Annotated in this window: 50 protein-coding genes, 4 tRNA genes, 1 pseudogene and 1 riboswitch (2 of these 56 running past the window's edge); of the genes and pseudogenes, 22 read left to right on the top strand and 33 right to left on the bottom strand. The window is 68.5% G+C overall.

Going from position 1 to position 56,205, the window contains the following annotated elements:
• Positions 1 to 22 carry the 3' end of a TetR/AcrR family transcriptional regulator gene (locus tag CA951_RS15545; protein ID WP_087557675.1) on the top strand. It extends 569 nt beyond the left edge of the window, so only the last 22 of its 591 coding nucleotides appear in the window; its start codon lies beyond the left edge, outside the window; its stop codon occupies positions 20 to 22.
• Between the two features lie 7 nt (positions 23 to 29).
• Here CA951_RS15545 and CA951_RS15540 read toward each other — a convergent pair whose 3' ends face one another.
• The 3 genes from CA951_RS15540 to CA951_RS15530 all read right to left on the bottom strand — a co-directional run bounded on the left by CA951_RS15540 (position 30) and on the right by CA951_RS15530 (position 1,851).
• The gene (locus CA951_RS15540) at positions 30 to 1,175 is read right to left on the bottom strand and encodes an RNA polymerase sigma factor (protein WP_087557674.1); all 1,146 of its coding nucleotides are present in this window, start codon (positions 1,173 to 1,175) and stop codon (positions 30 to 32) included.
• On the bottom strand, positions 1,168 to 1,665 hold the full coding sequence (locus CA951_RS15535; RefSeq protein ID WP_087557673.1) for a YciI family protein: 498 nt from the start codon (positions 1,663 to 1,665) through the stop codon (positions 1,168 to 1,170). The genes CA951_RS15540 and CA951_RS15535 overlap by 8 nt, the downstream gene beginning before the upstream one ends.
• A 113-nt stretch (positions 1,666 to 1,778) precedes the next feature.
• Positions 1,779 to 1,851, bottom strand: a tRNA-Lys gene (locus CA951_RS15530).
• 328 nt (positions 1,852 to 2,179) lie between these two features.
• Here CA951_RS15530 and CA951_RS15525 point away from each other — a divergent pair.
• The 5 genes from CA951_RS15525 to CA951_RS15505 all read left to right on the top strand — a co-directional run bounded on the left by CA951_RS15525 (position 2,180) and on the right by CA951_RS15505 (position 4,129).
• A complete protein-coding gene (locus CA951_RS15525; RefSeq protein WP_087557847.1) occupies positions 2,180 to 2,836 on the top strand; it encodes a TetR/AcrR family transcriptional regulator in 657 nt (218 codons plus the stop codon).
• A 98-nt stretch (positions 2,837 to 2,934) separates the two neighbouring features.
• Positions 2,935 to 3,007 (top strand) — tRNA-Glu (locus CA951_RS15520).
• A 95-nt stretch (positions 3,008 to 3,102) separates the two neighbouring features.
• Positions 3,103 to 3,176 (top strand) — tRNA-Asp (locus tag CA951_RS15515).
• A 66-nt stretch (positions 3,177 to 3,242) separates the two neighbouring features.
• A tRNA-Phe gene (locus CA951_RS15510) sits at positions 3,243 to 3,319 on the top strand.
• Positions 3,320 to 3,475: 156 nt separating this feature from the next.
• Positions 3,476 to 4,129: a TetR family transcriptional regulator gene (locus CA951_RS15505; RefSeq protein ID WP_143543058.1), complete on the top strand. Its 654-nt coding sequence runs from the start codon at positions 3,476 to 3,478 to the stop codon at positions 4,127 to 4,129.
• Here the strand turns inward: CA951_RS15505 and CA951_RS15500 are convergent.
• From CA951_RS15500 to CA951_RS15470, 7 genes and pseudogenes are all read right to left on the bottom strand, one after another.
• The gene (locus CA951_RS15500; protein ID WP_087557672.1) at positions 4,126 to 4,860 is read right to left on the bottom strand and encodes an ABC transporter ATP-binding protein; all 735 of its coding nucleotides are present in this window, start codon (positions 4,858 to 4,860) and stop codon (positions 4,126 to 4,128) included. The two genes, CA951_RS15505 and CA951_RS15500, sit on opposite strands and share 4 nt — an antisense overlap.
• The gene (locus CA951_RS15495) at positions 4,857 to 6,680 is read right to left on the bottom strand and encodes an ATP-binding cassette domain-containing protein (RefSeq protein WP_087557671.1); all 1,824 of its coding nucleotides are present in this window, start codon (positions 6,678 to 6,680) and stop codon (positions 4,857 to 4,859) included. Before CA951_RS15495 ends, CA951_RS15500 begins: the two co-directional genes overlap by 4 nt.
• Before the next feature lie 3 nt (positions 6,681 to 6,683).
• Positions 6,684 to 7,540 (bottom strand): annotated as a pseudogene (locus CA951_RS15490) (branched-chain amino acid ABC transporter permease).
• A gap of 22 nt (positions 7,541 to 7,562) precedes the next feature.
• Entirely contained in the window at positions 7,563 to 8,780 is a 1,218-nt protein-coding gene (locus CA951_RS15485) for an ABC transporter substrate-binding protein (RefSeq protein ID WP_087557670.1), read from the bottom strand.
• Between the two features lie 116 nt (positions 8,781 to 8,896).
• Positions 8,897 to 9,721, bottom strand: coding sequence for an SDR family NAD(P)-dependent oxidoreductase (locus tag CA951_RS15480; RefSeq protein WP_087557669.1), 825 nt, complete (start codon positions 9,719 to 9,721; stop codon positions 8,897 to 8,899).
• Positions 9,722 to 9,782: 61 nt separating this feature from the next.
• A complete protein-coding gene (locus CA951_RS15475) occupies positions 9,783 to 10,841 on the bottom strand; it encodes a YbhN family protein (RefSeq protein ID WP_087557668.1) in 1,059 nt (352 codons plus the stop codon).
• 26 nt (positions 10,842 to 10,867) lie between these two features.
• A complete protein-coding gene (locus tag CA951_RS15470; protein WP_087557667.1) occupies positions 10,868 to 11,650 on the bottom strand; it encodes an SDR family NAD(P)-dependent oxidoreductase in 783 nt (260 codons plus the stop codon).
• Between the two features lie 137 nt (positions 11,651 to 11,787).
• On the opposite strand from CA951_RS15470, the gene CA951_RS15465 reads away from it, so the two are divergent.
• Complete coding sequence (locus CA951_RS15465) at positions 11,788 to 12,525, top strand: VIT family protein (protein ID WP_087557666.1); 738 nt, start codon at positions 11,788 to 11,790, stop codon at positions 12,523 to 12,525.
• 12 nt (positions 12,526 to 12,537) lie between these two features.
• Here the strand turns inward: CA951_RS15465 and CA951_RS15460 are convergent, their stop codons facing one another.
• Genes CA951_RS15460 through CA951_RS15450 form a run of 3 tightly spaced genes read right to left on the bottom strand, consistent with a single transcriptional unit; the run spans position 12,538 to position 16,006 of the window.
• Entirely contained in the window at positions 12,538 to 13,422 is an 885-nt protein-coding gene (locus CA951_RS15460; protein WP_087557665.1) for a universal stress protein, read from the bottom strand.
• A 46-nt stretch (positions 13,423 to 13,468) separates the two neighbouring features.
• Positions 13,469 to 15,004, bottom strand: coding sequence for a CYTH and CHAD domain-containing protein (locus tag CA951_RS15455; protein ID WP_087557664.1), 1,536 nt, complete (start codon positions 15,002 to 15,004; stop codon positions 13,469 to 13,471).
• Positions 15,005 to 15,049: 45 nt separating this feature from the next.
• Positions 15,050 to 16,006, bottom strand: a complete 957-nt coding sequence (locus CA951_RS15450; RefSeq protein WP_087557663.1) for a pseudouridine synthase — start codon at positions 16,004 to 16,006, stop codon at positions 15,050 to 15,052.
• Positions 16,007 to 16,090: 84 nt separating this feature from the next.
• Between CA951_RS15450 and CA951_RS15445 the strand changes: the two genes are divergently transcribed.
• Positions 16,091 to 18,133, top strand: a complete 2,043-nt coding sequence (locus tag CA951_RS15445) for a CocE/NonD family hydrolase (RefSeq protein ID WP_087557662.1) — start codon at positions 16,091 to 16,093, stop codon at positions 18,131 to 18,133.
• A gap of 40 nt (positions 18,134 to 18,173) precedes the next feature.
• Positions 18,174 to 19,052, top strand: coding sequence for an oxidoreductase (locus CA951_RS15440; RefSeq protein WP_087557661.1), 879 nt, complete (start codon positions 18,174 to 18,176; stop codon positions 19,050 to 19,052).
• Between the two features lie 21 nt (positions 19,053 to 19,073).
• Here the strand turns inward: CA951_RS15440 and CA951_RS15435 are convergent, their stop codons facing one another.
• Entirely contained in the window at positions 19,074 to 19,496 is a 423-nt protein-coding gene (locus tag CA951_RS15435; RefSeq protein ID WP_087557660.1) for an organic hydroperoxide resistance protein, read from the bottom strand.
• Between the two features lie 2 nt (positions 19,497 to 19,498).
• Positions 19,499 to 19,951, bottom strand: a complete 453-nt coding sequence (locus CA951_RS15430; protein ID WP_087557846.1) for a MarR family winged helix-turn-helix transcriptional regulator — start codon at positions 19,949 to 19,951, stop codon at positions 19,499 to 19,501.
• A 73-nt stretch (positions 19,952 to 20,024) separates the two neighbouring features.
• A riboswitch (TPP riboswitch) is annotated at positions 20,025 to 20,129 on the top strand.
• Positions 20,130 to 20,178: 49 nt separating this feature from the next.
• Between CA951_RS15430 and CA951_RS15425 the strand changes: the two genes are divergently transcribed.
• The 3 genes from CA951_RS15425 to CA951_RS15415 all read left to right on the top strand — a co-directional run bounded on the left by CA951_RS15425 (position 20,179) and on the right by CA951_RS15415 (position 23,764).
• Entirely contained in the window at positions 20,179 to 20,943 is a 765-nt protein-coding gene (locus tag CA951_RS15425; protein WP_087557845.1) for a 3-oxoacyl-ACP reductase, read from the top strand.
• Between the two features lies 1 nt (position 20,944).
• Positions 20,945 to 22,240, top strand: a complete 1,296-nt coding sequence (locus CA951_RS15420) for an LLM class flavin-dependent oxidoreductase (protein WP_087557659.1) — start codon at positions 20,945 to 20,947, stop codon at positions 22,238 to 22,240.
• A gap of 84 nt (positions 22,241 to 22,324) precedes the next feature.
• Positions 22,325 to 23,764 carry a CitMHS family transporter gene (locus CA951_RS15415; protein ID WP_373413877.1) on the top strand — a complete coding sequence of 480 codons (1,440 nt, stop codon included), beginning with the start codon at positions 22,325 to 22,327 and terminating at the stop codon, positions 23,762 to 23,764.
• Positions 23,765 to 23,784: 20 nt separating this feature from the next.
• On the opposite strand, the gene CA951_RS15410 is transcribed toward CA951_RS15415, so the two are convergent.
• Complete coding sequence (locus tag CA951_RS15410; protein ID WP_087557844.1) at positions 23,785 to 23,970, bottom strand: hypothetical protein; 186 nt, start codon at positions 23,968 to 23,970, stop codon at positions 23,785 to 23,787.
• Between the two features lie 141 nt (positions 23,971 to 24,111).
• Here CA951_RS15410 and CA951_RS15405 point away from each other — a divergent pair, with 141 nt between their 5' ends.
• A complete protein-coding gene (locus CA951_RS15405) occupies positions 24,112 to 24,453 on the top strand; it encodes an Lsr2 family protein (RefSeq protein ID WP_087557657.1) in 342 nt (113 codons plus the stop codon).
• An 82-nt stretch (positions 24,454 to 24,535) separates the two neighbouring features.
• Here the strand turns inward: CA951_RS15405 and CA951_RS15400 are convergent, their stop codons facing one another.
• Positions 24,536 to 24,940: a C40 family peptidase gene (locus CA951_RS15400; RefSeq protein ID WP_087557656.1), complete on the bottom strand. Its 405-nt coding sequence runs from the start codon at positions 24,938 to 24,940 to the stop codon at positions 24,536 to 24,538.
• A gap of 286 nt (positions 24,941 to 25,226) precedes the next feature.
• On the opposite strand from CA951_RS15400, the gene CA951_RS15395 reads away from it, so the two are divergent.
• Complete coding sequence (locus CA951_RS15395) at positions 25,227 to 25,448, top strand: hypothetical protein (RefSeq protein ID WP_087557655.1); 222 nt, start codon at positions 25,227 to 25,229, stop codon at positions 25,446 to 25,448.
• Here the strand turns inward: CA951_RS15395 and CA951_RS15390 are convergent.
• Complete coding sequence (locus CA951_RS15390) at positions 25,445 to 27,769, bottom strand: FHA domain-containing protein (RefSeq protein WP_087557654.1); 2,325 nt, start codon at positions 27,767 to 27,769, stop codon at positions 25,445 to 25,447. The two genes, CA951_RS15395 and CA951_RS15390, sit on opposite strands and share 4 nt — an antisense overlap.
• 131 nt (positions 27,770 to 27,900) lie before the next feature.
• Here CA951_RS15390 and CA951_RS15385 point away from each other — a divergent pair, with 131 nt between their 5' ends.
• Both CA951_RS15385 and CA951_RS15380 read left to right on the top strand, forming a co-directional pair.
• Positions 27,901 to 28,665 (top strand): ABC transporter permease, encoded by a 765-nt coding sequence (locus CA951_RS15385; protein ID WP_087557653.1) that lies wholly within the window; start codon positions 27,901 to 27,903, stop codon positions 28,663 to 28,665.
• A gap of 102 nt (positions 28,666 to 28,767) precedes the next feature.
• Positions 28,768 to 30,384: an FAD-dependent monooxygenase gene (locus CA951_RS15380; protein ID WP_087557652.1), complete on the top strand. Its 1,617-nt coding sequence runs from the start codon at positions 28,768 to 28,770 to the stop codon at positions 30,382 to 30,384.
• Here the strand turns inward: CA951_RS15380 and CA951_RS15375 are convergent.
• The 3 genes from CA951_RS15375 to CA951_RS15365 all read right to left on the bottom strand — a co-directional run bounded on the left by CA951_RS15375 (position 30,353) and on the right by CA951_RS15365 (position 35,224).
• Entirely contained in the window at positions 30,353 to 32,377 is a 2,025-nt protein-coding gene (locus CA951_RS15375) for an APC family permease (RefSeq protein WP_087557651.1), read from the bottom strand. The two genes, CA951_RS15380 and CA951_RS15375, sit on opposite strands and share 32 nt — an antisense overlap.
• Before the next feature lie 74 nt (positions 32,378 to 32,451).
• Entirely contained in the window at positions 32,452 to 33,717 is a 1,266-nt protein-coding gene (locus CA951_RS15370) for an amidohydrolase (protein WP_087557650.1), read from the bottom strand.
• Positions 33,718 to 33,748: 31 nt separating this feature from the next.
• Entirely contained in the window at positions 33,749 to 35,224 is a 1,476-nt protein-coding gene (locus CA951_RS15365) for an MFS transporter (protein WP_087557649.1), read from the bottom strand.
• A 141-nt stretch (positions 35,225 to 35,365) separates the two neighbouring features.
• Here CA951_RS15365 and CA951_RS15360 point away from each other — a divergent pair, with 141 nt between their 5' ends.
• Both CA951_RS15360 and CA951_RS15355 read left to right on the top strand, forming a co-directional pair.
• Positions 35,366 to 36,358 (top strand): Lrp/AsnC family transcriptional regulator, encoded by a 993-nt coding sequence (locus CA951_RS15360; protein WP_087557648.1) that lies wholly within the window; start codon positions 35,366 to 35,368, stop codon positions 36,356 to 36,358.
• A 161-nt stretch (positions 36,359 to 36,519) separates the two neighbouring features.
• Complete coding sequence (locus CA951_RS15355) at positions 36,520 to 38,943, top strand: ATP-dependent Clp protease ATP-binding subunit (RefSeq protein WP_087557647.1); 2,424 nt, start codon at positions 36,520 to 36,522, stop codon at positions 38,941 to 38,943.
• Between the two features lie 266 nt (positions 38,944 to 39,209).
• On the opposite strand, the gene CA951_RS15350 is transcribed toward CA951_RS15355, so the two are convergent.
• Complete coding sequence (locus tag CA951_RS15350; RefSeq protein ID WP_087557646.1) at positions 39,210 to 39,677, bottom strand: DIP1984 family protein; 468 nt, start codon at positions 39,675 to 39,677, stop codon at positions 39,210 to 39,212.
• Between the two features lie 299 nt (positions 39,678 to 39,976).
• Here CA951_RS15350 and CA951_RS15340 point away from each other — a divergent pair, with 299 nt between their 5' ends.
• Positions 39,977 to 40,762, top strand: coding sequence for an IclR family transcriptional regulator (locus CA951_RS15340; RefSeq protein ID WP_087557843.1), 786 nt, complete (start codon positions 39,977 to 39,979; stop codon positions 40,760 to 40,762).
• A 36-nt stretch (positions 40,763 to 40,798) separates the two neighbouring features.
• Here CA951_RS15340 and CA951_RS15335 read toward each other — a convergent pair whose 3' ends face one another.
• From CA951_RS15335 to CA951_RS15320, 4 genes are read right to left on the bottom strand one after another with little or no spacing between them, the layout of a single operon-like run.
• Positions 40,799 to 41,794 carry a D-glycerate dehydrogenase gene (locus tag CA951_RS15335; RefSeq protein WP_087557644.1) on the bottom strand — a complete coding sequence of 332 codons (996 nt, stop codon included), beginning with the start codon at positions 41,792 to 41,794 and terminating at the stop codon, positions 40,799 to 40,801.
• Positions 41,791 to 42,729 carry a hydroxymethylglutaryl-CoA lyase gene (locus tag CA951_RS15330; protein WP_087557643.1) on the bottom strand — a complete coding sequence of 313 codons (939 nt, stop codon included), beginning with the start codon at positions 42,727 to 42,729 and terminating at the stop codon, positions 41,791 to 41,793. Before CA951_RS15330 ends, CA951_RS15335 begins: the two co-directional genes overlap by 4 nt.
• A complete protein-coding gene (locus CA951_RS15325) occupies positions 42,726 to 43,979 on the bottom strand; it encodes a CaiB/BaiF CoA-transferase family protein (RefSeq protein ID WP_087557642.1) in 1,254 nt (417 codons plus the stop codon). Before CA951_RS15325 ends, CA951_RS15330 begins: the two co-directional genes overlap by 4 nt.
• Positions 43,980 to 44,004: 25 nt before the next feature.
• Positions 44,005 to 45,432: a GntP family permease gene (locus CA951_RS15320; RefSeq protein ID WP_087557641.1), complete on the bottom strand. Its 1,428-nt coding sequence runs from the start codon at positions 45,430 to 45,432 to the stop codon at positions 44,005 to 44,007.
• A gap of 146 nt (positions 45,433 to 45,578) precedes the next feature.
• On the opposite strand from CA951_RS15320, the gene CA951_RS15315 reads away from it, so the two are divergent.
• Positions 45,579 to 46,586, top strand: coding sequence for a helix-turn-helix transcriptional regulator (locus CA951_RS15315; RefSeq protein WP_087557640.1), 1,008 nt, complete (start codon positions 45,579 to 45,581; stop codon positions 46,584 to 46,586).
• Positions 46,587 to 46,629: 43 nt separating this feature from the next.
• On the opposite strand, the gene CA951_RS15310 is transcribed toward CA951_RS15315, so the two are convergent.
• Genes CA951_RS15310 through CA951_RS15295 form a run of 4 tightly spaced genes read right to left on the bottom strand, consistent with a single transcriptional unit; the run spans position 46,630 to position 50,108 of the window.
• On the bottom strand, positions 46,630 to 47,238 hold the full coding sequence (locus tag CA951_RS15310; RefSeq protein WP_087557639.1) for a response regulator transcription factor: 609 nt from the start codon (positions 47,236 to 47,238) through the stop codon (positions 46,630 to 46,632).
• Entirely contained in the window at positions 47,235 to 48,365 is a 1,131-nt protein-coding gene (locus tag CA951_RS15305; protein ID WP_256973734.1) for a sensor histidine kinase, read from the bottom strand. The genes CA951_RS15310 and CA951_RS15305 overlap by 4 nt, the downstream gene beginning before the upstream one ends.
• 19 nt (positions 48,366 to 48,384) lie before the next feature.
• Positions 48,385 to 49,161, bottom strand: a complete 777-nt coding sequence (locus tag CA951_RS15300) for an ABC transporter permease (RefSeq protein WP_087557637.1) — start codon at positions 49,159 to 49,161, stop codon at positions 48,385 to 48,387.
• Positions 49,158 to 50,108, bottom strand: coding sequence for an ABC transporter ATP-binding protein (locus tag CA951_RS15295; protein ID WP_087557636.1), 951 nt, complete (start codon positions 50,106 to 50,108; stop codon positions 49,158 to 49,160). Before CA951_RS15295 ends, CA951_RS15300 begins: the two co-directional genes overlap by 4 nt.
• A 279-nt stretch (positions 50,109 to 50,387) precedes the next feature.
• Between CA951_RS15295 and CA951_RS15290 the strand changes: the two genes are divergently transcribed.
• A complete protein-coding gene (locus tag CA951_RS15290; protein WP_087557635.1) occupies positions 50,388 to 51,476 on the top strand; it encodes a 3-deoxy-7-phosphoheptulonate synthase in 1,089 nt (362 codons plus the stop codon).
• On the opposite strand, the gene CA951_RS15285 is transcribed toward CA951_RS15290, so the two are convergent.
• From CA951_RS15285 to thpD, 3 genes are all read right to left on the bottom strand, one after another.
• Positions 51,477 to 52,124 (bottom strand): alpha-ketoglutarate-dependent dioxygenase AlkB, encoded by a 648-nt coding sequence (locus CA951_RS15285; RefSeq protein WP_087557634.1) that lies wholly within the window; start codon positions 52,122 to 52,124, stop codon positions 51,477 to 51,479.
• 152 nt (positions 52,125 to 52,276) lie between these two features.
• Positions 52,277 to 54,427 carry an MMPL family transporter gene (locus CA951_RS15280; RefSeq protein WP_087557633.1) on the bottom strand — a complete coding sequence of 717 codons (2,151 nt, stop codon included), beginning with the start codon at positions 54,425 to 54,427 and terminating at the stop codon, positions 52,277 to 52,279.
• A 172-nt stretch (positions 54,428 to 54,599) separates the two neighbouring features.
• Complete coding sequence (gene thpD / locus CA951_RS15275) at positions 54,600 to 55,511, bottom strand: ectoine hydroxylase (protein ID WP_087557632.1); 912 nt, start codon at positions 55,509 to 55,511, stop codon at positions 54,600 to 54,602.
• A 145-nt stretch (positions 55,512 to 55,656) separates the two neighbouring features.
• On the opposite strand from thpD, the gene CA951_RS15270 reads away from it, so the two are divergent.
• On the top strand, positions 55,657 to 56,205 hold the 5' portion of the coding sequence (locus tag CA951_RS15270) for a LysE family translocator (RefSeq protein WP_087557631.1). It continues 99 nt past the right edge of the window; only the first 549 of its 648 coding nucleotides appear in the window; it begins with the start codon at positions 55,657 to 55,659; its stop codon lies beyond the right edge, outside the window.

Here is a 56,205-nt window from a genome sequence, read left to right as displayed (position 1 = left end):
GGACGCGCCGGGCCGCGAGTGAGTGCCGCTCAGCTGCGGAGTAGCACGTTGAGCCGAGCGGCCTGCCGTGTGAGGTGGTCGCGTTCGGGGAGATTGGGCGCCTTGTCGGCCGCTTCCGCGTAGAGCCGTGCCGCCCTTGCCAGGTCGCCGTCCCGCTCGTGGAGATACGCCGCCACCGCCGTGTGACGGGGCAGCGCGTCGTCCAGCGCCGCGAGTGCGGCCAGTCCGGCGCGCGGGCCGTCGGCCTCACCGACCGCGACGGCCCGGTTGAGGCGGGCCACCGGGCTGTCGGTGAGATCCACCAGTTCGTCGTACCACTCGACGATCTGCACCCAGTCGGTCTCCTCGGCCGTCCGGGCGTCGGCGTGGAGCGCGGCGACGGCGGCCTGGGCCTGGAACTCGCCCAGGCGGTCGCGGGCGAGCGCTGCCTGGAGTATGTCGACGCCCTCGGCGATCAGGCGGGTGTCCCACAGGCCGCGGTCCTGTTCGGCAAGGGGTACGAGGCTGCCGTCGGGCCCGGTCCGGGCCGGGCGTCGCGCGTGGTGGAGCAGCATGAGCGCGAGCAGTCCCGCGACCTCCGGATGGTCGATCGCGGCCGCGAGTTGGCGGGTGAGCCGGATCGCCTCGGCGGCGAGGTCGACCTCGCCGGAATACCCCTCGTTGAACACGAGGTAGAGCACCCGCAGCACCGTCGCGACGTCGCCGGGCTGGTTGAACCGGACGCCCGAGACGGTCCGCTTGGCCCGGCTGATGCGCTGGGCCATCGTCGCTTCCGGCACCAGGTAGGCCTGCGCGATCTGACGCGTCGTCAGGCCGCCGACCGCGCGCAGCGTCAGTGCGACGGACGATGCCGGTGTCAGGGACGGGTGCGCGCACAGGAAGTACAGCTGGAGCGTGTCGTCGACGGCCTCGACCGGTCCCGGCGTGGGCTCACCCTCGATGCGCTCCTCGCGTTGCCGGCGGGAGGTGTGGGCGCGGGCGGTGTCGAGGAACTTCCGCCAGGCCACGGTGACCAGCCAGCCCTTCGGGTCCCGCGGCGGGTCGTCCGGCCACACGCGCACCGCCTCGACCAGGGCGTCCTGCACGGCATCCTCGGCCGCCGCGAAGTCGGCTCCGCGGCGGACGAGGATCCCGATCACCGTGGGGGTGAGGGTGCGCAGTACCGCCTCATCCACCGTGGCATTCCATGGTGGTCGAGGGTGCGGTGAGGAACGGACGCAGTTCGAGCCATTCGTGGATCGGTTTCCCGCCGGCACCCGGCGCCGCGGACAGCTCGCCGGCGAGTTCGAGCGCCCGCTCGTAGGTGTCGACGTCGATCACCATCCAGCCGGCGATCAGGTCCTTGGTCTCCGCGAACGGGCCGTCGGTGACCGGTGGCCGTCCCTCGCCGCCGTAGCGGACGAACGTGCCCTCCGGGGCGAGCGCCTGACCGTCGACGAACTCCCCGGTCCCCTCCAGCTTGGTCGCGAAATCCTGCATGTACTGCACGTGCGCGGAGATCTCCTCTGGCGTCCACTCGGTCATCGGGACGTCGTTGACCGCCGCCGGCGCGCCGCGGTAGTGCTTGAGCAGCAGGTACTTGGCCATCGCGAACTCCTTGGTGAGGTACGGCCCATTGTGGCCGTGTTCACTGCGGGGACGGAGCCGGTCGCGGATTCTCGACATTCCGCGACCACGGTGAGTACGCCGTCCGGTCGACGGGCGGCCACATGGTGACCACTCCGCCGCTCCGAACGCGTCGATCGCACTACCTGACCAGGATGAACTGGTCAGGACGGTGCCCCCAGTAGGGCTCGAACCTACGACCTGCGGATTAAAAGTCCGTAGCTCTACCAACTGAGCTATAGGGGCGCGGGGCCAGAGTCTAGTGCGCAGACGGTGACCGAGAGAACAGCACCCCCGGCACGGCGCGCCGCCCGGGGGATCGAAAGGGTCGGCTCGGGTGCGCACCCCCTGCAGCGCACCCGAGCCGAACCAAATTATACCACTTGGTGTGTTTTCGGCAGCGGTCCGATTCCCGCTCCGTAACAGGATTCAAGTATGTTTTCGAGAAGTTTTGATGAACTTAAGAATGCTGTGTCGCTATTTTCAAAACAGGGATACTGTTATGTATGGCTCCAAGCTCGCCACTGTAGGGCGAAAGCGGGGGTTACTACATTTGGGAGAGGGATTCACCGTCATGGCACGTCAGCAGGAGCGTGCGCGACGCACTCGCGCTGCACTGGTGGAGTCGGCCGCGATCGAGTTCGCGAAGCGCGGCTATGCGGCGGCGTCGGTCAACACGATCCTCGAAGGCTCGAACGCCACCAAGGGGGCGATGTACTTCCACTTCCAATCGAAGGAAGAACTCGCCCGCGCCGTCCTCCAGTCCGGGGTGGAGCAATTCACCGCCCTGACCGACAGGTGGACGAGTCGCACGGACATCGGGCCCTTCGAGGCTCTGCACGGTTTCGTGATCGACTTGGCGAAGCTGTTCCATTCGAGCGTCATCGTGCGTGCCGAGTTCCGGCTGATCGTCGAACCCGAGTTCTACCCGGACGTGCAGTCCGGCGGTTCGCAGGTGTGGGGACGAACCGCGCACGAGTTCGCGATCCGCGCCCAGCGGGACGGGTTGCTGCGCGCCGATGCCGACCCGGAGAAGTTCACCCGGGTCCTGGCGGCGTCTCTAGCCGGCCAGCGGTACATGTCCGACATGACCGTGCTGGAGGGCGACCTCGGCGCACGGTTCGTCGAATCGCTCGAGGTGATCCTCGAGGCGATGGCTTCACCCGAGTGGCTGGAGAAGTTTGCGAGGGACGGATGGCCGGATTTCGCGTCAGAACTGCCCGATTCGTAGTCTGACCTGGCGATTTGGGAAATTCTCGATCCGTGTCCTAAGCTATCCAAGCTCCCAACGGAACGCCGTTGAGGTACTGGTTCGGAGAGATCCGACGGGCCCCCTTCGTCTAGCGGCCTAGGACGCCGCCCTTTCAAGGCGGTAGCGCGGGTTCGAATCCCGTAGGGGGTACGTTTGACCGGTGTCGAGCATGCGGTATGGTTCGACGGCAGTAAAAGTGACACGCAGTAACGCTTTACACTTGTAGAGCACAGCAGGAAAAGCAAGGCCCTGTGGCGCAGTTGGTTAGCGCGCCGCCCTGTCACGGCGGAGGTCGCGGGTTCGAGTCCCGTCAGGGTCGCAAGTGTGTTGCCGATACCGAGTATCGGCAACACAATGCGATAGGCATTCGGTTCGGGTGCCGTCCGGCCAGGTAGCTCAGTTGGTACGAGCGTCCGCCTGAAAAGCGGAAGGTCGCCGGTTCGATCCCGGCCCTGGCCACCACGATTCACAGAAACTCCGTTGTCGAGAACGTCGACAGCGGAGTTTTTTCGTTCCCACCCCACGTGAGTGCCAAAGTGTGTTCCTGCACACTTTGGCACTCACATGGGGTTGGCGTCGCGCGACGCCGGCGAAGTGTCTGTCGCTAGGCTGACGTCCATGAGCACTGCTGAAGAGCCGCTGACGGCGGGCCGCGACGGGTTGTTGTCGTTGCTCCGCAACGGGCAGCTGCCCTCGCGTGGGGCCAAGGCCCCACAGCGGGAGCGATACCAGCGGATCGTCGCCGCGGCGATGGAACTCGCGTCCGAGGGCGGGTACGACGCCGTGCAGATGCGGGCCATCGCGGATCGGGCGGGCGTCGCGCTGGGCACCGTGTACCGCTACTTCCCGTCGAAGAACCACATGCTGGTGATGGGCCTGCTGATGGTGTTCGAGGGCATGCGGTCCCGGTTCGAGGACGTCGCGATCCCCGGCGACACACCGTCGGAGCGGATCCTGTTCGTCCTCCGGAAGAACACCGAAGTCCTGGAGAAGGACCGGCCGCGGTACGAGGCCCTCGTGCGTGCGTTCATGTTCGCGGACGCGTCGGCGTCGGCCGAACTGGATGCGTTCGGCGCCCTGATGACGGAGATGTTCGCGAAGACCATCGGTGTCGAGCAGATCTCCGACGACCAGTTGAACGCGATCCGCGTGATCGGCGACGTCTGGATGTCGAGCCTGGTGTCCTGGGTGGCGGGCCGCATCTCGGTGGACGAGGTGATGGCCCACCTGGGGCTCGCGGTCCGTCTCGTGTTCCGCCGCCTCGGCGGCTAGCCGACGCGCCCGAAGTAGGCGTCCCGGATCACCGCCCTGTCGTCGATCTCGCCCGCATCCGCATCCATGACGACGCGTCCGACGTCGAGGACGGTGACGTGATCGGCCACGCTCATCGCGGCGTCGACGGCCTGCTCGACGAGCAGGACCGCCAGCCCGGCCTCCTTGAGGATGCTCACGCGGTCCATGACTTCGCCGACGATCACGGGCGCCAGCCCGCCGGACGGCTCGTCGAGCAGTAGCAGGGTGGGTTTCGCCATCAGCGCCTGCCCGATCGCCAGCATCTGCTGCTGCCCGCCGGACATCGCACCGGCGAGCAGGCCGCGTTTCGCGCCGAGGACGGGGAACAGGTCGTAGATCCGCTCCACCTCTTCGCGGACGGCCGACCGTCTCATCCTGCGGACGTACCCGCCGAGAATCAGGTTCTGTTCCACGGTCTGCCGGTGGAAGACCCGCTTCCCCTCCTGCACGTAGGCCATTCCCCGGCGGACCCGCCGGTGCGGCGCCACCTTCGCGATGTCGCGGCCGTCGAACTCGATCGTCCCGGCGGACACCCGGTTCAGCCCCGAGATGGCACGCAGGGTGCTGGTCTTCCCCGCACCGTTCCGGCCGAGCAGCGCGGTGACCTTGCCGGGCCACACGTCCAGCGAGACGTCCCACACCACCCGCAGGTCGCCGTAGCCGGATTGCACGTTCCGCAGACTCAGCAGCGGTGTCGTCTGTTCGCTCATGAGGTCGCCTCTCCGGCCAGTTCCGTGTCCTCGGCGGCGACGCCGAGGTATTCGCTGAGTACGCGAGGGTTGTGTTCGATCGCGGACGGCGGACCTTCGGCGATCACGCGGCCCTGGGCGAGCACGACGATGGTGTCGGCGAGTGCCAGTACCAGGCGAAAGTTGTGCTCGACCAGCACGATCGTGCAGCCGGCGTCGCTGAGCTGTCGGATCAGGCCGGCGAGGCGTTCCACTTCGTCCTCGTCGAGGCCGGACGCGACCTCGTCGAGCAGCAGGACCCGCGGTTCGGCGACCACCGAGCGGGCGACCTCGAGCAGCCGCCGCATTCCCAGCGGGAGCGAGGTCGCGGTCTCGTCGCGCAGATGCGACAGTCCCACGATGTCGAGTGCGCGCTCGGCCTCGGCGATGTCGGCGGCGCGGACCCTGTGATGGCGGGGAAGCCGCAGGACGGTCGAGAGCATCGATACCCGGTCGGTGCTGTATCGGCCGGAGGCCACGGCCTCGAGGACGGTGACGCCGTCGGGGATGTCGGGTGTCTGGAATGTGCGGGCCACGCCGCATCCGGCGACCCGTTCCGGCGCCTTGCCCTGGACCTCGGTGTCACCGATCAGGATACGCCCGGAGTCGGGGCGGTAGAACCCGCAGATCATGTTCAGCATCGTGGTCTTGCCCGAGCCGTTCGGTCCGATCAGTGCGGTGATGCTGCCCGGTTCGGCACGCAGCGACGCGTCGTCGAGTGCCTGGTTGCCGCCGAACGCTTTCGAGATGCCGTCGACCACGAGCACCTGACCCGACATCGGTTCCATCGCCGGTCGATCCGTGTCGCCGGGGCGGGTGCGTGTTCCGCGGCCGGTCAGGCCCGCCGCGCGGTCCAGCCGCGCCGTCGCCTGCTTGGCGACCTTCGCGAGGCCACCACTGAGGAGGACGCCGCCGAGGATCAGGAATCCGCCGTAGAAGACGAGGGCGTACTGCTGGAACTCGGACGACTGGTTCGGGCCGAGTTGCATGATCGCCGCCCCGACCGCCGCGCCGTAGACGCTGGTCGCGCCCCCGAGGATGCATGCCGCGAGAACTGCTGTCGCGAACGTGAATCCGAATGCCTCGGGGGAGACGTACATGTCGATGTTCGCGAACAGGGCGCCCGCGAGGCCCGCGGGAAAGGCACCGATCGCATAACCGAGAAGCTTCATCCGGAACACCGAGATGCCCACCGAGGACGCGAGGACGGGACTCTGTCTGAGGGTGCGGAACGCGATGCCGTGCCGGGAGACCACCAGGTTGCGCACGACCGCGAACCAGAGGATCGCGACGATCACGACCACCAGGTAGAACCGGTCGGAGTCGATCGCCTCACCGAACAGGGTGGCCGGTTCGATCCCGCTGAGGCCGTTGCGGCCGCCGGTGGTGTCCCCGAAGACGGCGATGATGTCCGGGACGAGGAGAACGAGGAAGAACGAGGTCATCGCCAATGACCAACTGCCGAGCCGCAATCCCGGAATTCCGGTGACGATCCCCACCGCGAGCGCGACCAGGCCCGAGACGGTCAACTGCAACACGATGTCCGTGTACCCGGCGATCGACATGAGCCCGGCGGTATACGCCCCGGCCGCGTACATCGCGGCCTGGCCGAGAGCGAGTTCCCCCGCGTAGCCGAGACTGAGATTGAGGCCGCTGACGACAAGCGCGAGAATGCAGGCGAGTTGCACCTGCCGGGACAGCGCGAAGCCCAGACCGAACTCCGGCAGGAACAGCACGAGGAGACCGACGGCGAGCGGGAAGAGCCAACCCGGAGCCGATCGAATCAGGCGCCACAGAGCCATTGTTCACACCACCCGTTCCCGCGTCCGGCCGAACAGTCCGGCCGGACGCACCATGAGGATCGCGATGAGGACGACGAAGACCGCGATGTTGCTGTACTGGCTACCCAGTTCGAGAGCGGCGAACGACTCGACGAGACCGACGGTCAGGCCGCCGACCAATGCGCCGGGGAGTGAGCCGAATCCGCCGATGGCCAGGGCGACGAAGCCCTTGATGGCCAGCGCCGAACCCAGGGTGGCCACCGCGAACGTCTTGGGACCCACGAAGAGCCCGAGGAAACCGGCGAGCGCGCCGGAGAACGCGAACGCACCGAGGGCCAGCGCCGGACGTTGACGCCGCGCAACAGGGCGGCTTCGCGGTCCTCGGAGATGCCGAGGAGCGCGAGACCGGTCATGGTCTTCGTCCCGACCCGGCCGAGGACGACCACCAGCACGACCGCCAGAATCAGCAGCACGATCTCGACGGGATAGGTGCGGCCGCCGAGGACCGTGATCGGATCGTTCGAACCGAAGAACGGGACGGTGAGCGGTTCGCTTCCCCAGATCAGCTGCGTCGCACCGTTGATCAGGGTCGCGGCGCCGAGCGTGGTGACGAGCTGATTCTGGTGATCGCGGACCGGCCGGACCGCGACGATCTCCTCGATCCCGGCCAGGATCATCACGGCGACCGTCGCCGTCACCGCGACGACGAGGATCGGCAACTTCAGGGTGACCAGGCCGGTGTAGGCGACGAACGTGCCGACCATCATCAGCTGGGCCTGAGCGAAGTTGAACGTGTGGGACGAGATGAAGACGATGTTGTAGCCGATCGCGACGAGCGTGTAAACCGCCCCCAGCGCGAGGCCCGACCAGACGATGGTCACCGGTTTCTCCTGTGCTCGGGGGTCACGCGCTCGGGTTTCCGTACTGGCCGTTGAGGAGTGGGCTCGGCGGCACGAACTTGTACGCCTCGTCACCCGGCTTCGACGCGTGCGAGTCGGCCGAGAAGTGATACGACGGGGAGAACGCGGTCTCGGCGCCGTCGAGGACCTCCTGGTTCTCGAGCGCCTCGGCGAGGGCTTCGGGATCGGAGGAGGATCCGGCCTTGTTCGCGGCAGCCACGACGAGGGGCAGTGCGTCGTAGTTGTCGGCGAGGATCAGCGTCGACGGGATGTCGCCCATCGCCTTCATGTTGTCGACCATGGTGTTGACGGCGGTGTCGTTCACGTCGTAAACCGTGCTCGAGAGCACGTGCATGACCAGGTTCGCCGTGGCCGGAGTGCCCAGCACACCTTCCGGTGCCGCCTTCGAGACCAGCGACGTTCCCGCGACCGACGTGTTCCCGACGAGTGGAATGTTCCAGTCGAGCCGCTGAAGGCTCGCGAGGAGGTATCCGAGTGGTGCCCCGTAGGCGTCCACGACGAGTGCCTGTGTGCCCCGGTTCTTCAGCGACTGCAGTTGGGCCGTCATGTCGAGCGCCGCGGTGTCGTACTCCTCGGATCCGGTGCTGCTCACGCCTTCACCGCCCAGCGCGTCTTCCATCGCCTGCCCGAATACTTCACCGTAGGCGCTGCTTCCGTGAATGATGCCGACGGACTGGTAGCCCTTGCCCTTGGTGTATCGGGCGATGGTCTCGGCGTTCTCGGCCGGTCCCGAGGCGAGGTCGAAGTTGAGCGGGTACTTCTCGGGGTTCGCCGAATCCTCGGTGGGCCCGATGTTGAACGAGAGGATCTTGTTCTGCGCGAGGATCGGCAGTGTCGCGGTGGTGATGGTCGACGGGCCGGAGTTGAGGAAGAGGTCGGGCTTCTTCCCCGACGCGATGGCCTCCCGCAGCTTGGACACGGCCGTCGTGGCGTCGCCCGCGTCGTCGACGACGGTGATCTCCACTTGGCGTCCGCCGACACCGCCCGCCCTGTTCACGGCCTCGGCGCTCGCTTTCGCTGCGAGCACGGACGTCTGCGCGTTGGCGGCGAGCGCGCCCTGCCCGCTGATTCCGCCGGTCACGAGCACCCGGTAGGGGCCGCCGGCGGCGTCGGCGTCGTCTGCGCCCGCGCCGGAACACCCGGTGAGCGCGAGTGCGGTTGCGGCGAGCGCCGCTGTGAGAGCTGAGGATCGAATTCGCATGGGCGCCCCTTCAACATGAGCAAGCAAGTGCTTGGTTCGGCAAAAGGTAGCAGAACTAACGGTCGATGTCCGCGGAATGTCTCACTCGGCGGGAGGATCTCGCGGACGTGCCGAACTCAGCGAAACGACTGCCGGATCACCGGTTCTCGCCGTTCGAGGATGGTGGCGGTGTGCTGCCGGACCATCGTGTCGAGGTGCTCACCCTGCGGTGCGAGCCAGAAGTCGCCGCGGTCGATGCCCGCGAAGACCAACTCCGCGAACGTGTCTGCGTCGAGTCCGTCGGTGTCGAGCAGTTCGCGCATCTGCGTGACCATCCGATCGACGGCCGGATGGGAGACGGCCCCGAACGGGTTGTCGAACACGGATGTGACGACGGGCCCGGGTGCGAGCACGCTCGCGGACACCGGGGCGTCGATCATGCTCAACTCCATCTGCAGACACTCGGTGATCGCGACCACCGCGAATTTCGATGCGCTGTACGGCGACATCATCGGGCCCGGTGCGAAACCGCCGACCGACGCCGTGTTGACGACGCGGCCGGCGCCGCCCTGATCGAGCATCCGCGGAACGAACGCGCGGATCCCGTTGACGACGCCCGTGATGTTGACGCCGAGTGCGGCGTCCCAGTCGGATTCGCCGAGTTTCCAGAGGAATCCGGCCCGCATGATGCCGGCGTTGTTGAAGAGCAGATCCACCCGGCCGAACGAGTCGAACGCGAGTTCGGCCAGTACGTGGACGGATCGGGAGTCGGACACGTCGGTGACGCGGGTGAGGGCGCCGCCCAGTTCCGCGGCCGCCCGGTCGAGCGCGGCCGCGTCGATGTCGGCGAGCACCACCGCCATGCCGCGGGCGTGCGCATGCCGCGCTATTCCCGCCCCGATTCCCGAGGCCGCGCCGGTGACGACGACAACCTGCTGTGCACCTGATTCCGGTTTCGTCACGGCTCGACGGTAGGACCGTCGACGGCGGCCTCGGCCCGGTCCTCTCGCTCAGCGGGAGGATTCAGGTGCCGCGACCCCACAGCGGTTCGAGGTCCGGGCCCTCCTCGCCGTGCTGCGCACCCCGGAAGCGTGCCGCGAAGACGATCCAGCCGATGGCGGCCATCAGCAGGAAGCTGACAAGCCGATAGACGACGATCGCGGACACCGCTTCGGAGCCGGCCATTCCGCTGGCGGTCAGGGCGGGAACCAGCACGGCGTCCATGACACCGAGCCCCGCGGGCAGGAGTGGGATGGCCGAACCCGCGGCGTTGCCCGCCGCGTATGCGACGGCGAGCCCGGCGAACCCGGGATGGGCGCCGACGGCGTAGCACGCGAACGCGAGGCACGAGGCGTCGGCGATCCAGTTGAACAGCGACCACCCGAACGCGCGAGCGGTGTCGCGGCGATCCATCCGGACGGCGCTCATCTGGTCGACGATGTGCTTCCACCGACGAACCCCGGTCAGTGGAGGCTTCTTTCGCAGCGCGTTGACGCCGCGCAGCGCGGTGATGCCCACCCCCTCGAGCGCGTCGGGTCGCGACGCGGCGTACTGGGCCACGACGAGGAAGGCGCACAGGCCACCGAACGTGAAGATCAGCGAGAACGGGTTGGTCTTGGCTCCGACGAGCAGTGCGCCCGCCAGTCCGACGAGCGCCAGGCCGATCGCCTGGAGGACGCCGGCCATCACCAGCTGCCACGTCGCGATCACCGGCGACGCACCCCAGATCCGCGTCTGCCGGTACGTGAACGTCGTCGCGAGAACTGGGCCGCCCGGCAGCGTCACGCTCATCGAGTTGGACGCGAACGTCACCGCCAGCGATTGCCGCTGCCTGATGTGCACGCCCGCGACCCCCAGCAGGCAGCGCTGCACGCGGGCGAAGCTCGACATCGACGCCAGCGACGCGACGACGGCCGCGGCCACCCATCCCCATTCGAGGTCGCCGAGGTTCTGGACGCTCTCGGACAGGTCCGGCCAGATGAGGACCATCTCCACCGCGAGCACCACGACGAGCAGGCCGCCGATCACCCATGCAACACGACGCCTGCGGGGCGTCGGGCGGGTGTTCTCGGCGTCAGTCATACGCGTCCATTACACATGGCGGGTGATCAGACCGTGTATCCGCCGTCGACGTCGAGCTTCTGCCCGGTGACGAATCCGGCCCGGTCGCCGGCGAGGAAGCAGACGGCCTCGGCGACGTCGGCGGCGGTGCCGAACCGGCGTAGCGGTATCCGGCTCATCGCGGCGTCGAGTGCGCGCCGATCGAGTTCTTCGGAGGCGATGAGCCTCTCGGCCATGCCGTCGGTGAGCATCCCCGGGCCGACCGAGTTGAAGCGGACGCCGTAGCGGCCCTCCTCGGCGGCGAATCCCTTGACGAGTTGTTCGATCGCGCCCTTCGTTCCCGGGGAGAGGCCGTCGCGCACGGGGAAGCGGCTGGTGGCCGCGGTCGTGACGGCGACGACGGAACCGGACGCGTCCCGCAGCGCGGGCAGGGCGGCCTTGACGACGGTGAAGAACGCGACCGCCTCCTGCTCGAGGTGCTCGGCGTAGTCCCGGGGCGCGACCTCGGACAGGTGGATCATCGGGACGTGCGGGCCGGCGGCGTGGACCAGGATGCCGAGGCCGCCGAAGTGTTCGACGGTCTGCGTCACGACGCCCGCGACGCGCGGCTGGTCGGTGAGGTCGGCGGAGAACGCCCGCGCGGCGACGCCCCGGCCTTCCAGTTCGCCGACGAGGTCCTGAGCGATGTCGGCATTGGAGCGGTAGGTGATGGCCACGTCGTGGCCGAGGCTCGCGAGTTGCCGCGCGATGGCGGAGCCGATGCCGCCGGTGCCGCCGGTGACCAGTGCGGCGCAGGGACGTCGGGGGGTGCTGGTGGCGGGTGTCGCCATGAGGAACTCCAAGCGTGTGAGGGTATCGCGCCTAACCTAGCAACTGCTTGGTTTCGGTGTGCGGGGAACCGTGCACCGCAGCCGAGCGCAGCCTTGCCTGGCTATCCGACCAGGCCTTTTCGTCTTAGCCTGAACGCATGTCAGCAGAGAACGCCGAGCGGGCCGAGCCGTCCCGGCACCCCGACGAGCCGCACGCACCCAGTCTGGCGAGCCGCCTCAACTGGTTGCGGGCCGGTGTCCTCGGGGCCAACGACGGCATCGTGTCGACGGCCGGTCTGGTGGTCGGGGTGGCGGCGGCGACCACCGAGCGGTCGGAGATCTTCACCGCCGGATTCGCCGGCCTCGCGGCCGGGGCGGTGTCGATGGCGCTCGGCGAGTACGTCTCGGTGAGCACCCAACGAGACACCGAACGCGCGCTGCTGTCGAAGGAGCGTCGCGAACTCGCCGAGACCCCCGACGCCGAGTTCGAGGAACTCGTCGCGATGTACCAGGACAAGGGACTGCGGGACGAGACCGCCCGGACGGTCGCCCGCGAACTCACCGATCACGATGCGTTCGCCGCGCACGTGGACGTCGAACTGGGCATCGACCCGGACGATCTGACCAACCCCTGGCAGGCCGCGGGATCCTCGGCGCTCTCGTTCACGCTCGGCGCCCTCGTCCCGCTGCTGGCGATCCTCTTACCGCCTGTGCACCTGAGGATTCCGGTGGCGTTTTTCGCAGTGCTGGTCGCGCTCGCTCTCACCGGCACCGTCAGCGCGGCCCTCGGCGGCGCCCGGCGCACCCGGGCGGTACTCCGCGTCGTGCTGGGTGGGGCGCTCGCGATGATCGTCACCTACGGGATCGGCCAACTGGTGGGGACGAGCATCTCCTGACCCCGGCGACCGTCACTCGTTCCGGCAGATCATGACCGGGCAGGTGGCGTGATGGAGCAGGTTCTGGCTGGTCGAACCCATCAGCGCGCCGAGCAGCGCCCCCCGGCCGTGGCTGCCGACGACGATCAACTGGGCGTCGGCCGAATGCCGCAGGATGACGTCCGCGGCGGCGCCCTGCTCGGCCACCCTGGTCACGGCCACGTCCGGGTAGCGTTCCGCCTCACCCGCGAGGCCCTCGGAGAGCAGCGCCTCCTCTTCCTGCCTGACGGCGTCCCAGTCGACGAGCATGCCGGTGCCGCCGGCGCCGAGCGTGGGGGAGCCCTGCCAGGTGTGGACGGCGCTCAGCGGCGCCTCGAAGAACGACGCGAACTCGAATGCGTGACCCACCGCTTCGCTGCTGAGATCGCTGCCGTCGACCCCGACCACCACCGGACGCTGGTCCGGCGTGGTGACCTCGCCGCGGAGAACGGTCACCGGGCAGGGGGCGCGGTTGACCACGTGCAGCGCCGTCGACCCCACCAGCACCGAACGGAACGCGCCCGCTCCCGTGGATCCGAGCACGATCAACCGCGCCCAGTCGGCGGCCTCGAGCAGTGCGGTGCCTGCGGGGCCGGGACTGATGGTCGTCTCGATCTCGAGACCGGGGAACTTCGGCCCCAGCAGCCTCTTCGCCGTCCCGATGATGGCCTCGCCGTCCTCGCGGAGCTGACTGAGGAACTGCGATTCCAGCATGATCGCCGCCGGGCTGTACAGCGGGCCGTCCTGCGGCAGCGCGTGCACGAGCGACAGTGTGGCACCCCACTTCGACGCGACGGAGGCGCCCCACAGGGCGGCGGCGGTCGAGGCGTCGGATCCGTCCAGGCCGACGACGACGGAATGACTGGCGGGTGTGCTCACGTCCGGATCCCTTCGCTGACGCTGGTGGGTACTCCCCGACTGTGCCCTACTTCCAGACTTTTCGGGCCACCTTCTTCGCGCTCTTCCACTCCGGTTTCACATCGGCGGCCAGTGCGTCGCCGCGGTCGAGTTCACGCTGCAGCAGCATTCCGAGGCCCAGGCTCGACTCCGCGGAGTGCTGATCCTCCGCGACGGCCGCGAGGATGTGTTCCCGTGCGACGACGGCGTCCTGGTAGTCGCCGAGAACGTCCTGAAAGCTCTTGAACTTCTTCTGCGCGCGGTCGGAGGCCTTCGGTGTCAGTGACCGCGTGGACTCGATCGCGTAGCGCAATCGTTTGGCGCGCTTACGCGCTCGGTGCGTCAGTTCGTCGCGCTCGGCCCGGGTGGTCGCGGCCGCCGCCTTCCGCACGCGCTTGTGGACGGACTTCGACAATTTGCGCAGGGTTTTCGCGACGGTCTTCTTCGACGGGTCCGAGCCCTCCGACGACTCGACGGCGGCGAGGAACGTGTCGAGCCCGGCGAGCAGGTCGAGGTAGCGCCGGGAGTTCAGGGCGGCCAGCGCCGCGGGCCGGGCCGCGGCGGCGAGTCCCGAGAAGTATTCGTCGAGGCGCGCCCGCACGACCTCGCGGTCGGGTATCTCCTCGGCGTCACCCAGCAGATCCACGAGACGGCTCCACTGCACCTCGGTGTCCCGCGCCGGGCCGAGGGCCTGACCGACCCAGCGGAGTTCGGCGATCAACTCGTCGACCGTCTCCTGGTCGCGCAGGCTGGACCCGTACACCTGGAGGACGCTCCGGATCCGCCGGGCCGAGACCCGGAGGTCGTGGACGGACTCCTCGAGGTCGCGCCGCACGCCGAGGTCGGCCGTCACGAGATTGTCCTTCTGCTCGGTCAGATACTCCAGAAGCAGTGTCCGCGGCGTGGACCGCTTCTTCTCACGCACGGGGGACGGGGTGCCGCCCACCGCGTCACCGAGTGCCCGCCGCAGCTTCGACGGCGCGTCCGAGCGGGTGATTCCGGCATCGGTCAGCCGGGAGTCTATGGCGTCGAACAGTTTTCGGTCACCGGCGGCGAGTTCGACTTCGATCTCCCGCCACACCCGCTCGTCGGTTCCGGTGCCCGTCTCGGGGACGGCGGCGATCACGACATCCGACACGACCTCGGCGAGCGTCGTTCCCGCCGCGTCCACGAGCCGCTGCCGCTCGCGGTCGGTGCTGATGAGCGCGACCGGGTTCAGGTCGGCGCCGCGGGTGACGGCCGTGAGCAGTTCCGCGAACTCGCGGGGCACTTCCGTCTCCGGGTGCTCGGGGTCGGGTGCCAGCTGCAGTTCGGTCCGCTCGTCCGCGCCTGCCGGAATCTTCAGATGCCAGCCGGCGTCGTCGCCGCCTTCCCGGCGGCGGAGCGTGATTCCGGCGCGGAGCAACAGCAGTTCGCCCGTGTCGTAGTACAGGGCGGACAACTGGACGGTGTCGCGTCGCGGTTCACCGTCGACGCCCGGAAGCCCCGACAGCGCCGGGAGTTGCTGCTCGGATGTCGCTTCGTACTTGCGTTCCACTTCGGAGACGGACGTCGCGGTACTCATGTCCCCATCTTTCCGGCTGAGCGCGCCGGGCGAAAGAAGCCGAGGTCACAGCGGCCAGTCGAGGCTCCGGACGCTCGCGAAGCGTCGTGTGGCGCCTGAGCAGGGGTCGGCGAACTCGACGGAACGGGCCAGCAGGCGCAGCGGCGTCGAATAGTCGTCGGCGGCAACGTCGTAGAAATCGGGATAGAAGTTGTCGCCGTGGATCGGGATGCCGAGCGAACTCATGTGCACCCGCAACTGGTGCGTCTTGCCGGTGTGCGGGAGCAGCCGGTACCGGGCCGCGTCGCCGTGGACCTCGAGTAGTTCGATCCGGCTCTCGCTGTTGGCGGGACCGTCCACCTCGTACGCCTTCAGGACCCCGCGTTCCTTGACGATTCGACTGCGGACCGTGGCGGGCAGCACGAGATCGGGGTCGTGGCGGGCGACGGCCTCGTACTCCTTGGTCACCCGGCGCTGATCGAACAGCGACTGGTAGTCGCGCCGGACCTCGCGCCGCACCGTGAAGATGAGCACCCCGGCGGTCAACCGGTCGAGCCGGTGCGCGGGTGTCAGTTCCGGGAGGTCGAGGTCTCGGCGCAACCGGATCAGCGCCGACTCGGCGATGTACGCGCCGCGCGGGGTGCTCGCCAGGAAGTGGGGTTTGTCCACGACGAGGAGATTCTCGTCGCGGTGGAGGATCTCGATCTCGAACGGCACCCGTGTCTCGACCGGCGGATCCCGGTACAGGTACACGAATCGGCGGGGCGCGAACGGCGTGGCCGCGGTGATCGGCTGCCCGCGCTCGTCGACGACTTCGGACGCGGCGACCTTCTCGCGCAGGCGGGTCTCGTCGTGCGGAAAGCGTGCGACGAGGTATTCGAGCACGGTGGGCCACACGCCGGTGTCCGGCATCCTCAGCCGCGTCGGGTTGAGGCCGTCGCGGACGGGAAGTGGGGCGTCGGGCACCCCGTCACGGTAGTCGAGAGGAGGCCGAAATCCGTCGTTGACCGCGAGGGGACTCATGGTTACTATCCGGTAAGTTTGTGACGCGGGCCACCCTGACTGGTCGCTGAGGCGCGTCATCGGAGGATTTCACGGGGGTTCGAAGTGATCGTGCGTCGATGGGCGTTTCGACCGGGTGCGGCGGCAGTCGCGCTGGCGGTGGGGGTGGGACTTGCCGTGGTGCCCACGGTGACGGCGTCGGCGGATCCGACGGGCGGCGCCGCGGGGGCCGAGTGGAACGCCGCGGTCGACGCCCCGCCGAAGTACCCGGTGATCGCGATCGACTGGGACGTTCCCATCACGATGAGCGACGGAACGGTGTTGAAGGCCAACGTCTATCGCCCCGCGGACGCCTCGGGCACGCCGATCGACACCGCGATGCCGTCGGTCCTGAACGTCACGCCGTACACGAAGTTGGTCGGCAACCTCGTCGATTCCGTGCTCGCGGTGCCGGGGCTCGAGGACACGGTCGTCGACCTGGTGAACTCCTTCGATCTCGCCGGGACACCGCTCGACGGCGTCGGAGAGTTGTCGAAGGTGCTCACCGGCGGCGGCATGCGCGTCTTCGGCGTCAACCGCGACCTCGTCCGGAACGGATACACCCAGGTGGTGGTCGATGCGCGCGGCACCGGCTTCTCGCAGGGCGAATGGCAGGCACTCGGCCCGCTCGAGCAGCAGGATTCCGTCGAGATCATCGATTGGATGAGCAGGCAGGGGTGGTCCGACGGCGAGGTCGGGATGGCGGGGGTGTCCTATTCGGGAATCAACTCGCTGCAGGCCGCGGGGCATCGGCCGCCGGCGTTGAAGGCGATCTTCCCCACCGAACCGGGCAACGACCTGCTCCGCGACATCGTCGGGACGGGCGGTGGTCTCGGCGTGGGATTCATGCCGCTGTGGCTGTCACTGGTCAACGGTCTCAAGTTCGTTCCCGACGTCCAGGCACTCGCCCAGGGGAACTTCGACGAGCGGTGGCTGCAGGACCGGTTGCGGGATCCGCTGACGCTGTTCTCCGCACTGATCCAGGCGATGACCGCGTCGCAGATCGGCGATCTCGACGCCGGCACGCTGCGGGTGGCGCAGGACGGCCAGTTCTACGAGGAGCGGAAGGCGCAGGCCGGGAACATCGACGTGCCGACCATGCTCTACGGCGCCTGGCACGACATCTTCGTGAACAGCGAACCGCGGGTCTACAACGACATTCCGCTGCCCGCCGGTGAGAAGCAGCTGATCATGAGCGATGCCTACCACGTCTCGTTCGGTGGCGGCTTCGGCGAGCCGGGTGCGCCGCCGCGACTCGACGTCCTCGAACGCGCGTGGTTCGACAAGTGGCTGAAGGGCATCGACAACGGCATCGACGAGTACGGCCCGGTCACGCTGTACCAGCAGGGCAACGGCTGGACCACCACCGATCAGTTCCCGCGGGCCGGTGTCGACTACCAGCGGATGTACCTGTCGGGTGCCCCCAGCGGCACCGCCGGGCACGCCGCCCACGACGGCAGCCTGGTGCCGGCGAAACCCGGCGACACGGCGCAACTCACCGTCGCACCCGGTCTCCGCGGGCTCTGCTCCCGCGACGGGACGCAGGGCACCGCGGGCGCGGCCGTCGTCTTCGGGTCGGTGTGCAGCAAGGACTCCCGCTTCAACGAGGCCGAGGGCCTGACGTTCACCAGTGCCCCCGTCGCGCAGCCGACGGAACTGTCGGGTCCGGTCAACCTGCACCTCGAAACCGTGCTGGACGCGCCGGACGGCTTCTGGGCGGTGACGCTGAACGACGTCGCACCGGACGGCACGTCTACCCCACTCACGAACGGTGCGCTCACGGCTTCGATGCGGGCCGTGGACGATTCGAAGAGCACCAGGTCGCCGAACGGCGACTACACCGAACCGCACCACTATCTGACGGTGGCCGCGCGTCAGCCGCTGGTTCCGGGTGAGGTGACACCGGTCGATATCAACTTCGTGCCCACCGATGCGGTCCTCGCGCCGGGGCACCGGTTGCGCGTCGACGTGTACGCGGGCAGCGTTCCCCGGTACCTGCCGCTCGGACCGATTCTGGCGGACAGTCAGCTGAAGCCGCAGCACGTGGCGTTGTCGCCGGACCGGCCGAGTTTCCTCAACCTGCCGCTGGTCGGGGCGCAGGCGTGGTGACGGGTTCACGCCGCGTCCCGGGATCCGTAGGGTTGACGGCATGACCAAGTGGACAGCTTCGGACATCGTCGATCAGAGCGGCCGCACGTTCGTCGTCACGGGCGCCAACAGTGGTCTGGGGGAGGTGGCCGCGCGGGCTCTGGGGAAGGCGGGAGCGCACGTCGTGCTGGCCTGCCGCAACACCCACAAGGGTGAGGTGGTCGCGCGGTCGATCGGTGACAACGCCGAGGTGCGCCGTCTCGACCTGTCCGACCTCGCGTCGGTGCGCGAGTTCGCCGCCGGCGTCGATTCCGTCGACGTGCTCGTGAACAACGCCGGGGTGATGGCGGTACCGCAGCGCAAGACCGCCGACGGATTCGAAATGCAGATCGGCACAAATCATCTCGGGCACTTCGCGTTGACCGGACTGCTGCTCGGCAAGATCACCGACCGGGTCGCGACGATGTCGAGTGCGGCGCATCAGGCCGGGACGATCCACCTCGACGATCTCAACTGGGAACACCGCAAGTACAACCGCTGGAGCGCGTACGGGCAGTCGAAACTCGCGAATCTGCTGTTCACGTACGAATTGCAGCGCAGGCTGGCCGCGGCGGGGTCGCCCGTCAAAGCGGTGGCCGCGCATCCCGGCTACGCGTCGACCAATCTGCAGGCGCACACCGAATCGGTGCAGGACAAGCTGATGGCAGTCGGCAACCGGATCTTCGCGCAGTCGGCGGAGATGGGGGCGCTGCCGATGTTGTTCGCGGCCACCGCCCCCGACGTGATCGGCGGCAGTTACATCGGGCCGGACGGCCTGTTCGAGCAGCGGGGCCACCCGAAGGTGGTGGGCTCCAACAAGAAGTCGCGGGACGAGCAGACCGCGAAGGGGCTGTGGTCGCTGTCGGAGGACCTGACGGGCGTCGAGTACGAGTTCGGGTGACCCGACGCCCGCGCAGGTTGCTCAGTCTTCGGTGACCTCGAGGGTGACGTCGACGTTGCCGCGGGTGGCGTTGGAGTAGGGGCACACCTGATGTGCCTTCTCCGTCAGTTCGAGTGCCTCCGCGCGCGGCAGGTGGGGGAGGGACACCTCGAGGATGACGGCGAGGCCGAATCCGCCGCCGTCCGTGGAGCCGATCCCGACGCGGGCGCCGACGGCCGAGTCGGCGACATTCGCCCCGGCCTGACGGCCGACGAGCTGGAGTGCGGAGTGGAAGCACGCCGCGTATCCGGCGGCGAACAGCTGCTCGGGGTTGGTGCCGTCGCCCGACCCGCCCATCTCGGTGGGGATGGCGAGGTTCAAGTCGAGCCGGCCGTCGGACGTGCGGGCGTGGCCGTTGCGGCCTTCCCCGGTTGCGAGCGCTTCGGCGGTGTAGACGATCTTCATGGTTACTTCTCTCCTGTAGGGGTTTCGAAACTGTGGAGCGATTCGGTGAGGCGCGACAGGGTGTCGCGCAGGGCGACGAGTTCGTCGATGCCCATTCCCGTCGAGCGGGCGAGTTCGGTGGGGATGCCCTCCGCAGCGGCGCGGAGGCTCGCGCCCTTCTCGGTGAGGTGGATCCCGACGCGGCGTTCGTCGGCCGACGAACGCCTCCGTTCGACCAGGCCCAGCGCCTCGAGCCGCTTGAGCAGTGGCGACAGGGTGCCGGTGTCGAGGTCGAGGGCGTCGCAGATCTCCCGCACCCCGCGACCGTCCTGTTCCCAGAGGACCAGCAGCACGAGGTACTGCGGGTAGGTCACGCCCAGCGAGTCGAGCATCGACCGGTATCTCGCGGTCATCGCCCGGGAGGCCGAGTACAGCGCGAAGCACACCTGGCGGTCGAGGGCGAGGTTGTCGGTCACCTCTGAATGGTTGCACACAACTAGGTTGTGCACAACCAAGAAATCGGAAACGGTGTTTGCCCTTACACTGTTGGCCAGTGACACGGGGTGCTGCCCGGCGAGAATCCGGGCGGCTGAGAAGACACCCGTCGAACCTGAACTGGGTAATGCCGGCGAAGGGATGTCGCGGAGACGGCCGTATGCGCTCATCCGATGTCTCGTCGCCGACCGATCGGAAGGTGACAGCAATGCAGCTCGACAAGCAGATCGTCCTGGTGACCGGCGGTGGCCGGGGCCTCGGTTCCGCCATCGTGCGGTCGTTCGCGGCGCAGCACGCGCGCGTGGTCGTGAACTACCGCAACAGCCGGGATGCGGCGGAGGAACTCGCGGCATCCCTGGGTGCGGACCGCGCGGTCGCGCTCCAGGCGGACGTCACCGATGCCGCGCAGGTGGCAGCACTGTTCGCCGCAGCGGAAGCGCACTTCGGATCGCCGGTGACCACCGTGATCAACAACGCCCTCGCCGACTTCTCCTTCAACGGCGACGCACGCGACAAGGCGGACGTCATCACGTGGGAGGCCTTCGACTCGCAGTTGCGCGGCAGCGTGCAGGCGACCCTGAACACCACGCAGGCCGCGCTGCCGGGCATGCGCGCGCTCGGGTTCGGCCGCATCGTGAACATCGGAACCAACCTGTTCCAGAACCCCGTCGTCCCGTACCACGACTACACCGCCGCCAAGGCCGCCGCGCTGTCGCTGACCCGCACTCTCGCCGCCGACCTCGGGCCCGACGGCATCACCGTCAACATGGTCTCGGGCGGGTTGCTGCGCACCACCGACGCGAGCGCCGCCACCCCCGACGAGGTGTTCGACCTCATCGCGGCGAGCACTCCGCTGCAGCGGGTCACCACCCCCGACGAGTTCGCCGACGCGGTCCTGTTCTTCGCGTCCCCGTGGTCGCGTTCGGTGACCGGCCAGAACCTCGTCGTCGACGGCGGACTGGTCAAGGACTGACATGAGCGACGCCCGGCAACTGCACTTCAACGCGTTCCTGTTCGGCTGCGGGCACCACGGCGCCGCGTGGCGGCACCCCGCCTCGCAGGTGGAGCGGCTCAGCGACATCGCCTACTACGAGGAACTGGCGCAGACCGCGGAGCGGGGTTGCCTCGACGCGGTGTTCTTCGCCGACGGGCATTCGGTGCGCGACCCCGCGTCCGGGGGCATGTGGTTCCTCGAACCGCTCACCGCGCTGTCCGCGATGGCGCGGGCGACCGAGCGGGTCGGTCTCGTGACGACCGTGTCCACCACGTTCTACACCCCGTTCCACGCCGCGCGGATGCTGGCGTCGCTCGACCACATCAGCGGCGGCCGCGCCGGCTGGAACGTGGTGACGTCGATGTTCGACGCCGAGGCCCGCAATCACGGTCTCGAGGAGATGCCGCCGCACGACGACCGCTACTCGCGGGCCGCGGAGTTCGTCGAGGTGGCACTCGCGCTGTGGGATTCGTGGGAGCCCGACGCGCTCGTGCTCGACCGGGAGGGCCTCTTCGCGGATCCGGCCAAGGTGAACGCGGTCGGGCATCGGGGCAAACATTTCCTCGTGGACGGTCCGCTGAACGTGCCGCACTCGCCGCAGGGGCGTCCGGTGCTGTTCCAGGCGGGCGCGTCGGATCAAGGCCGTGACCTGGCTGCCCGGTGCGCCGAGGGCATCTACGCCGTCGCCTACGACCTCACGGCCGCGCAGAGTTACTACGGCGACGTGAAGCGGCGCATCCGCGCTGCGGGCCGCGACGCCGACGCCGTGATCGTGATGCCCGGTCTCGTCACCTACGTGGGCTCGACCACCGCGGAGGCGCGCAGGAAGAAGGCGGAACTCGACACACTCCTGCCCGTCGAACAGTCGCTGGCGCAGTTGTCGATGTTCGTCCAGCAGGATTGCAGCGCATGGGAATTGGACGCACCCGTTCCGGCGCTGCCGCCGCTCTCGGAGTTCACCGGACCGCAGGGCCGGTACGACACGATCCTGCGGATCATCGAGAAGGACCGTCCCACCGTGCGGTCACTGCTGGGCACGCTGGCGGCAGGCGGCGGGCACTGCACCATGATCGGAACCCCGGAATCGATCGCCGACGAGATCGAGGTGTGGTTCCGCGGCGGCGGCGCCGACGGCTTCAACCTGATGCCGCCGCTCTACCCGAACGGGCTCGCCGACTTCGTCGACGAGGTGATCCCGGTCCTGCAGAAGCGCGGGCTGTTCCGCGCGGAGTATGAGACGGAGACCCTGCGCGACCATCTCCGGGGTCGCCGGTAGTTGCCACCACAAAGAACACAACCTTCTCTAAGTACGCAACAGTGACTGTGAGCGTCCCTCCCCCCGACACTGGCTGTTATCGCGATCACATCGCGACTCGAGCTCGGACGAGGAGTGGCAATGCTGGTAGCGCTCGGCTTTCTGATGGTGGCCGTGTTCATGTTCTTGATCATGTCCAAACGGGCCACTCCCGTGGTCGGGCTGATCGCCGTCCCGGTCGCATTCGGCATCGCGGCCGGGGCGGGCCTCGGCATCGGCGACATGATCACCGACGGGATCAAATCGCTGGCCCCCACGGCCGCGTTGCTGTTCTTCGCGATCATCTTCTTCGGGATCATGATCGACGTCGGACTGTTCGACCCGCTGGTGAAACTCATCCTCCGGCTCGTCCGCAACGACCCCATGCGGCTCGTCGTCGGCACCGCGGTGCTCGCGATGGTGGTGTCGCTGGACGGTGACGGATCCACGACGTTCATCATCGTGACGTCCGCACTGTTGCCGCTGTACATGAAGCTGAAGGTCAGCCCCGTCGTGCTCACGGTGGTCGCCGGCCTGGCGAACGGCGCGATGAACATCGTCCCGTGGGGCGGACCGACGGTCCGGGCCGCCTCGGCGCTGGGCATCTCCCCGTCGGACGTGTTCGTCCCGATGATCCCGTCGCTCGTGGTCGGACTCGTCGTCGTGCTGCTGTTCGCCGTGCAACTCGGCTACAGCGAACGCCGCCGCATCGGCACACTCGAACTCACCGACGAGCGCCTCCTCGTCGCCGCAGGCTCCGGCCTCCGCCGCTCCGGCTCGGGCTCCGGGGGCAACGGTGACGCACCCCGGACGGGTGGCGGTTCCGGCGACGCCGGTTCGGACGACGGCCAGGGCTTCGCCGACGGCCTCGACCCCCAGCGGCCCACGCTGCGACCGAAGCTGTTGTGGTTCAACATGCTCGTGACCGTGACGCTGCTCGTCGTGCTCGTGATGGACGTGCTGCCGATTCCGGTGCTGTTCATGGTGGCCGCGGCGATCGCGCTGACGGTGAACTTCCCGCGGGTCAAGGAACAGCAGGAAGCGATCACCCGGCACTCGTCGAGCATCGTCTCCGTCGTCGCGATGGTGTTCGCCGCGGCCGTGCTCACCGGCGTGTTCCAGGGCACCGGCATGGTCGAGGCGATGGCGCAGTGGCTGCTCGAGATCATCCCCGCCGCGCTCGGACCGCACCTGGCCGTCATCACCGGCATCCTGAGCCTGCCGTTCACGTTCTTCATGAGCAACGACGCCTTCTACTTCGGCGTCATGCCCGTGCTCGCCGAGACGGCGGCCACGTACGGCATCGAACCGGTCGAGATGGCCCGCGCCTCCATCACCGGCCAGACGTTCCACATGCAGAGCCCACTCGTCCCGGCAATCCTCCTGCTCGTCACCCTGGCGGGGGTCCCGCTGGCGGACCACCACAAGAAGGTGCTGTGGCGCGCGGCGCTGGTGTCGCTGTCGATGCTGGTGGTCGGTGTGGTCCTCGGGCAGATCCCCTGGTGACGTAGTCGTCCGCCGGTGACTTAATCGGCGGAGTCGGACTCCGTGTCGGTGGCGGGCCCCTCGGGGGTTGCGCCACCTTCGCCGCTCCAGTCGGCGCCGGAACCCTTGTCGTCCTCGGCCGGATCGGACACCACGTCCTTGTCCGCGCCGGGGGCGCCGCTGTCGGTGGTCGTCGTCTTCGGTCCGGAATCGTCCTTCGCTGTCATGTCCGACGAATACCCCGACATCGGGGTGTGCCAATCAGACGCTCGCAGGTCCACAGTGCGAAAAGCCCCGTCGGGGATTGGCAGGTGAACAATACTTCGACGTAGTGTTCCCCGGGTTATCGACGATGAAGGAGTGGAACTGTGGCGCGCAAAGTTGTTGTCGAACGCATCGACGACATCGACGGAACTCCGATCAAGAACGGTAAGGGGGAGACCATTCCGTTCTCAGTCGACGGCGTCGACTACGAGATCGATCTGAAGCTCAAGAACGCCAGGGAATTCCACAAGACTCTCGAGTTCTACATCGAGCATGCAACTCGGGTCGGGGGAAGGAAGCGCCGGTCGACCACTGCGGTGGATCCGTCGCAGGGCCGTGGGCAGGCGAAGGAAATCCGGGAATGGGCGACGGCGCAGGGCTACGAGTTGTCCGCGCGCGGCCGTATTCCCGCCCAGATCGAGGAAGCGTACAACGCGGCGCACTGAGATCGCGTCGTCGCGGGTGGTCGAAAAGGGGCCCCCAACCGCCCCCGACCGGGTCGGCTGGGGGCGGTCTCGGACGCAGCCGTCAGTATCGCCGCGCTGCGTGAAACGACATGGAGTTCAAGGCCACTCGCGTGACCGGCCGACCCGGAGCCGGGGCGTGGACGACGGTGTCGTCGCCCGCGTAGATCCCGGCGTGGCCGCCCCCGTAGAAGAGGACGACGTCACCGGGCTGCAGGTCGTCCCGGTCGACGGCGGTTCCGTGCAGGAGTTGCTCGTACGTGGTGCGCGGAACCGATACGCCCGCCTGTTTGTACGCCCACTGGACGAGACCGGAACTGTCGAACGCGCTGTGGTCGCCGGCGCCGCGGGTGCAGGCGATGCCGATTCTGGTGGAGGCGGCGCGCAGGGCGTGGCGTCCCGGCCGCACCGGGGCGGCGCGAAACGTCTGAACCAGGTGAAGCCCGTGGTTTCCGGTGTGGGGGTTCATGCCGTCGGTACTCCAGTGCGCTCGGTGTGGTGTCGCGTCTGCGGGGCGCGCTCTGATTACAGGGTGGCCCCGACACGGGCCGGGCGCACCGGCCGAATTACCTGGATACGTGCCTGTCTTCCCTCGCTCTGCCGCCGGGTTCGAGGGGTCGGTGACAAAATTATTCGATCTGGTCGGTTTGGTACTCGCGAGTAGTGGATGCTGCTAATAACCTCGAGTAGGTAATGATTCTGCAAAGAGGAGTGGTCCGCTGCGTCCTGTGGGCTGGGATGGAGGAAGGCGGACGATGACGATCCGACAAACCGCGAACTGTGCCTTCGGCGTCGCCCGCCTGGCGTTCGATGCAGCAGCCGCCGTCCTGTCCGTTGCCGTGGCCGTACCGGTCGCCTTCGTCGCGGGCGAGGCGAGAACGATGGCCCATACGGCGAGAGGCGACATCACGCCGGCCCCCGAAAATTCGGACCGGGAGCACGTGCATGACCTGGGGACAGTCGTCGAACTGAGCTAGCCGGCCCGGCGGGAACGCCGGAGTCGGAGCCGGGCGTAGGTGACGACCCCGAGCACACCACTGATGAGCACCAGCATGGCGATGCTGAGCAGCCACCACGACGCGGCGTGCTGCCACAGTGTGTCGGGCTCGGTGCCGGTGGCGTTGGTGCGCAGGTCCACCGTCGAGGCGGAGGCCGCGAACCCCCAGCGGGACGGGAAGAGCCACGACAGCTGTTCGAGGACCTTGCGTCCGGTGATGGTGATCAGTCCTCCGCACATCACCAACTGCACCATGATCGTGACCACCAGCATCGGCATCACCTGCTCGTTGGAGCGCGCCACCGAGGACAACGCCAAACCGACGAGGACGCAGGAGCAGGTGGTGACGGCGATGTCCACGATCAGTTCGACGGAGCCCGAGGGAATCAGGCTGCCCCGGCCCGGAAAACCCTTGCCCACGAACACGATCGCCACCATGATCACCGACTGCACGATCGCGGCGGCGCAGAACACGACGATCTTCGCCGTCAGGTAGGCGGACGGGAGCAGCCCGGCGGCGCGTTCGCGGTGATAGATCATGCGTTCGCCGACCAGGTCGCGGATGGTCAGTGAGCATCCCATGAACGCGGCGCCGAGGATCAGCACGACCAGGATCTGGGTGAGTTCGCCCGATTCGTCGAGACCGGACGGCCCGAACCCGGTGTCGCCGGGCACGAGTACAGCCAGCCCGCCGAGGACGAACGGCAGCAGGGACAGAAAGATGAGGTATCCCCGGTCGGCGCGGATCAGCCGCACCTGGCGGCGGGCGACGGTACTCAACTGCTTGCGCCGCGAGGTGTGCGCCGGACTGCCGAGAGGTCCCGGCGGGCTCGGGGCAGGCACCTCAACCGACGGGCGGGTGGCGCGGTAGGCGGCGAACACCCCGTCCGGGTCGGCCGCGACGCGGGCGAAGATGTCGGCCCAGTCGGTGCTGCCGAGCGCGGCCCCGACCCGGTCCGGCGGGCCCACGTACGCGGTCTTGCCGCCGGGTGCGAGGAGCAGCACCTGATCGCACATCTCGAGGTACGACAGCGAATGGGTGACGATCACGACGACGCGGCCCGAATCGGCGAGCCGGCGCAACGTCGCCATGATCTGCCGGTCGAGCGCGGGGTCGAGGCCCGACGTCGGTTCGTCGAGGATCAGCAGGGACGGGCCGGTGAGCAACTCCATCGCGACGGACGCGCGTTTGCGTTGTCCGCCGGACAGCCGGTCGACCCTCGTGTCGGCGTGTTCGGACAGTTGCAGTTCACCCAGGACCGTCGCGATCACCTCCTCACGGTCTTCCCGGCTGGTGTCCGGCGGCAGTCTCAGCTCCGCCGCGTAGCCCAGCGCCTGCCGGATGGTCAACTGGCGGTGCACGACGTCGTCCTGGGGGACCATCCCGATGCGGGAGCGCAGCACCTGGTATTCGGCGTGCACGCTGCGTCCCTCGAATTCGACCACGCCCTCGGTGGGTCGTTCCGAACCGGAGATGATGGTGGCCACCGTGGTCTTGCCCGCGCCGGACGGGCCGATCACCGCGGTGAGGCTGCCCGGCTGGGCGGTGAACGTGACGTCCTCGAGCAGGCGGCGCCCGCCTTCGATGGTCAGTCCGACGCCGTCCACGCGCAGACCGCCCGCGGTCGGAGACACCACGCGCCGCGGAACGAGCCGGCCTTCCCGCACGCCGAAATCGGTGTTGCCGATCGTGACGACGTCGCCGTCGGTCAACTGCGCGCGCGACACCCGGGCGCCGCCGACGAACGTTCCGTTGACGCTCCCCAGGTCGTCGATCTCGAGGCCGGACGGCACGTGGTGGACGATGGCGTGATGGCGTGAGGCCAGCACGTCCCGGACGACGATGTCGTTGTCGGGCGACCGCCCCACCGTGAGTGATCCCGCCGGAGTCTCGTCGTGCGGTGTCGCAGTCGGGGCGCTGGGTGTCCCGACGCTGATCGTGGACTCGTCCCATCGGGCGCCCACGTCCTGTCGCGTCGCGTCCGGATCTTCGATCGAGAGCCGCACGACCGGACCCTCGGTCGCGTCACCCAGGCGGACGCGGACGGGGCTCGTGACGGGAACCTTCTCGCGGCGCTCACCGTCGACGTAGATCCCGTTCTTACTGCCGGAGTCGACGAGCTGCCAGCCGTCGTCCCAGGTGAGCTGCGCATGTTCGCGGGACACCACGGGGTCGACGATCGTGACCTCCAGCTGCGGATCCCGGCCGATGCGGACGGCTTTGCCCGCGCTGTGGGTCGTGCGGGCGTGTTCGGTCTCGACCACGACCCGCGGGTGCTCTGTGTTCGCCCGGTCGTCCATCGCCACGGCCTCCGGTCAGCGTCATCGGGCGTAGAGCGTCGACTCCTCCATGGTCGCACGCACTCCCCGGGCGGCGTGGGCAGAACGGGTACTCCCGAACCCGGGGCTTCCAGTGAGGAACACTGGGTCGGGTGAGTACGTCCCTGGCGAATCCCGGTGTCGGACTGGCCGTGCTGTGCACCGTGATGGTCGTCTGTGCGGCCGTGGTCTACCGCTTCACCCGGCTCGGTAGTCCACTGGTCGTGCCCGCCGCGGCGATCCGGGGCGCCGCCCAGCTCGCCGCGGTGTCGCTGATCCTGGCCGCCGCTCTCGCGCAGTTGTGGTCCTCGATCCTCGTGCTGGTCGTCATGTTCGCGGCGGCGGTGGGGACATCAGCTCGGCGTGCGAGGGCCGGGCGGTCCGCGCTGTGGCTGGCGCTGTCGCTCACGGCGGGAGTGGGCATCGTGCTGCCATTGATGCTGGTGAGCGGGGTGGTTCCGCTCGAAGGTGTCGCCCTCGTTCCGGTCGGCGGGATCGTGCTCGGCGGCGCGATGACGGCGACCTCCCTCGCGGCGCGGCGCGGGCTCGATGCGGTCGAACAGCGGTGGGGTGAGGTGGAGGCGGGGCTCAGTCTCGGGCTCAGCGTCCGCGACGCCCGCCTGGAGGTGGTCCGGTCCGCCGCCTCGGACGCGTTGCTTCCGGGGCTGGACCAGACCCGGACCGTCGGGCTGGTCACCCTGCCGGGAGCGTTCGTCGGGGTGCTGCTCGCGAGCGGTTCCGCCGTCCAGGCCGGCGCCGTCCAGATCCTCGTTCTGGTAGGGCTGCTGCTCGCGCAGACCTGCGCGGTGGCCGTGACGATCGAACTGGTGGCCAGGGAGGCCGTCCGCCGGCCACGGGAGCACGCCGTGCCCACCTGAAAGCTGCGGCCACGGCCTCTGTCTGGCCCGAACCCCGGTCGATCACGTGGCCGGTCCCGCATACTGGGCGGTGGTCGGTCCCTGCTGACGAGGCGGTGTCGTGTGGTGCATCCCGAGGTATTGGTGGTCGGAGCGGGTCCTGTCGGTCTGACGGCGGCGATCGAACTGCGCAGGCGAGGCGTCGCCTGCCGCATCATCGATCCCCTGCTCGAGCCGCCGCAGTACGCGAAGGCGGTGGGAATTCAGCCGCGCACACTCGAGGTGTTCGAGAGCATGGGTGTGCTGCGGAACATCCTGGACGCGTCGATCGAGATGCTCGGGCAGATCGTGTACGTCAACGGCGACGAGGTCGCCCGGCTGGACCTGTCGCTCCCAGCGGACATCCCGTTCGAATTCATCGGGCTGCCCCAGTACGAGACCGAACGCATCCTCACCGAGCACCTGGCCACGTTCGGCACCACGATCGAACGCGGAATCAGGCTGACGGCGTTCGAACAGGACGACGACGGCGTCGTCGCCACGGTCACCGGAGCGGACGGCGACGAAACCGTCCGAACCCAGTACCTTTTCGGCTGCGACGGCGCGCACAGCGTGGTCCGCAAGGGTCTCGGCCTCACCTTCGAGGGCGGTGCGTTCGTCGAGCAGTACATGCTCGGCGACGTCGAGGTCGACTGGACGATGCCGCGCGGCTACGGAATCCGGTCGATGCATCAGACGGACGGCGAGACCGACGACCTGCTCGTGTGCATTCCGCTGCCCGGGCGCCGCCGCTACCGGATGTCGATGCTGGTGCCCAGCGATCTCGCAGGCACCGGAACTCCGGCGGCCGACAAGATCGCGCACGGTTTCGAAGCGGGACCGACGCCCGAGCTGAGCCACATCCAGGCCGTGCTCGACCGGCTGTCGCCCCAGCCCACGCGGGCGTCGAATCTTCGCTGGTCGTCCGTCTTCCGGATCAGTCACCGCATCGTCGACTCGTACGGGCGCGGCCGGGTGTTCGTCGCGGGCGACGCCGCGCACATCCATCCGCCGACCGGCGCACAGGGCATGAACACCGGCATCCAGGACGCCCACAACCTGGCGTGGAAGGTCGCGCTGGCGGTGTCCGGTGCCGCGGCCCCCGATCTGCTGGACAGCTACGACGCCGAGCGGCGGCCCGTCGGGGAGGAGGTGGTGGGACGCACCGTGCGCAGCGCCCGGGAGGGAATCGGGGCGGGGTCGTCGGATCCCGACTACGTGATCCGCCGCGAGGCGCAACTTCTCATCAGTTACGCGGACAGTCCGATCGTCGGCCGACCGGAGTCGAATGCGGCACTCGTGCCCGGCAGTCGGGCACCCGACGCCCGCGGGCTGACCCGCACCACCGTCGCGTTTCCCCTCCGGCTGTTCACGCTCCTCGCGGGACCGAACCACACGCTGCTGCTGTATGCCGACGACTCGGTCGACGCGCGCGGGCTGGAACTGCTCGAGGCCGCCGCGACGTCGGTGGACGCGGCGACCGGCGGACTCGTCGACACGTACCTCGTCGCATCGCCTGCCGCCGAGGTCGGCGAAACGGTGCTGCCGCTGATCCGGGACCGCGACGGCGAGTTCGCCCGCGCCTACGGAACCGAAGGTTCCGCCGCGTTCGTCGTCCGCCCGGACGGCTATCTGGGATTCCGGCAGAGTCCGGTCGCCGTCGACGGACTCACCGAGTATCTGAAGCCGACTTTCCGCTGAGTTCGACGGTCGTGGGCAGGCCACGCCGGATGTCGCCCGGCGCGGGCTTGCCGAGCGGTGCCCCGGCCCGCGTGGCCGAATCCAGCAGCCACGGCACGCTCGTGACCATCACCCCGGACGTGAACAGCAACCGGCCCTTGAGACGCAGCGCATTCTGGTTGTGCAGCAGGTGTTCCCACCAGCGACCGACCACATATTCGGGGATGAAGATAGTGACGACTCCGCCGGGAACCCGCTTCCGGACGGATTTCACGTATCCCACGATGGGGCCGGTGACTTCGCGGTACGGCGATTCGAGGACCTTCAGTGGCACCGGAATCTCGTATTTCTCCCACTCCCGCTGCAACTTCGTGGTGTCGGCGCCCTGCACGGTGACGGCCTCGAGCGTCGTCGGATGGGTGGCGCGGGCGTACGCGAGGGCACGGGCGGTGGGTTTGTTGAGCACGGACACCAGCACGATGGTGTGCACCTGGGAGGGCAGGGTGAAGCTGTCCTCGTCGACGACGAGGAGCGCCGCGATCCGGTCGTAGTGCCGCCGCACCCCGCGCATCAGGAAGAACAGGATCGGCATCGCGATGACCACCAGGTAGGCGCCCTCGGTGAACTTCGTGATCGTGACGATGACAAGGACGGTGCCCGTGAGGACGGCGCCGGTGCCGTTGAGCGCCCGCCTGCCGCGGATACGACGCCGTTCGCGGGAGTCGGATTCGGTTGCCAGCACACCGTTCCAGTGCCGGACCATGCCCGCCTGGCTGAGGGTGAAGGACGTGAACACCCCGAGGATGTACAGCTGGATGAGGTGGGTGACGGACGCGTGGAACAGGACGATCAGCCCGCCCGCCGTCACCGCGAGGAGAACGATGCCGTTGCTGAACGCCAACCGGTCGCCGCGAGTGTTGAGCTGGACGGGAAGGTAACGGTCGCGGCCGAGCACCGACGCGAGCAGCGGGAAGCCGTTGTAGGCGGTGTTCGCGGCGAGCACGAGGATCAGCACGGTCGCGGCCTGCACGTAGAAGAAGCCGAAGTTGGTGGTGCCGCCGAACACGGCGGCCGCGATCTGCGCGATGACGGTGCGCTGCGGGTCGGTCTCGCAGTTTCCGGAGAACCCGATCAGATCGCACGGATTCACCGCGACGTGAACCTTGGCGACAATGGCCAGCGCGGTGATTCCCGCGAACATCACGATGGCCGTCGCCGCCATCGCCATGAGGGTCTTCGCGGCGTTGGCGCTCTTCGGTTTACGGAACGCGGGCACCCCGTTGGAGATCGCCTCCACCCCCGTCAGCGCGGTGCATCCGGACGAGAACGCGCGCAGCGCGAAGAACACGAGGGCCAGACCGGTCAGCCCGGACAGTTCCGGTTCGATAGTGTAGCCGGCGCTTTCGGCGACGGGTGTCGAACCCACCGCGACACGGATGAACCCCGTCACGATCAGGATCATCACGCCGGCGATGAACCCGTACGTCGGGAAGGCGAACATGGCCCCCGATTCGCGGATCCCGCGCAGGTTCATCACCGTCAGCAGCACCACGAACGCCACGGCCAGGGTCACCCGGTGCGTGTCCAGCACAGGCACCGCCGAGATCAGATTGTCGACGCCGGCCGAGACCGACACCGCCACCGTCATCACATAATCGATGAGCAGTGCGGACGCCACCGTCAATCCTGCGGACGGGCCGAGGTTCTTGGTGGCCACCTCGTACGAGCCGCCCCCGCTGGGATACGCGTACACCACCTGGCGGTACGACAGGGCGACGACCGCGAGAAGCACCACCACCCCGACCGCCAGATACGGTGTCAGATAGAAGTACGCGAGACCGCCCAGCGACAGGATCAGCAGGATCTCCTGCGTCGCATACGCGACGGACGACAGCGGGTCGGACGCGAAGATCGGCAGCGCCAGACGCTTGGTCAGCAACTGCTCCCCGAGATCGTCACTGCGCAGCGGGCGTCCCAGAGCCAGCCGCCGGACCGCTCGAACGAGAGCCACCACCAGTTCAGCGTAGAACCGCGGTGGGGTGCAGCGCGGGTTTTCGCTCTCAGGCCGCGCTGCACCCCACCGGAGGGCTACACGTACGCAGGCCGGCGTGTGGCGCCGGGTGCCCGGGTGCGCTGCCGCTCGAGAACCTCGGCCCGCGCCTCGACGTCGGTGGCGAGGTCGACGATCGCCGCGGCCAGAGCGTAGGCCCCGTCGACGATGGCGTCGTCGGCGGCCGGCGAGATCGCGTCGGCCGCGAATGCCGCTGTGTGTGGCGCCGCCGTCGAACCCATCACCCCGATCAACGGGTGGATCGACGGGAGGGCCTGGGAGACGTTGCCCATGTCGGTCGATCCGCCGCCGAGTGCGCCGCCGTTCAGCGGTGTCATCACCCGGCCCCGATGCCCGAGGGCGGCGTCGAAACGGTCGGCGAGGAACGGGTGCTGGACGAGGGGCTCGTAGATCGGATCGACAGGGGTGACGGCGTAGCTGCATCCGGTGGCCGTCGCGGCGCCGTCCACGCAGGCGAGCACCTTCTTCTTCAGTTCGGCGGTCTCCGCGAGGTCGAAGGAGCGCACCTCGGCCTCGACGACCGCGGTTGCCGGAATGATGTTGGAGACGTCGCCACCGGACAGCGTGACGGCGCTGACCCGCACGGTGTCGGGCAGGTGCTGCCGCAGCAGTCCCACGGCCACCTGCATGACCGTCGCCGCGTCGCCCGCGTTGATCCCTGCGCTCGGCGCGGCCGCCGCGTGCGACGCCCGCCCGGTGAACTCGACCCGGAACCGGTCGCGGGACTGCGACGTGCTCCCCGCGGTGGGCACGACGATGCCGGGACCGGGGTGAACCATCAGCGACACCGTCGCGTCCTCCCAGGCGCCGGCCTCCAGCATGTGGGCCTTGCCCGCACCCTTCTCCTCGGCCGGCGTCCCGAGAAGCTTGACCCGGATGCCGAGCTCGTCCGCAACCCGGGACAGCGCGATCGCCGCCCCCGCTCCGGCAGTCGCGATGATGTTGTGGCCGCATGCGTGCCCGATGCCGGGGAGGGCGTCGTACTCGGCGCAGACCACGACCGTCAGGTCACCGCTGCCGTACACGGCCTCGAGGGCGGTGTCCTGCCCCCAGACACCCACGTCCACCGTGAAACCGGCATCGCGGAGCAGGTCTGCGACGAGCGCCGCCGAACGGTGTTCCTCGAACGCGAGTTCCGGATGGGCGTGCAGGTCGTGGCTCGTGGCGACGAGGCGGTCGCGCCATTCGAGGACGGTGTCCTCCACGCGTCGCTTCAACTCCTCGGCGACTGCGTTCGGGCCGCCGGAGACGTCGATGTCGCCGGCAATTGCGGTGTCGGTCATGAACTTTCCTTTCTTCTGGAGAGAACGGTGATCACGCCTCGGCGGGCGCGGCGGCAGTGACGGTAGGCGCAGTGCGGTCGGCGGCGGGTCCGCGTGTCACCACCGCGAGGCCGGCGACGGCGAGCGAGAGCAGCCCGCAGATCACCCACACCGCTTGGTACCCCGCCTCGCTCGTGATCACCGAACCGCCGTCGAGCGTCGCCGTGAACCCGGACATCACCGCAGTGAAGCTGGCGCCTGCGATGGCACCGGCGACGGTGCGGGCAGTGTTGTAGAGGCCCGATGCGATGCCGACCGAGTCCCGTGGCGCCCGTGCCACCACCACGTTGGGGAGCGCGGAGATGATGATGCCGTTGCCGAGTCCGGACACGACGAGCCACACGAGGACGCTGACGGTGTCCGAGTGCAGCACCGTGAGCAGGGCGTACCCCAGTGCGGCGGCCACCGCGCCGACGATGACGGCGGTGACGTCGCCGACCCGCGCACCCAGCCGCGGTCCGGCGAACGTGCCGGCGAACGCCGCGATCGACGCGAACACGAGGACCAGCCCGATCAGCGACGATGACAGGCCGAGCCCGAATCCGGCCGCTGCCGGGTCGGTGCCGACGAAGAGCGCGATCGGGGTCTGGCTGCCGAACAATTGGGCCCCGAACAGGGCCGCGAGCAGGATCGGCAGCCCGACACCGGCACGGCCGGAGAGCATCGCGAAATCGACCAGCGGCGAGGACACCCGCCGCTCGAGCACCACCCACAGCGCGAGAAGCGTGCCGCCGAGCAGGAGCCCACCCAGCACCGGCCCCGACGCCCACCCGAACCTGTTGCCCGTGCTGATCGCGAACAACGCGAACGCCAGCCCCGCCCCCAGGAGAATCGCCCCGGCCCAGTCGAGGCGGCCCGACGTGCGCGCCGTCGTTTCGGGGACGAAGGACACCACGACGACGAGCGCGAGCGCCATGAGTGCCGCCGGAACGAGAAGCAGCACAGTCAGACTGAGGAACGATGCGAGGACCCCGGACAGGACGACGCCGACGCTGGCGCCGAGCGTGAGCCCGCCGACCAGCAAACCGATCGCTTTCCCGGACTGCTCCCCGGCGCGCTCCCGCACGATCGCGAACTCGAGCGGCAGGAACGCCGCGAGTGCGCCGGTGATCGCCCGGCCCAGGATGAAGATGCCGAACGTCGGGGCGAGCGCCGACACGACGCTGCCGACCGTGACCATCGCCGTCGCGACGACGAGCATCCGCTTGTGTCCGTACTGGTCGCCCATCTTGGCGAGCAACGGCACGAGGACCGCGGTCGCGAGCAGATAACTCGTCTGCACCCAGTTCAGGTCGGCGGGGCCGACCGAGTACTTCTCACCGATCGCCGAGAGGACCGGACTGAACCATGCCTGGAGGAATCCGCTCGACAGTTCCATGGCGAAGAGGAACCCGACGAAGCCGGCCGCGGCGCCGAGACGCCGGTCGGAACCGGCGCCGGTGGGAATGGGGGATCGGAGTGCTCCCATGTGTGACCTCCAAGGTTGCGGGCCGCCTCGGGAGGCGACATGACAATATGAGCGAAACGACCGAATCGATGCGTCCGAGTGTTGGGTCAGTGAATTTCTGCGGTGTAAATGCGCAGAAGTTGACGCTGAGGAGGTACTGATATGCAGGAGAAGACGCCCACGGAGGACGAACTTCGACTTATCCACGCGTTGCAGGTGTGGCCGCGGGTGCCGTGGTCGCAACTCGGGCCGATCCTCGGGGCCGACCCGGTGACTCTCGCGCGACGGTGGTCCGGGCTGAGCGAACGGGGCATGGCCTGGGTGACGGTCCAGCCGCCGATGTCCGAGGCCGCGCGCGGCGCGATCGTCGAGGTCGAGTGCGTCGCCGGGTCGATCGACGTGGTGATCACCGAGTTGTCCCAGGACACCGAGTGCATGTCGATCGACGTCGCCTCGGGTGGTCGCGACCTGATCCTCACCGTGGGCTGCCCCGACCCGACAGCGTTCAACCGATACGTCGTGTCCCGCGTCGCGGGCATCCCCGACGTTCGCACCGTCCGCACGCACCCGGTGATCACCACGATCTCCGGAGCATCGCAGTGGCGTCTGCGCGCTCTCGACGCCGACGAGTCGGGCGCGATCGACGCCGCCCGACGCCGCGACGCCGTCCGGCTCTCGGCGATGTTCGCCCGTCCGCCGGTCGCCGAACGGGACATCATCGCCATCCTGTCCCGCGACGGTCGTGCGACGACTCGGACCGTCGCGGAGGCCCTCGGGACCTCCACGCGGCGGGCGCGCGAACGGCTCAGTGCGACCCTCGCTTCGGGCGCTTTCGAATTCCGCACGGACATGCCGCGCTGGGCCTCGGGGTATCCCGTCTGCGCGTGGTACTTCCTCCGGGTTCCCGCCGCCCAGATGGCCAGGGTCGGCGCCAACCTGAGCGGGCTGCCAGCGGTGCGGACGGTGTTGTCGGTGGCCGGGCCTGCCAATCTCCTGGTGTCGGTGTGGTTGCGTGGACTCTCCGACGTCGAAGGGCTCGAGGCCGTCGTCGAGCAGAAACTGCCCGCGGTCAGCATCCTCGACCGGTGCCTCGTTCTCGGCGTCCGCAAACGCATGGGTCGGGTGTTCGACGAGGACGAACTGCCCATGCAGTAGGCGCTCCGCGCCCGTGCGCCTTTCTGGTTGTTCCAGCTACCAAAAAGGCGCACGAGCGCGAAGCGCCTGTGATCGCGCTCACATCCGGTGTCCCTGGGAATTGATCGCAGGGTTGGCACGTTAGTTGAGTCAGTAACGCTCAACTTATAGGAGGCTGAGGAATGCCAGCATTCTTCGGGCCGGAGGGCCCAGGTCGCATCGACATCAGTCGGCTCATGAGCCGCTCCACCCAGGAGCTCATGGCTGCTGCCGCCCGCTTCGCCGCAGGTCGTGGCGACGCGGAACTCGATGCACTCCACGTTCTGCGCGTCATGACAGAACACGACCCCGTCAGTTCCCTGATGCGCCGCGCAGGCGCCGACACGTCGGCCGTCGCCGATTCCGTCGAGCTGCGACTGCCTCAGGGCCGGGACACGTCAGGCTTTGCAACGCCCGCACTGAGCGGTGCGCTGAAGACCGCGCTGCTCGAGGCGCATCAGCTCGCGCGTGCTCTCGGTTCCACCTACATCGATCCCGAGCACCTCTTCCTGGCGCTCGCCGCGGATCAGGACCACGCCGCAGGACGACTGCTCGCGTCCGAGGGCATCACCCCGGAACGCCTGCAGACCGCGGTGCAGGGCGGGTCGGTGGAGGAGTCCCCGGACTCCGAGACCCCCACGCTCGACAAGTACGGCTTCGACCTCACCGAACGCGCACGCGGCGGCGGAGTCGACCCGGTGATCGGGCGCGCCGACGAGATCGAGCAGACCATCGAGATCCTGTCGCGCCGCACCAAGAACAACCCCGTGCTGGTCGGTGAGGCCGGCGTCGGCAAGACGGCGGTCGTCGAGGGCCTGGCCCAGCGCATCGTCGACGGCGACGTCCCCGACCGTCTGACGGGTAAGCGCATCGTGCAACTCGACCTGTCGAGCATGGTGTCGGGCACCCGGTACCGCGGCGACTTCGAGGAACGCCTCAACAAGGTGATCGACGAGATCTCGGCCCACTCGGACGAGCTGATCGTCTTCATCGACGAGGTGCACTCCATCGCCGGTGCCGGTGGCGGCGCCGACGGTGCGATGGACGCCGGCAACATCCTCAAGCCGAAGCTGGCCCGTGGTGAACTGCACATCGTCGGTGCGACGACGCTCGACGAGTACCGCAAGCACATCGAGAAGGACCCGGCGCTCGAACGGCGCTTCCAGCCGGTGACGGTGGCGGAGCCGAGCGTCGAGGATGCGGTGGCGATCCTGTCCGGTCTGCGTGACCGGTACGAGGAGCATCACGGTGTCCGCTACACCGACGAGGCGATCACGGCCGCGGTCGAGCTGTCGGCCCGCTACATCGGCGACCGCTTCCTGCCGGACAAGGCGATCGACCTGATCGATCAGGCCGGCGCCCGGTTGCGGCTGCGGATGCCGAGCGTCGACGTCGAGGCTCTGCGGGCGAAGCTGGCGGAACTCGAACAGGCCAAGGAGCAGGCCGTCGCCGACGAGCAGTACGAGAAGGCGTCGAGTCTGCGCGACGAGGCCACGGCGGTCCAGGCCCGAATCGACGGGAAGTCCGTCGGTGCGTCCGACGCCGCGCCCGAGGTGACGGCCGAGCAGATCGCCGAGGTCGTGTCGCGGGCCACCGGGATCCCGGCCAGCCAGATGACCGAGGAGGAGAAGGAACGTCTCCGCCGGCTCGAGGACGAACTGCACCGCCGCGTCATCGGCCAGGACGACGCCGTGAAGGCGATCGCCCGGGCCGTGCGCCGCAGCCGCACCGGGATGAACGATCCCGACCGTCCCGTGGGCAGCTTCCTGTTCCTCGGACCGACGGGTGTCGGCAAGACCGAACTCGCGAAGGCTCTGGCCGCCACACTGTTCGGTGACGAGAACAAGATGCTGCGGCTCGACATGAGCGAGTTCGGTGAACGTCACACGGTCAGCCGGCTCGTCGGTGCTCCTCCCGGCTACGTCGGGTACGGGGAGGCGGGGCAGCTCACCGAGCAGGTCCGGCGGAACCCGTACTCGGTGATCCTGCTCGACGAGATCGAGAAGGCGCACCCGGACGTGTTCAACACGCTGCTGCAGGTGCTCGACGACGGTCGGCTCACCGACGGTCAGGGCCGGACGGTGGACTTCAAGAACACCGTGCTGATCATGACCAGCAACCTGGGATCCGACATCATCTCCAGCAAGTCGGGTGCGCTGGGCTTCAGCACCGGAGACGCGGAGGCGTCGGAGAAGCCGCTGCGGGATCGGGTGATGGGCCGGCTGCGCGAGTCGATGCGTCCGGAGTTCCTGAACCGGATCGACGAGATCGTGATCTTCCGCAAGCTCGACACCGATCAGCTGCACCGGATCACCGACCTGCTGCTGGACGACAGCCGGAAGCGGCTGCAGTCCAAGGGCATCGAGATCTCGTTCAGCGACGCCGCGGTCGACTGGATTGCCGAGCACGGACACCAGCCCGAGTTCGGGGCGCGCCCGTTGCGCCGGTCGATTCAGCGGGCCGTCGACGATCGGATCGCCGATATGCTGCTCGACGACGTCCTCGTCGAGGGTGGCAGCATCGCGGTCGGCGTGGCCGACGACGAGTTGGACCTCGTGGTCGGCTGATCCCCCACGTGAGTGGCAAAGTGTGCTCCCGCACGCTTTGCCACTCACGTGTGTGGGTAGCCCCTTACCCGCCCTCGCCGTTCCCGATCAGCACCCGGTGATGAGATGTGCGCCGTGCACCGTCACCTGTGCGTTGTGCAGGGCTGCACTGTGATCCGGGTGTGTGCCCGGGGTGCGCTGCCCTCCGCGCAGGAGAAGTGGCCGGATTGCCGCCGACCGCGGTGCGTGCTCGCCTCCGGAACGGTTACCCACTACCCGGCGAAAGGTCAGTCGAGCAACTCGACTTCCCAATTCGCCTTCTGCACTTGCAGATCGATCGCCCGGATCCGCCGCGCGAGATCGTCCGCCCTACGCCGCAGATCCCGGACGGGCAACGCCGCGACGAAGACGAGTTCGGAGCGCAGCTGCCTGCCGTATCGGTCCTGCTCACGACCCGAGGCGGCATCCGCTGCCGCGGACACCACCCGGTGCCGGATGCGCAGCATGTCCCGGCGGGCCAGCGCGTCCGTGATTCTCGCATCGCCGAGTGGCGCAGCGGTATTCGTCCGGTTGATTCTGCGCACCAGGACTTCCGTGCGGTCCAGGACCTCGTCCAGTTCGGCGAGGAGCGCCGCGGCGTCCTCCGCCGGCGCCTCGCCCTCCTGATGTCGGGCATTGGTGAGGATGCGCGACTTCAGTTGCTCCACCCGGCGCGTCAGATCGCCGCGTTCGGCCAGTGCCTCAGCCAATTTCACGTGTACCTCCTTCCTCGAAGACGTCGTGGGGCACAGCGAATGTGAAGGCAGGGTCGCGGCACCGGGTGGGTACCGAGCGAAGCGCGCCGAACGCGCGGGTGAATTCCCCGAGGCAACGTGTCGGAGAGAAATCTCGGAGGGCGCTCATGCGCCTTTCGTCGAGTCGAATTCGAGCATCTTCAATTGGTACCACATCGCCGCTCGAGTAGCGACGGTATTTTCTCCCCAGGTGAGTGCCGAAGTGTGTTCCGCCATCCTTCGGCACTCACGTGCTGGTGGGGGCGACTATCGTCGTGGGTATGCGAGCGGAAGACGGCGAATTGACCTCCAAACACCAGCCGTTGCTGGTGCTGAGCAAGATCACGGAGATCCTCGATGCCTTCAGTCTGTCGCGTCCGTCGATGACTCTGGGCGAGATCCACCAGGCTACGGGCCTGCCGACGTCGACGGTCCAGCGGCTGGTCAGCAACCTGGTGGCGCAGGAATTCCTCGACCGGTCCGGCGACCAGATCCGGATCGGCGTCAAGATGGCATTTTGGGCGGCGACGGCCACCAAGGGACTCGACGTGCTGGCCGTCGTCACGCCGGTGCTGAAGGAGATCCGCGACGCTACCGGTGAGACCGCCAGCTTCTTCCGGGTCGAGCAGGGCTACCGCGTGTGCGTGGCCATCGCGGAGACCGAGCACGCCCTGCGACGGAACATGTACGTCGGAAAGATCGTCCCCCTGCCCGCGGGGTCGGCCGGCCGGGTGCTGCTCGCCTGGAACCCGGACCTCACCGAGCAGGTCCTCGCCGGACCCATCGAACCGATGACGGAGGGCACCGTCACCGACACCGCGGTGCTGCGCGAACTGATCCACCAGGCGCGGGCCGACGGGTACGCCATCACGGCGGGGGAGCGGGAGGACAGCGCTTCGGGATTGGCTGCGCCCGTGTTCGATTCGTCCGGCGACGTGCTCGGCGCGCTGGCGATCAGCGGGCCGACCCTCCGCATGCCCCGCGAGCAGTGCGAGAAGTGGGTGGATCTGCTCGTCGGCAGCGCCGAGCAGGTCACCCGGACGCTGGGCGGCCGCTACCCGTCGTGAGGCGTGCTCGCGCGTCACGACGGGTAGCGGCGTCCGTCACGACGTCCACGCCTCCGGGTTGACCGGGTGCGGTGGGATCCGGTTCTGCGCCATGGCCACCGCGTTTTCGGCGCACAGCCGCGCCATCTCGGACCGTACGGCGACGGTGGCGCTGCCGACGTGGGGGAGCAGCACCGTGTTCGGCAGTTCCGCGAGCCCGGGTGCGAGCGCGGGCTCGTCCTCGTAGACGTCCAGTCCGGCCCCGGCGATCTCCCCGGATTTCAGGGCGGCGACGAGGGCGGTCTCGTCGACGACGGGACCGCGCGCGGTGTTGACGAGGATCGCCGTCGGCTTCATCGCGTGCAGGACGTCCGCGTCCACCAGGTGCCGTGTCTGCTCGTTCAGCGGAACATGCAGGGACAGGAAGTCGCTGGTGGTGACGAGGGTGTCCCAGTCGGTGTGGGTGACGAGTCCGGCGAACTCGCCGAGTTCGTCGTCCGGCACCGGCCGGTCGCCGGGAGGCCGCGGGCAGAACAAGACCTGCATGCCGAAGGCCAGTGCCCGGCGGGCGGTGGCGCGGGCGATCCGCCCGAATCCGGCGAGTCCGAGGGTGCGTCCCGAAACGTCCTGGCCGAGCAGCAGGTTCGGTTCCCAGCCGGTGAACTTGCCGGAGCGGACGAACGCGTCGGCCTCCACCGCCCGGCGCGCGGTGGCCATGATCAGCAGCATCGCGACGTCGGCGGTGGCGTCGGTGAGCACACCCGGGGTGTTCCCGACGAGGATCTTGTTGGCGGTGGCCGCGCCGATGTCGACGTTGTTGAACCCGACCGCGTAGTTGGAGATCCCGCGGATCTTCGCGGCGGCGAGGAGGTCGGCGTCGAACGTGTCGCGCAGTTGGGACACCACCACGTCGTAGTCGCCGGACACGCAGACCTCCCGCAGCCGGGCGGCGTCCGGAAGTTCTTCGGGCAGTTCGACGCTGCCCGCAGCACGCAGCAGGGTGAGAGCGGGTTCGGGGATCGGGGTGGTGACGTAGAACCGGGCGCCGCTCATCGGCCGCCGCCGATGACCCACTCGAACGCGGACGCGTTGGAGCGCGCGCCCTGCGCGGCCTTGGACCGATTGGCTTCGCCGAGTTCGGCGAGGGTCTTCTCGGACAGTTCCACCAGCGAGCCGAACGTGGTGGGGTTCAGCCAGTCCGGGCGGGTGGCGAACAGGAGGTCCTCGCTGGCGGTGTTGCCGCTGGCGCCGGGCGCGAACGGACAGCCGCCGAGCCCGCCGAGGGCACCGTCGACGGTCATCGCCCCCGCCGCGACCGCGGCGAGACTGTTCGCGACCCCCAGACCCCAGGTGTCGTGACCGTGGTAGACGATGCCGCGTTGCGGGGTCTCGAGCCGGACCCGGGAGACGAGGGAGTACACCTCGGCGGGGACCGCCTGGCCGAGGGTGTCGCAGACGACGACGTCGACGGCGCCGTGGGCGCGCGGGTCGTTGGCGATGTCGATCACCCGCTGCTCCGGCACCCGGCCCTCGAACGGGCAGGTGAACGACGTCGCGATGCACAGTTGGATGCTGCCCCCGACGTCCTGCGCGAGTTCGATCGCGGCGGGCATCGCGGCGAGGCTGTCGTCGGTGGACCGGCCGATGTTCGCCTGGTTGTGGGAATCGGACGCGGAGAAGCAGTACTGGAAATAGCGTGCGCCCGCGGCGGCGGCCTTCTCCACGTGCCGGGGCGTGGCGACCCACACCCAGCAGTGCTCCAGTTCCTCCGGGGTCAGTTCCGAGATCACCTCGACGGTGTTCGCCATCGGCGGGACGAGGTCGGGGCGGGCCATCGACCCGATCTCGAGGGCGGGCACGCCGAGTTCGAGGAGTCGTCGCGCGATCTCGAGCTTCCGCGCGGTGGGCAGCATCTTGCCGGTGAGCTGCAGTCCGTCGCGCAGGGTGACGTCGCGGAGCAGGGCGCGTGATTCGAAGGACTGCGTCATGAGATGTCACCTACCGTGTCGTTGACGAGGGAGTCGATCTGTTCCGGGGTCTTGCCGAGCAGCGTCTCGAGGACCTCCCGGGTGTGCTCGCCGAGGTCCGGCCCGACGTTGCGGATCGGCAGCGACTGTCCGCCGATCACCGGGACGATGCCGGGGAACCCGACCTGCTTCGGCTCGGCCTCACCGGTGTCGACGGTGAACTGCTGAATCATGTTGCGGGCCGCGTACTGGTCGTCGCTGCAGATGTCGGCGGCGGTGTTGATCGGACCCGACGGCACCCCGGCGGTGTCGAGGATCTTCAGCGCGTCGTCGCGCGAGTACTGGATGGTCCACTCGCCGATCGCGGCGTCGAGTTCGTCGCGGCGCGCCCACCGTCCGGCGTTGGTGGACAGGTCCGGGTCGGCGCCGAGGTCGGGGCGGCCGATGGTCTCCATGTAGCGCTGGAAGATGGCGTCCCCGTTGCCGGCGATGATGATGCTGTTGCCGTCGTTGCAGGTGTACGCGTTCGACGGGGCGATGCCCTCCATCCGGCCGCCGACGCGTTCGCGTTTGATGCCGTACGCCAGGTAGTCGGGGATCAGCGACTCCATCATCGACAGGATCGATTCGTTCAGCGCGACGTCGATGATCCGATGCGGCAGGGACGGGCCCTGCGTCCCGGCGACCTTCGCGGCCTCGCGTTGGAACAGTGCCATCACCGCCCCGAATGCCGCATAGAGTCCGGCGATCGAATCGCCGATCGACACCCCGACCCGCACCGGCGGCCGGTCCGGGTCGCCGACGAGTTCGCGGAACCCGCCTGCGGCCTCCGCGACCGCGGCGAAGCCCGGCCGCTGCGACATCGGTCCGGTCTGCCCGAACGCCGAGATCCTTGCGATCACCAGGTCCGGATTGGCCTCGTTCAACGCGTCCGGTCCGATACCCCACTTCTCCAGAGTGCCGGGCCGGAAGTTCTCCAGCAGGATGTCGCAGTGGGCGGCGAGGTCGAGGACGAGTTGCCTGCCCTCCTCGGTGCGCAGGTCCAGCACGATCGACTTCTTGTTCCGGTTGATCGTGCGGTACAGCATCGAGGTGTCGCCGGAGTACAGGCGCCAGTTACGCAGTTCGTCGCCGGTCTTCGGGCGCTCCACCTTGATGACCTCGGCGCCGAAGTCGGCGAGCATCCGGCCCGCCGTCGGTGCGGCGATGTAATTGCCCAGCTCGAGTACCCGAACGCCGTCGAGAGGCCGAATGGTGTTGTCGGAGAACATGGTGATCCTTAACTGATAGTGACGCTCAGAGAACGAGGCTCATGGGCAGGACGAGCAGTATTGCGACGACCGATGCCACCGATACTCCCACCGAACACGTCTTCAGCGTGCCTCGTGTGGTCTGACCCATCAAGGATTGCAGCAACCAGAACGTGTTGCTGGTGACATGCACCGCGAACAGGGAGCCGGCGCCGGCCGCGAGAGCGATGAGGACCGGGTCGAGCCCCAGGGTGGGGGCGATGGGCGCGAGGATGCCCGCGGCGGTGATAGCGGAGATCGTCACCGAGCCGACAGCGATGTGCAGGACGGCGGCGACAACCCAGACCATCAGCAGCGGAGCCGCGTGATTGGCGGTGAAGTACTTGCCGAGGATGTCGCCGAGGCCCACCGCGGCGATGGTCGCGGCGAGGGATCCGCCGACACCGGTGAGGATGAGGATCTGGCCGCTCTCGCTGAACCCGCTGGCGATCGCCTTCTGGACGCGGTGCTGGCCGATGCTGAACCTACCGACGAAGCTGGTGCCGATCAGTCCGATCAGCAACGCGATGAGCGGCTCCGACACGAACGAGACGACCGGGTTGCTGATGTCGGCGATGTCCAGGATCGCGCCGGTCGCGATGAGCAGGAGGGAGAAGAGCAGCGGGGCGAGGAGCAGGATCAGCGGACGGTCGTGCTTGGTGCGCTCGGTGGTGACGGTCGCAGCGCGTTGCGCCTGGGCGACACCTCCGCCGGCGTCCGGCCGAGGGGTGCTGCCACCGGTGCCGTCGGTCCAGTCCTCTTCTTCGTCGTCGACGACCGTCTGATGGAAGTGCTCCTCGTCCTTGTCCGGATTCCACCAACCGCGGGTGAACAGGAACGACATGATCGCGACCGAGATCGCCACGGTCGGGATCACCAGGATGAGCCCGAAGATCAGCATCTTGCCGAGCGGCACACCGAGCAGTCCGGCCAGGGCGAGGGCGCCGACACCGGGAACCATGAGGACGATGCCGCACTCGAGGCCGATGGCGAGGGCGGTGGCCATGCGGGCGGTCCCGACCCGGCCGACCTTCGGTGCGAGGTTGCGGGCCAGCGGCGCCGAGATGACCAGCAGGACGTCGAGGAAGATGGACTGCAGCAACGTCGCGATCGTCAGCGACATCGCATAGGGCATTCGTTTCGGCCCGAACACCCGGAGAAGCGTTCCGACCAGGCGCTGGATGGCGCCCATTTCTTTCAGCATGGCGCCCATCAGGACGCCGAAGGCGATCAGAAGTCCTACTTCGGCCATGATGTCGCCGAAACCGGTGCTGATGACTTCCACCGTCTTGGCTGTGCCGAGTCCTGTCGTGAGTCCGAGGTACGCGGATCCCACGACCAGCGACACCACGGGGTTGAACTTGAAACGCACGATCATCAGCACGACCGCCGCTACGGCGACCGTGGTGTTGATCAGGATTCCTACGTCTGACATGTGCGCGTCCTTCGAGGAGGCGGGCAGTGACTGGTGTCACAGGTACACCCATATTATGAGCACACACTCACGATATAAGCAATGCCGCCTGTGCGCCTTTCTGGTTGTTCCCGCTACCAAAAAGGCGCACAGGGCATACTCGACGCATGGTCGCGCTGGATCCGTTTGCGGTGGGACGGCCACCGGTCGCCGAGCGCAGGACGTCGGACGACTGGGACCAGATCCGGCACTGGTCCGACCGCGTGTACATGCCGTATGTCGTGCGTCCGCTCGGGGTCGGGTTGGCGCCCAGGTCGAGCATGTACTCCACGAAGATCGGCGACATCACCGTCACCCGGTTCTCCTACGGAATCCCCGTCTCCGTCGGCGACTTCTCACCCGATGCCGGAAACGCGCTCGTTCTCACGACCATCCGCGGGAACGCCCGGCACCATGTCGACTGCGGCGCCACCGCGGACACACCGGCCGGCGACACGTTCGTCGCCGACTGCAGCCGAATCGACTACCTCGTCGAATTTTCGCCGGACCACGTGCAACTCAATCTCACGATTCCCCACCGGATGCTCGCCGACACGGCGGTGCGCTGGTGGGGATTTGATCCGGGAGATGTTCTCTGGCAACGCAAATGCGTCATCGGGGGCGGCGGGTCCGGCTGGCAGGCGCTGCTCGGGTACGCCATGCGGACGACAGGGGAGTTACCGGGACACGCCGCCGACGGGCGCATCGGGCTCAACCTGCAGGAGTTGCTCGTCGGCCACCTGCTCACCGAATGGGCGGCCCGCGCCGGAGTCGACCCGGACCGGACCACCGGCCCGGCGGCACCGGGCTACGTGCGGCACGCGGTCCAGTACATCCGGGAGTGCGCCCGCGAACTGCCGACGGCCTCCGACATCGCCGACGCGGTGGGGGTCAGCGTCCGGACCCTGTCCGGATCTTTCCGGAAATACCTGGACGTGACGCCGGCCGAGTACGTGCGTGAGCAGCGGCTTCGGGGCATCCGGGAGGAACTGCTCACCGCACCTCCCGGCGAGACCGTCGCCTCGATCGCCGGCGCGTGGGGATACGTCAACCTCGGCCTGTTCGCGGCGTCCTACCGCCGGCGGTTCGGTGAGAATCCGTCGCAGACCAGGGCCTCCGGCCCCGTGAGTGGCTGACGAGTCCAGGGACTCCCTAACCACTCACGGGCGGCGGAGCCGCCTACAGCCAGCCGTGGGACTCCGCCGCGCGGACGGCCTCGGCGCGGGTGCTGGCGCCGGTCTTGCCGATCGCCGACGACAGATGGTTGCGCACCGTGCCCGCGGAGAGAAACAGTGCGGCCGCGATCGAGGCGACCGGCGCACCGTCCCGCGCGGCCCGCAGCACGTCGGTCTCCCGGTCGGTGAGCGGCGATTCCCCGCTGACGAGGCTGTCGGCGGCGAGGGTGGGATCGACGACGCGCAGTCCCGCGTGGACCCGGCGCACGGCGTCGGCGAGTTGCCGGGCCGGGGTGTCCTTCACGACGAATCCCGACGCCCCCGCCTGCAGGGCCCTGCGCAGGTAGCCAGGACGACCGAACGTCGTCACGATCAGGACGCGGGTCTGCGGCACCTCGGCGCGCAGTGCCGCCGCGGCGGCGATCCCGTCCAGCCCGGGCATCTCGACGTCGAGGAGCGCGACGTCGGGGGTGTGCTCGCGGGCCGCGGCGACCACCTCGTCGCCACGCCCGACCTCCGCGACCACCGACAGGTCCGGTTCGAGGTCGAGCAGGGCGGCGAGGGCGCCGCGGACGAGTGCCTGGTCGTCGGCGAGCAGCAACCGGATCGTCACGGGACCTCTTCCTTCAGCACGTGCAACGAGAATCCGCCGGGTTGCGGGTGGGTGATGACGACCCGCGCTCCGGCCGCGGCCGCGCGCTCCCGGAGGCCGACGAGCCCGTTTCCGTGGGCGCCGTTCCCGTGCACAAGTTCGCCACAGCCGGAACCGTTGTCGACGACGGTGACGTCGCGTTCGCCCACCGTGACCGCGCAGTGCGTCGCGCCGCTGTGCCGGACCACGTTCGTGACACCCTCGCGGACGGACCACGCGAACAGCTCGCGCAATTCGGTGGGCACGGACTCGGTGCTGCCCGGTAGCTCGGCCTCGATCCCGGCCGCCCGCAACGCTTCCCTGGCCCGGGCGATCTCCATCGGCAGCGACAGTCCCCGGATTCCCTGCACGGCCTGCCGGACGTCGGCGAGCGCGTCGCGGGAAAGACGTTCCAGGTCTGCCACTTCCGTGCGGGCCCGGTCGAGGTCGATGTCGAGGAGCCGGCCCACGAGTTCGGCCTTGACGGTGATGACGGTGAGGGAGTGCCCGAGGATGTCGTGGAGGTCGCGGGCCATTCGGGTGCGTTCCTCCTGCACCGCGAGCCGTTCGCTCTCCTCCCGTTCGCGGACCAGTTCGATGTTGCGGTTGATCAGCTTGGTCACCCCGAACATCGCGAACGCCGCCGCGCACACACCCAGCGACAGCCCGGTGCCCGAACCCCAGCCCATGGCCGTGGAGATCACCTCTACGAGCACGGCGATCGTGAGGGCGGTGACGCCACCGAGCCAGGCGGGCAGCAGGATGATCGCCGACACCGCGAGGAAGACGGCGGCGGACAATCCCGACGGCCCCACGGCCAGGGTCATGACCGCCGCGAGCGTGAACAGCGCCGCCATCACCGGCAGCGCCTGGTTCAGCGGCGGCCGAAACTCGTTGTGCGCGCGGCGGGTATGCGACCACCGGAACATCGCGAGATACGTCACCGCGAACGCGAGCGTGGCGATCATCCCGATCCAGCCGCGGACGTGACCGCGGTCGGCCCAGCCGTCGAGGAAGGGCTGGAACAGGAACATTGTCCACGCGGCGGCGAAGATGAATCCGAAACGGCCCCATCGCCTGGTCACGACGGGGCCGTCGGGGGTGGTCACGGAAGCCACGATACCGCCGTCACACTCGCTCGGTGTCGCGCTGGAACCGCCACACCGCACCGCCGACGAAGATCGCCAGCCACACCGCGACGTTCAGGACCCACGTCCACTGCATCGCGTCGCCGGTGAGCGGTGCGTGCACGAGTTGGCTGAGCCCGTACGTGGGCATGAACTGTGCAATCGACGCCCACACGGAGCCGTCCTGCAGCGGCATGAACAGGCCGCCCGCGAAGCCGAGCACGGCGAGCCCGGGGCCGAGGATCTGCATGACGTTCTCGCTCGGCAGCAGATATCCCATGAACAGGCCGAACGCCGCGAACACTGCAGAGCCCAGCCAGGTGATCAGGGCCGTCGTGAACCACAGGGACGTGTCCATCTGGACGGACGCGAACGCGCCCACGAGATAGACGACGCCGACGGCCGCGAGCCCGAGCATCATCGCGACCAGCACCTTGACGAGGATGTAGACCCCCGGGGACAACGGGGTGAGCCGCAACTGCCGACTCCACCCGGACGCCCGCTCCACCGACACCATCGCGCCGCCGCTCGTCGTCGCGATCATCGCGCCGTACAGGGCCATGCTGATCATCACGTACGCCGAGACGTTCCCGTTGCCCGCGCTCTCCCCCGAATAGCTCGGGTTCAGCCCGAAGATGAGGAAGAACACGACGGGCATCACGAGGGTGATGATCATCGTGCGCCGATTGCGCAGCAGGCGACGCAGTTCGAGTCCGAGGAGGGTGGTGTTGAGCCCGCCCAGCGGGGGAACGCGGCGGTGGGCGGCGAGGGTGGTCACGAGTTCGGTCCTTCCGTGGCGGAGTCGTCGGAGGTGAGCGCGATGAACGCGTCTTCGAGGCCCCGGGAGACGATTTCGAGGTCGCTGGCGGGTGTCCGGGTCAGGAGGTGGCGGGCTACGGCGTCGGTGTCCGTCGAGTGGATCAGGACGCTGTCGCCGCGCACCTCGATGCTGTCGGCGCCGGGAATCGCGAACAGCTGTTCCCGGTCCGCGCCCGGGAAGTGGGCGCGGACGGTGCGTCCCGCGGCCAGCGCCTTCACCTCGGCGACGGTGCCGTCGGCGACGATTTTCCCCTTGCGCACCAGCACGATCCGGTCGGCGTACGCGTCGGCCTCCTCGAGGTAGTGCGTTGCGAAGACGACCGTCCGGCCGCTGTCCGCGTCGGCGCGGATCGCCGACCAGAAGTCCCGCCTGCCCTCGACGTCCATGCCGGTGGTCGGCTCGTCGAGGATCAGCAACTCCGGATCGGACAGCAGTGCCATCGCGAACCGCAGTCGTTGCTGCTGCCCGCCGGAACACTTGCCCACCAACCGGTTTCCGAGATCGGCGATACCGGCGCGGGTGAGGACCTCGTCGACGGGCCGGGTGCCGGCGAACAGGCTTGCCGTGAGCCGGACGGTCTCCGCGACCGTCAGTTCCTTCAGCAGGCCGCCCGTCTGCATGACCGCGGAGACGAGGCCCTTCGCGATCGCGGTGCGCGGGTCCGTGCCGAAGACGGACACCTCGCCGACGGTGGGTCGGGACAGTCCGAGGACCATGTCGACGGTGGTGGTCTTGCCTGCGCCGTTCGGGCCGAGGAACGCGACGATCTCACCGGGCCGGATCTCGAGGTCCAGCCCGCGCACGGCGTGAACGTCACCGAAGTGCTTGTGGACGCCGCGCAGCCTGACTGCCGGAGCCTGCGACGCGGACGCCTTCGCGGAGGTGCGGGGTTCTGTCGATGTCATGCATTCAGCGTGCGATCCGGGCGGCCGGCGACCCTCACACGTCCGTCACGACCTCACCGTGACAAATGTCAGGGGAGGGTGGGTGTGGCGCCGATCCGGGCCAGCCGTTACTGTGGCCGTCATGCAGCGCGCATATTTCTGGTTTAGCAGGCCGGCCCCGGGTGGGCCGGTCGGCGTAACCACGCGCTGACCTCCTCCACCCCAGAGCCGGATTACAGACCGGCTCGCGGGAATCTCCACAGTCTTCGAGGGCCGGCCTGAGAACAGGAACCCGAACCCATGACTGTCACTCTCGACACCACTACCAGCAGTGATCGCCTGGACGCCCAGCGCACCGTGAGCATCAGCCCGCTGGTGGCGCCGTCCGTCGTGCGTCGCGAACACGCCCCCGACGACGTCGCGTCCGCGACCGTCCGCTCGGGCCGCGCCGACACGGTGAACGTGCTGAACGGCGACGACGACCGCTTGCTCGTCGTGGTCGGCCCGTGCTCCGTGCACGATCCCGTCGCCGCGATGGACTACGCCCGCCGGCTCGCCGCCAAGGCCGAGGAACTGCGCGACGACCTGCACATCGTGATGCGGGTCTACTTCGAGAAGCCGCGCACCACGCTGGGCTGGAAGGGTCTGCTCAACGACCCCCACCTGGACGGCACGTTCGACATCGACACCGGGATCCGCATGGGCCGCAAGCTGCTGCTCGACGTGTCCTCGCTCGGCCTGCCGGTCGGCTGCGAATTCCTCGACCCGATCATGCCGCAGTACATCGCCGACCTCGTCACCTACGGTGCGATCGGTGCCCGCACCGCCGCCAGCCAGGTGCACCGGCAGCTGTGCAGCGCGCTGTCGATGCCCGTCGGCATCAAGAACTCGACGGAAGGCGACGTGCAGGTGGCCGTGGACGGCACCCGCGCCGCCGCGGCGAGCCACGTGTTCCCCGGCACCGACCTCGACGGGCAGGCCGCGCTGATCCGCACCATGGGCAACCCCGACTGCCACGTCATCCTGCGCGGCGGCAGCGACGGACCGAACTACGACGCAGAGACGGTCGCGGACACGCTCGCCCGGCTGAACAAGTCCGGTCTGCCGGAACGCGTCGTCATCGACGCCAGCCACGGCAACAGCAGCAAGAACCACGAGAAGCAGGTCGACGTGCTGGACGACATCGCGGCCCGCCTCGAGGCAGGCGAGAAGGGGATCGTCGGCGTGATGGTGGAGAGCTTCATCGAGGCCGGACGCCAGGACCTCACCCTCGGAAAGTCCGAGGAGCTGACCTACGGCCAGTCGATCACCGACGCCTGCATCGACTGGAACACCACGGCCGCGCAACTCGACCGGCTGGCGCAGGCCGTCGCGGCCCGGCGCGGATAGTCACCGCACGCCCCGTGTCCGGAACTGGACGCTGATCCGCGGTCCGAGCGGGCGGGCACTCTTCGGTACACAATGCTCCCAGGTGCGCTGGCAGGAACCACCCATCACCAGCAGGTCACCGTGGCCGAGGGAGTACCGGATCGAGTGCCTGCCGCCGCGCGGGCGCAGCAGCAGCGGACGCGAGGCGCCGAGCGAGAGGATGGCGACCATCGTGTCCTCGGTTCGGCTGCGACCGGTGTCGTCGCCGTGCCAGGCGACGCTGTCGGACCCGTCGCGGTAGAAACAGAGTCCGGACGTGGCGAACCCTTCGCCGAGTTCGGGCAGGTAATGCCTGCTCAGGGCGTCTCGCGCGGTGACCAGCAGGGGGTCGGGGAGCGGTTCGTCCTCTCGGTAGAACCGGACGAGCCGCGGCACGTCCACCACCCGGTCGTACATCTGGCGGCGCTCCGCCTTCCACGGCACCGTCTCCGCGAGCGTCGTGAACAGCTCGTCGGAGCCGGTCATCCACCCCGGTCGCACGTCCACCCACGCCCCCGCCGTCAGTGTGCGACGCTGCACCGTCGGCCCGAGTTCGCCCAGCTCCACACCGAACGACGCGTCGTCGAACAGCGAAGCCTGCAGCGCATACCGCGCATCCGCGGAGGTCATGCGGCCATGCTACACCGGAGGTCGAACGCATGTTCCCATATTTTCGGTCCTGTGCCGCACCCGCGCACTCCTTCTCTGTTCGCGCACGGAATTCAGGGCCCGAGAACCCGTGCACGAATTGAGAAGTGGTGCGTCTGCAGAAACGACAGCAGCTACCGCGGCACCGCGGGCTCCCGGTCGTCGCCGGTGTCGACGACCGCCTTCTGCCTGCTCGGCCACCAGAAGGCGCGACGTTCGAGCGCCGACAGGCTCGGCACCAGCATCGGGGCCATCGCGAAGGCGGCGAGCGCGACGCCGATCGCGACTCCGAAGCCGAGTTCGGCGAGGTTGGCCAGTCCGGTGAGGGTCAGGGACGCGAACGTCAGCGCGAGGATCAGGCCTGCGGCGGCGACGGTGGGGGCGTCGTTGGCGACGGCGATCCGCGCGGCGTCGCGAGGGGCGTAGCCGTTGCGGAATTCCTCGCGCAGGCGCGAGGCGAGCAGAATGTTGTAGTCGGTGCCGATCGCCACGACGAACAGGTAGAGCACGATCGGAATGGAGAAGTCGATGCCGTCGTAGCCGAGTCCGTGCAGGAACAGCAGCACGACGGCGCCGAGGGTGGCGACGAACGTGAGGGCCACGCACACCAGCAGGTTGAGCGGGGCGAGCACCGCCAGCAGGAGCAGGGCGAGGATCAGCGCGATCGCGACCGCGGCGACGGGGAAGACGAGGCGCGTGTCCGCCGCGAGTTGAGCGCGGACGTCGACGAACGTGGACGTCTGCCCTCCCACAACGACTTCCGAGCCGGGGACCGCTCCGTGGGCGGCATCGCGGATCGGTCCCTCGACGAGGTCGAGGGACGCGTTCGAGTAGGGGTCGTCGGCGAGGATGACGTTGACGAGTGCGGCGCGACCGTCCTGACTCGGTCGCGGCGGGGCGACCGAGGACACCCCCGGCACTTGCGTCAGCGCGGTCACGAGGGGCGTCAGCGACGCGGGGTCGAGCGGTCCGGGAGTCACGACGTACACCTGGGTGGGGCTGAGCGCGCCCGCGGGGAACGACTTGCCGAGGGTGTCGAACGCCTGCTGGGACGGTGTGTCGGCGGGCAGTTCGCCGAGCGTGTTGTACGTCGACTTGTAGCCGGACGCGAACGAGGCGAGCGCGATCAGTACGACGCCGATGACGACGGCGAACACGGCCGGGCGGCGTCCGATCGCGGCGCCGATCGAGGCGAACGGTGTGTGGGGGCTGTCGTGCCCCGGGCCGAGCGGCCAGAACAGGTGGCGGCCCAGCACGGTGAACACGGCGGGAATGAGCGTCAGCGCGGTCACGAGCATGGCGGCCACCGCGACGATGAGCCCCGGGGCGAGCGTGGTCAGCGAACCGAGTTTCGCCAGCAGCAGCGCGGCGAACGCGACGATGACCGTGAGCGCCGACGACGCGACGACGCGTCCGACGACGTCGGTGGAGAACACGAGCGCTTCCCGGTGCGTGTCGGTGGTGGAGCCTGCCGCGGCCTGCTGCCGGAGACGCTCGCGGTACCGGAACAGCAGGAAGACGATGTAGTCGGTGCCGACACCGAAGAGGACGACCACGAGGATCGATTGGAGTGACGTGCTGACCTGGAAGTCGAACAGATCGGCGAGCACGGCGGTCAGCCCGGTGACCACCGCCAGCACGACGCCGATCACGAGGACCGGCAGGACCGCGATGACGGGGCTGCGGAAGATCAGGCCGAGCAGCGTGAGGATGACGATCACCGTGGCGATCGTGATGACCTTGTCGGCGTTGTCGTAAGCGGCGGTGGTGTCGACCTGGATGGCCGCGTTGCCGGTCAGCCCGCTCACCAGTCCGGTGCCGCTCAGTTGCTGCTCGGCGTCGTTCCGGACGACCGGGACGGCGTCGTTGACCTGGTCGTCGCCGGGTTGCCCGGCGAACACCACCTGCAGTGCGGCGGCCTTGCCGTCGGCGGACAGCGACGTGGGCGACCCCTGCACGCTCAGCACGCCCGGGATCGCCGAATTCTGCAGGGAAGTCGCGAGATTGAGGGCAGTCTGCTGGTCGGCGGGAGACAGTGGGGCGTCGTCGGCGCGGACCACCACCAGGCTGCCGGTGGCACCGGACAGGCTGGGGAAGTACTGGTTGCCGACGGCCTGCGCCTCGGAGGACTCGAATGAACTGGGCAGGAACGTCTGCTGGTTACCGGTGGTGTAGTCGTCGAGGCTGGGTGCGAACAGAATGACCGCTATGGCGGCGACGACCCAGGCTGCGATGACTCGCCACGGGTGTGCGACGACGGTACGCGCGATGTAGGCAAACATCATTCCCCGTTCCGGGAGATGAAGGTTCGGCCGGCGCCCGGGGCCGGGCGGTCGAACCGTGCCAAGTCATCGTCGCACGCAGGGCGCCGCGAAGGCTACGGGTTCCGCCGCATCGAGAACACCGCGGCCCCGCTCCGACGTCAGGGAGCGGGGCCGCGATACGTCGTGGTGCTCGTTACCGCAGGGGGGTGAAATCCCGGCTACCGAGGTAGCCGGGGCGCGGGGCGGGCGCCGAGAACGGATCCGTCAGAGTGTTTTCGACACTGTTGAACACGATGAAGAGGTTGGATCGCGCGAACGGCGTGATGTTGCCGTTCGAACCGTGCATGCAGTTCGAATCGAAGACGGTGGCCGAACCCGCGGGCCCGGTCATCGTGTCGATGCCGTACTCGTTGGCCATCCGGGTGAGCGTCGGCTGATCCGGCGACCCGGTGGGCGGAACGTAGCTGACCAGCGATTCCTTGAAGTAGTCCTCGGGGGTCTCGCCGGCGCACGAGACGTACGCGCGGTGCGATCCGGGCATGATCATCAGCCCGCCGTTGTGCCCGTAGTTCTCGGTCAGCGCGATCGAGATGCTCGCGGCGCGCGGAGTGGGCATTCCGTCCTCCGCGTGCCAGGTCTCGAAGTCGGAGTGCCAGTAGAACGGGCCGCCGGTGAAACCCGGTTTGAAGTTGAGCCGCGACTGGTGGACGTAGACGTCCGAACCGAGGATCTGCCGGGCGATACCCACCACCTCGGGGCGGCGGATGATGTCGTCGACGACGTCGCTGAGGCGGTGGATGTCGAACACGGACCGCACGGCGCCGTTACCGTTCTCCCGCACGATGCGGTCGTCGCCGCGCAACGTGTCGGTCTCGGCGAGGCGGGTCATCTCGTCGACCAGGTCGAACACGTCGCGCGGCGGGATGATCGCGTCGGCGGAGTGGTATCCGCGCTTGTCGTAGTCGGCAATCTGATTCGCAGTGAGCGGACCGGACCGGGTCTCACCCCGTTTCGGATCGAACCAGGTGACCGGGTCCTGACGGACGGTCATCGTGCACTCGTCGCGGTCCCTCGTGGGGTAGTTGTCGGCTACGGCCGTACGCATAATTCGTGTTTCACCCTTTCGGATTGGACAACGCTTTACTCTTCCGACGTTCTCACTGGTCGTCGACGAATGCAACCCGGACACAGGTCCACCGAGGCTGGACTGGACCGCGACGGCGCGTCGCCGCGGTGGGATCGTGACGGACATGATCGATTCGGTGGCGGTACTCGGGGTGGCGGCGATCGCGCTCGGCATGGTTCTCACGCCGGGACCCAACATGCTGTATCTGGTCTCGCGCAGCATCACTCAGGGCAGGGCGGCGGGCCTGGTCTCGCTGGCCGGTGTCGCTCTCGGGTTCCTGTGCTATCTGGCCGCTGCGGCACTGGGTATTTCGGCGGTGTTCTCCGCCGTCCCGCAGGCGTACACCGCGCTGAAGGTGGCGGGCGCGTGCTATCTGGGATGGCTGGCGTGGCAGGCGTTGCGGCCCGGCGGTAGTGCGCCGTTCGCGCCTGCCCGGGCACTGCCCCGGGATTCGTCCGCCCGGCTGTTCCTGATGGGTCTCACGACGAATCTGCTCAATCCGAAGATCGCGGTGATGTACCTGGCGCTGATCCCGCAGTTCGTGCACCCCGGCGCCGGACCGGTCTGGTTGCAGAGCCTGCTGCTGGGCAGTGTGCAGATCGTGGTCGCGCTCACCGTGAACGCGCTGATCGTCTGCGTCGCAGGAACTGTCGCGACATTTCTGTCGGGACGC

Source organism: Rhodococcus sp. NCIMB 12038, assembly GCF_002165735.1.
In the GTDB taxonomy this organism is placed as follows: domain Bacteria; phylum Actinomycetota; class Actinomycetes; order Mycobacteriales; family Mycobacteriaceae; genus Rhodococcus_F.
The sequence above is the reverse complement of the archived record's forward strand: the minus strand, read 5'-3'. Positions and strand labels throughout refer to the sequence as shown.

What these genes read in the sequence shown, in the direction of transcription:
- CA951_RS15535 (WP_087557673.1), bottom strand. Translation starts at nt 1,665, where the DNA reads ATGTCGAGAATCCGCGACCGGCTCCGTCCCCGCAGTGAACACGGCCAC.
- CA951_RS15525 (WP_087557847.1), top strand. Translation starts at nt 2,180, where the DNA reads ATGGCACGTCAGCAGGAGCGTGCGCGACGCACTCGCGCTGCACTGGTG.
- CA951_RS15505 (WP_143543058.1), top strand. Translation starts at nt 3,476, where the DNA reads ATGAGCACTGCTGAAGAGCCGCTGACGGCGGGCCGCGACGGGTTGTTG.
- CA951_RS15500 (WP_087557672.1), bottom strand. Translation starts at nt 4,860, where the DNA reads ATGAGCGAACAGACGACACCGCTGCTGAGTCTGCGGAACGTGCAATCC.
- CA951_RS15495 (WP_087557671.1), bottom strand. Translation starts at nt 6,680, where the DNA reads ATGGCTCTGTGGCGCCTGATTCGATCGGCTCCGGGTTGGCTCTTCCCG.
- CA951_RS15485 (WP_087557670.1), bottom strand. Translation starts at nt 8,780, where the DNA reads ATGCGAATTCGATCCTCAGCTCTCACAGCGGCGCTCGCCGCAACCGCA.
- CA951_RS15475 (WP_087557668.1), bottom strand. Translation starts at nt 10,841, where the DNA reads ATGACTGACGCCGAGAACACCCGCCCGACGCCCCGCAGGCGTCGTGTT.
- CA951_RS15470 (WP_087557667.1), bottom strand. Translation starts at nt 11,650, where the DNA reads ATGGCGACACCCGCCACCAGCACCCCCCGACGTCCCTGCGCCGCACTG.
- CA951_RS15465 (WP_087557666.1), top strand. Translation starts at nt 11,788, where the DNA reads ATGTCAGCAGAGAACGCCGAGCGGGCCGAGCCGTCCCGGCACCCCGAC.
- CA951_RS15455 (WP_087557664.1), bottom strand. Translation starts at nt 15,004, where the DNA reads ATGAGTACCGCGACGTCCGTCTCCGAAGTGGAACGCAAGTACGAAGCG.
- CA951_RS15450 (WP_087557663.1), bottom strand. Translation starts at nt 16,006, where the DNA reads ATGAGTCCCCTCGCGGTCAACGACGGATTTCGGCCTCCTCTCGACTAC.
- CA951_RS15440 (WP_087557661.1), top strand. Translation starts at nt 18,174, where the DNA reads ATGACCAAGTGGACAGCTTCGGACATCGTCGATCAGAGCGGCCGCACG.
- CA951_RS15435 (WP_087557660.1), bottom strand. Translation starts at nt 19,496, where the DNA reads ATGAAGATCGTCTACACCGCCGAAGCGCTCGCAACCGGGGAAGGCCGC.
- CA951_RS15425 (WP_087557845.1), top strand. Translation starts at nt 20,179, where the DNA reads ATGCAGCTCGACAAGCAGATCGTCCTGGTGACCGGCGGTGGCCGGGGC.
- CA951_RS15420 (WP_087557659.1), top strand. Translation starts at nt 20,945, where the DNA reads ATGAGCGACGCCCGGCAACTGCACTTCAACGCGTTCCTGTTCGGCTGC.
- CA951_RS15410 (WP_087557844.1), bottom strand. Translation starts at nt 23,970, where the DNA reads ATGACAGCGAAGGACGATTCCGGACCGAAGACGACGACCACCGACAGC.
- CA951_RS15400 (WP_087557656.1), bottom strand. Translation starts at nt 24,940, where the DNA reads ATGAACCCCCACACCGGAAACCACGGGCTTCACCTGGTTCAGACGTTT.
- CA951_RS15395 (WP_087557655.1), top strand. Translation starts at nt 25,227, where the DNA reads ATGACGATCCGACAAACCGCGAACTGTGCCTTCGGCGTCGCCCGCCTG.
- CA951_RS15390 (WP_087557654.1), bottom strand. Translation starts at nt 27,769, where the DNA reads ATGGACGACCGGGCGAACACAGAGCACCCGCGGGTCGTGGTCGAGACC.
- CA951_RS15370 (WP_087557650.1), bottom strand. Translation starts at nt 33,717, where the DNA reads ATGACCGACACCGCAATTGCCGGCGACATCGACGTCTCCGGCGGCCCG.
- CA951_RS15365 (WP_087557649.1), bottom strand. Translation starts at nt 35,224, where the DNA reads ATGGGAGCACTCCGATCCCCCATTCCCACCGGCGCCGGTTCCGACCGG.
- CA951_RS15360 (WP_087557648.1), top strand. Translation starts at nt 35,366, where the DNA reads ATGCAGGAGAAGACGCCCACGGAGGACGAACTTCGACTTATCCACGCG.
- CA951_RS15355 (WP_087557647.1), top strand. Translation starts at nt 36,520, where the DNA reads ATGCCAGCATTCTTCGGGCCGGAGGGCCCAGGTCGCATCGACATCAGT.
- CA951_RS15340 (WP_087557843.1), top strand. Translation starts at nt 39,977, where the DNA reads ATGCGAGCGGAAGACGGCGAATTGACCTCCAAACACCAGCCGTTGCTG.
- CA951_RS15335 (WP_087557644.1), bottom strand. Translation starts at nt 41,794, where the DNA reads ATGAGCGGCGCCCGGTTCTACGTCACCACCCCGATCCCCGAACCCGCT.
- CA951_RS15330 (WP_087557643.1), bottom strand. Translation starts at nt 42,729, where the DNA reads ATGACGCAGTCCTTCGAATCACGCGCCCTGCTCCGCGACGTCACCCTG.
- CA951_RS15325 (WP_087557642.1), bottom strand. Translation starts at nt 43,979, where the DNA reads ATGTTCTCCGACAACACCATTCGGCCTCTCGACGGCGTTCGGGTACTC.
- CA951_RS15320 (WP_087557641.1), bottom strand. Translation starts at nt 45,432, where the DNA reads ATGTCAGACGTAGGAATCCTGATCAACACCACGGTCGCCGTAGCGGCG.
- CA951_RS15315 (WP_087557640.1), top strand. Translation starts at nt 45,579, where the DNA reads ATGGTCGCGCTGGATCCGTTTGCGGTGGGACGGCCACCGGTCGCCGAG.
- CA951_RS15295 (WP_087557636.1), bottom strand. Translation starts at nt 50,108, where the DNA reads ATGACATCGACAGAACCCCGCACCTCCGCGAAGGCGTCCGCGTCGCAG.
- CA951_RS15290 (WP_087557635.1), top strand. Translation starts at nt 50,388, where the DNA reads ATGACTGTCACTCTCGACACCACTACCAGCAGTGATCGCCTGGACGCC.
- CA951_RS15285 (WP_087557634.1), bottom strand. Translation starts at nt 52,124, where the DNA reads ATGACCTCCGCGGATGCGCGGTATGCGCTGCAGGCTTCGCTGTTCGAC.
- CA951_RS15280 (WP_087557633.1), bottom strand. Translation starts at nt 54,427, where the DNA reads ATGATGTTTGCCTACATCGCGCGTACCGTCGTCGCACACCCGTGGCGA.
- thpD (WP_087557632.1), bottom strand. Translation starts at nt 55,511, where the DNA reads ATGCGTACGGCCGTAGCCGACAACTACCCCACGAGGGACCGCGACGAG.